At 47.3% G+C, this 57,671-nt stretch carries 47 protein-coding genes, 3 tRNA genes, 3 rRNA genes, 1 other RNA gene and 1 riboswitch (2 of these 55 running past the window's edge); of the genes, 8 read left to right on the forward strand and 46 right to left on the reverse strand.

What is annotated here, in order from left to right:
* A protein-coding gene (rlmD, locus tag LU290_RS09875) for a 23S rRNA (uracil(1939)-C(5))-methyltransferase RlmD (protein ID WP_277808413.1) crosses the window boundary here: on the forward strand, positions 1-536 show its 3' portion. 874 nt of this gene lie to the left of the window's left edge; the window shows 536 of its 1,410 coding nt (coding positions 875-1,410); its start codon lies beyond the left edge, outside the window; it ends in the stop codon at positions 534-536.
* Positions 537-608: 72 nt separating this feature from the next.
* Here the strand turns inward: rlmD and LU290_RS09880 are convergent, their stop codons facing one another.
* The gene (locus LU290_RS09880) at positions 609-2,522 is read right to left on the reverse strand and encodes a DEAD/DEAH box helicase (protein ID WP_277808414.1); all 1,914 of its coding nucleotides are present in this window, start codon (positions 2,520-2,522) and stop codon (positions 609-611) included.
* Positions 2,523-3,138: 616 nt separating this feature from the next.
* On the opposite strand from LU290_RS09880, the gene LU290_RS09885 reads away from it, so the two are divergent.
* Positions 3,139-5,511 (forward strand): RelA/SpoT family protein, encoded by a 2,373-nt coding sequence (locus LU290_RS09885; RefSeq protein WP_277808415.1) that lies wholly within the window; start codon positions 3,139-3,141, stop codon positions 5,509-5,511.
* Positions 5,512-5,522: 11 nt separating this feature from the next.
* Entirely contained in the window at positions 5,523-6,389 is an 867-nt protein-coding gene (mutM, locus tag LU290_RS09890) for a bifunctional DNA-formamidopyrimidine glycosylase/DNA-(apurinic or apyrimidinic site) lyase (RefSeq protein WP_277808416.1), read from the forward strand.
* Between the two features lie 88 nt (positions 6,390-6,477).
* On the opposite strand, the gene mscL is transcribed toward mutM, so the two are convergent.
* The 24 genes from mscL to nfsA all read right to left on the reverse strand — a co-directional run bounded on the left by mscL (position 6,478) and on the right by nfsA (position 31,424).
* The gene (gene mscL, locus LU290_RS09895; protein ID WP_277808417.1) at positions 6,478-6,912 is read right to left on the reverse strand and encodes a large conductance mechanosensitive channel protein MscL; all 435 of its coding nucleotides are present in this window, start codon (positions 6,910-6,912) and stop codon (positions 6,478-6,480) included.
* 191 nt (positions 6,913-7,103) lie between these two features.
* Complete coding sequence (gene typA / locus LU290_RS09900) at positions 7,104-8,948, reverse strand: translational GTPase TypA (protein WP_277808418.1); 1,845 nt, start codon at positions 8,946-8,948, stop codon at positions 7,104-7,106.
* Between the two features lie 255 nt (positions 8,949-9,203).
* The gene (locus LU290_RS09905) at positions 9,204-10,511 is read right to left on the reverse strand and encodes an OmpA family protein (RefSeq protein WP_277808419.1); all 1,308 of its coding nucleotides are present in this window, start codon (positions 10,509-10,511) and stop codon (positions 9,204-9,206) included.
* A gap of 314 nt (positions 10,512-10,825) precedes the next feature.
* Entirely contained in the window at positions 10,826-11,578 is a 753-nt protein-coding gene (locus LU290_RS09910) for a pyridoxine 5'-phosphate synthase (RefSeq protein WP_277808420.1), read from the reverse strand.
* A 39-nt stretch (positions 11,579-11,617) separates the two neighbouring features.
* Complete coding sequence (gene recO, locus LU290_RS09915) at positions 11,618-12,388, reverse strand: DNA repair protein RecO (protein ID WP_277808421.1); 771 nt, start codon at positions 12,386-12,388, stop codon at positions 11,618-11,620.
* A 6-nt stretch (positions 12,389-12,394) separates the two neighbouring features.
* Positions 12,395-13,387 (reverse strand): GTPase Era, encoded by a 993-nt coding sequence (era, locus tag LU290_RS09920; RefSeq protein WP_277808422.1) that lies wholly within the window; start codon positions 13,385-13,387, stop codon positions 12,395-12,397.
* 100 nt (positions 13,388-13,487) lie between these two features.
* A complete protein-coding gene (gene rnc, locus LU290_RS09925) occupies positions 13,488-14,261 on the reverse strand; it encodes a ribonuclease III (RefSeq protein ID WP_277808423.1) in 774 nt (257 codons plus the stop codon).
* Positions 14,262-14,302: 41 nt separating this feature from the next.
* Entirely contained in the window at positions 14,303-15,403 is a 1,101-nt protein-coding gene (gene lepB / locus LU290_RS09930) for a signal peptidase I (protein WP_277808424.1), read from the reverse strand.
* Positions 15,404-15,436: 33 nt separating this feature from the next.
* Entirely contained in the window at positions 15,437-17,236 is a 1,800-nt protein-coding gene (gene lepA, locus LU290_RS09935; protein WP_277808425.1) for a translation elongation factor 4, read from the reverse strand.
* A 110-nt stretch (positions 17,237-17,346) separates the two neighbouring features.
* The gene (locus LU290_RS09940; RefSeq protein WP_277808426.1) at positions 17,347-18,534 is read right to left on the reverse strand and encodes a capsule polysaccharide biogenesis protein; all 1,188 of its coding nucleotides are present in this window, start codon (positions 18,532-18,534) and stop codon (positions 17,347-17,349) included.
* A gap of 103 nt (positions 18,535-18,637) precedes the next feature.
* The gene (locus LU290_RS09945) at positions 18,638-20,818 is read right to left on the reverse strand and encodes a capsule polysaccharide biogenesis protein (RefSeq protein ID WP_277808427.1); all 2,181 of its coding nucleotides are present in this window, start codon (positions 20,816-20,818) and stop codon (positions 18,638-18,640) included.
* Between the two features lie 120 nt (positions 20,819-20,938).
* A 5S ribosomal RNA gene (gene rrf / locus LU290_RS09950) occupies positions 20,939-21,052 on the reverse strand.
* 127 nt (positions 21,053-21,179) lie between these two features.
* A 23S ribosomal RNA gene (locus LU290_RS09955) occupies positions 21,180-24,037 on the reverse strand.
* A gap of 268 nt (positions 24,038-24,305) precedes the next feature.
* Positions 24,306-24,381: transfer RNA gene (locus LU290_RS09960), tRNA-Ala, on the reverse strand.
* Between the two features lie 4 nt (positions 24,382-24,385).
* Positions 24,386-24,462, reverse strand: a tRNA-Ile gene (locus LU290_RS09965).
* A gap of 60 nt (positions 24,463-24,522) precedes the next feature.
* Positions 24,523-26,053, reverse strand: a 16S ribosomal RNA gene (locus tag LU290_RS09970).
* Together the 16S, 23S and 5S rRNA genes with 3 tRNA genes alongside form the textbook arrangement of a ribosomal RNA operon.
* Positions 26,054-26,442: 389 nt before the next feature.
* Positions 26,443-26,519 (reverse strand) — tRNA-Met (locus LU290_RS09975).
* Between the two features lie 76 nt (positions 26,520-26,595).
* Positions 26,596-26,936, reverse strand: an RNA gene (gene rnpB, locus LU290_RS09980) — RNase P RNA component class A.
* A 36-nt stretch (positions 26,937-26,972) separates the two neighbouring features.
* Entirely contained in the window at positions 26,973-27,218 is a 246-nt protein-coding gene (locus tag LU290_RS09985) for a YfhL family 4Fe-4S dicluster ferredoxin (protein WP_277808428.1), read from the reverse strand.
* Between the two features lie 45 nt (positions 27,219-27,263).
* Positions 27,264-27,764 (reverse strand): pantetheine-phosphate adenylyltransferase, encoded by a 501-nt coding sequence (gene coaD / locus LU290_RS09990; RefSeq protein ID WP_277808429.1) that lies wholly within the window; start codon positions 27,762-27,764, stop codon positions 27,264-27,266.
* 169 nt (positions 27,765-27,933) lie between these two features.
* Positions 27,934-28,914, reverse strand: a complete 981-nt coding sequence (locus LU290_RS09995) for an ABC transporter substrate-binding protein (protein WP_277808430.1) — start codon at positions 28,912-28,914, stop codon at positions 27,934-27,936.
* Positions 28,915-28,967: 53 nt separating this feature from the next.
* A complete protein-coding gene (locus LU290_RS10000; protein ID WP_277808431.1) occupies positions 28,968-29,711 on the reverse strand; it encodes an ABC transporter permease in 744 nt (247 codons plus the stop codon).
* A complete protein-coding gene (locus tag LU290_RS10005; protein WP_277808432.1) occupies positions 29,708-30,424 on the reverse strand; it encodes an ABC transporter ATP-binding protein in 717 nt (238 codons plus the stop codon). The genes LU290_RS10000 and LU290_RS10005 overlap by 4 nt, the downstream gene beginning before the upstream one ends.
* Positions 30,425-30,445: 21 nt before the next feature.
* Positions 30,446-30,532, reverse strand: a riboswitch (TPP riboswitch).
* Between the two features lie 109 nt (positions 30,533-30,641).
* Complete coding sequence (nfsA, locus tag LU290_RS10010) at positions 30,642-31,424, reverse strand: oxygen-insensitive NADPH nitroreductase (protein ID WP_277808433.1); 783 nt, start codon at positions 31,422-31,424, stop codon at positions 30,642-30,644.
* A gap of 180 nt (positions 31,425-31,604) precedes the next feature.
* Between nfsA and smpB the strand changes: the two genes are divergently transcribed.
* Positions 31,605-32,072 carry an SsrA-binding protein SmpB gene (smpB, locus tag LU290_RS10015; RefSeq protein ID WP_277808434.1) on the forward strand — a complete coding sequence of 156 codons (468 nt, stop codon included), beginning with the start codon at positions 31,605-31,607 and terminating at the stop codon, positions 32,070-32,072.
* A 76-nt stretch (positions 32,073-32,148) separates the two neighbouring features.
* Here the strand turns inward: smpB and LU290_RS10020 are convergent, their stop codons facing one another.
* Both LU290_RS10020 and LU290_RS10025 read right to left on the reverse strand, forming a co-directional pair.
* Positions 32,149-32,691, reverse strand: coding sequence for an EamA family transporter (locus LU290_RS10020; RefSeq protein ID WP_277808435.1), 543 nt, complete (start codon positions 32,689-32,691; stop codon positions 32,149-32,151).
* Entirely contained in the window at positions 32,675-33,133 is a 459-nt protein-coding gene (locus LU290_RS10025) for an EamA family transporter (RefSeq protein ID WP_277808436.1), read from the reverse strand. The genes LU290_RS10020 and LU290_RS10025 overlap by 17 nt, the downstream gene beginning before the upstream one ends.
* Positions 33,134-33,308: 175 nt before the next feature.
* Between LU290_RS10025 and LU290_RS10030 the strand changes: the two genes are divergently transcribed.
* On the forward strand, positions 33,309-33,776 hold the full coding sequence (locus LU290_RS10030; RefSeq protein ID WP_277808437.1) for an Lrp/AsnC family transcriptional regulator: 468 nt from the start codon (positions 33,309-33,311) through the stop codon (positions 33,774-33,776).
* 219 nt (positions 33,777-33,995) lie between these two features.
* Entirely contained in the window at positions 33,996-34,574 is a 579-nt protein-coding gene (locus LU290_RS10035) for a hypothetical protein (protein WP_277808438.1), read from the forward strand.
* A gap of 218 nt (positions 34,575-34,792) precedes the next feature.
* On the opposite strand, the gene LU290_RS10040 is transcribed toward LU290_RS10035, so the two are convergent.
* From LU290_RS10040 to pheS, 7 genes are all read right to left on the reverse strand, one after another.
* Positions 34,793-35,695 (reverse strand): DMT family transporter, encoded by a 903-nt coding sequence (locus tag LU290_RS10040; RefSeq protein WP_277808439.1) that lies wholly within the window; start codon positions 35,693-35,695, stop codon positions 34,793-34,795.
* A 212-nt stretch (positions 35,696-35,907) separates the two neighbouring features.
* Positions 35,908-37,983 carry an NAD-dependent DNA ligase LigA gene (ligA, locus tag LU290_RS10045; RefSeq protein ID WP_277809605.1) on the reverse strand — a complete coding sequence of 692 codons (2,076 nt, stop codon included), beginning with the start codon at positions 37,981-37,983 and terminating at the stop codon, positions 35,908-35,910.
* A gap of 219 nt (positions 37,984-38,202) precedes the next feature.
* Positions 38,203-39,087, reverse strand: coding sequence for a cell division protein ZipA C-terminal FtsZ-binding domain-containing protein (locus LU290_RS10050; protein ID WP_277808440.1), 885 nt, complete (start codon positions 39,085-39,087; stop codon positions 38,203-38,205).
* A gap of 222 nt (positions 39,088-39,309) precedes the next feature.
* Positions 39,310-39,573, reverse strand: coding sequence for a type B 50S ribosomal protein L31 (locus LU290_RS10055; protein WP_277808441.1), 264 nt, complete (start codon positions 39,571-39,573; stop codon positions 39,310-39,312).
* Positions 39,574-39,792: 219 nt separating this feature from the next.
* Positions 39,793-40,089 (reverse strand): integration host factor subunit alpha, encoded by a 297-nt coding sequence (locus LU290_RS10060; RefSeq protein WP_277808442.1) that lies wholly within the window; start codon positions 40,087-40,089, stop codon positions 39,793-39,795.
* A 74-nt stretch (positions 40,090-40,163) separates the two neighbouring features.
* Entirely contained in the window at positions 40,164-42,563 is a 2,400-nt protein-coding gene (gene pheT, locus LU290_RS10065; RefSeq protein ID WP_277808443.1) for a phenylalanine--tRNA ligase subunit beta, read from the reverse strand.
* A 79-nt stretch (positions 42,564-42,642) separates the two neighbouring features.
* Complete coding sequence (gene pheS, locus LU290_RS10070) at positions 42,643-43,671, reverse strand: phenylalanine--tRNA ligase subunit alpha (RefSeq protein ID WP_277808444.1); 1,029 nt, start codon at positions 43,669-43,671, stop codon at positions 42,643-42,645.
* 343 nt (positions 43,672-44,014) lie between these two features.
* Here pheS and LU290_RS10075 point away from each other — a divergent pair, with 343 nt between their 5' ends.
* The gene (locus LU290_RS10075; protein ID WP_277808445.1) at positions 44,015-45,118 is read left to right on the forward strand and encodes a porin; all 1,104 of its coding nucleotides are present in this window, start codon (positions 44,015-44,017) and stop codon (positions 45,116-45,118) included.
* Positions 45,119-45,261: 143 nt separating this feature from the next.
* Here LU290_RS10075 and rplT read toward each other — a convergent pair whose 3' ends face one another.
* The 7 genes from rplT to ubiG all read right to left on the reverse strand — a co-directional run bounded on the left by rplT (position 45,262) and on the right by ubiG (position 50,404).
* Positions 45,262-45,618: a 50S ribosomal protein L20 gene (gene rplT, locus LU290_RS10080; RefSeq protein WP_277808446.1), complete on the reverse strand. Its 357-nt coding sequence runs from the start codon at positions 45,616-45,618 to the stop codon at positions 45,262-45,264.
* 29 nt (positions 45,619-45,647) lie between these two features.
* Positions 45,648-45,842, reverse strand: coding sequence for a 50S ribosomal protein L35 (gene rpmI / locus LU290_RS10085; RefSeq protein WP_089539557.1), 195 nt, complete (start codon positions 45,840-45,842; stop codon positions 45,648-45,650).
* A 214-nt stretch (positions 45,843-46,056) separates the two neighbouring features.
* The gene (paeA, locus tag LU290_RS10090) at positions 46,057-47,367 is read right to left on the reverse strand and encodes a polyamine export protein PaeA (protein WP_277808447.1); all 1,311 of its coding nucleotides are present in this window, start codon (positions 47,365-47,367) and stop codon (positions 46,057-46,059) included.
* 315 nt (positions 47,368-47,682) lie between these two features.
* Positions 47,683-48,441, reverse strand: coding sequence for a YciK family oxidoreductase (locus LU290_RS10095; protein WP_277808448.1), 759 nt, complete (start codon positions 48,439-48,441; stop codon positions 47,683-47,685).
* 47 nt (positions 48,442-48,488) lie between these two features.
* The gene (locus tag LU290_RS10100; RefSeq protein WP_277808449.1) at positions 48,489-48,932 is read right to left on the reverse strand and encodes a hypothetical protein; all 444 of its coding nucleotides are present in this window, start codon (positions 48,930-48,932) and stop codon (positions 48,489-48,491) included.
* A complete protein-coding gene (locus LU290_RS10105; RefSeq protein ID WP_277808450.1) occupies positions 48,929-49,642 on the reverse strand; it encodes an HAD family hydrolase in 714 nt (237 codons plus the stop codon). The genes LU290_RS10100 and LU290_RS10105 overlap by 4 nt, the downstream gene beginning before the upstream one ends.
* 9 nt (positions 49,643-49,651) lie before the next feature.
* The gene (ubiG, locus tag LU290_RS10110) at positions 49,652-50,404 is read right to left on the reverse strand and encodes a bifunctional 2-polyprenyl-6-hydroxyphenol methylase/3-demethylubiquinol 3-O-methyltransferase UbiG (RefSeq protein WP_277808451.1); all 753 of its coding nucleotides are present in this window, start codon (positions 50,402-50,404) and stop codon (positions 49,652-49,654) included.
* A 349-nt stretch (positions 50,405-50,753) separates the two neighbouring features.
* Between ubiG and LU290_RS10115 the strand changes: the two genes are divergently transcribed.
* Entirely contained in the window at positions 50,754-51,377 is a 624-nt protein-coding gene (locus LU290_RS10115; protein WP_277808452.1) for a thiol:disulfide interchange protein DsbA/DsbL, read from the forward strand.
* Between the two features lie 370 nt (positions 51,378-51,747).
* Here the strand turns inward: LU290_RS10115 and LU290_RS10120 are convergent, their stop codons facing one another.
* The 5 genes from LU290_RS10120 to panC form a co-directional block, all read right to left on the reverse strand.
* Entirely contained in the window at positions 51,748-53,490 is a 1,743-nt protein-coding gene (locus LU290_RS10120) for an ABC transporter ATP-binding protein/permease (protein ID WP_277808453.1), read from the reverse strand.
* 131 nt (positions 53,491-53,621) lie between these two features.
* A complete protein-coding gene (locus LU290_RS10125; protein ID WP_277808454.1) occupies positions 53,622-55,793 on the reverse strand; it encodes a TonB-dependent receptor in 2,172 nt (723 codons plus the stop codon).
* 213 nt (positions 55,794-56,006) lie between these two features.
* On the reverse strand, positions 56,007-56,513 hold the full coding sequence (yjgA, locus tag LU290_RS10130) for a ribosome biogenesis factor YjgA (protein ID WP_277808455.1): 507 nt from the start codon (positions 56,511-56,513) through the stop codon (positions 56,007-56,009).
* A 72-nt stretch (positions 56,514-56,585) separates the two neighbouring features.
* Positions 56,586-57,467, reverse strand: coding sequence for an RNase adapter RapZ (gene rapZ / locus LU290_RS10135; RefSeq protein WP_277808456.1), 882 nt, complete (start codon positions 57,465-57,467; stop codon positions 56,586-56,588).
* A 14-nt stretch (positions 57,468-57,481) separates the two neighbouring features.
* Positions 57,482-57,671, reverse strand: partial view of a pantoate--beta-alanine ligase gene (gene panC, locus LU290_RS10140; protein ID WP_277808457.1) — the final stretch only. It continues 662 nt past the right edge of the window; the window shows 190 of its 852 coding nt (coding positions 663-852); its start codon lies off the right edge, out of view — the gene reads right to left on this strand; it ends in the stop codon at positions 57,482-57,484.

Here is a 57,671-nt window from a genome sequence, read left to right on the forward strand (position 1 = left end):
TTTCGCCGCTGGATTTTACGCAGGTCAATTTATCCGTCAATCGTCAGATGGTCACTCTTGCCTGCACGCTTTTGGATTTGCAGGCAGGTGAGCGAGTGCTGGATTTGTTTTGTGGATTGGGAAATTTTAGCTTAGCCATGGCAAGAAAAGTCGGCGAAACTGGCTTTGTCATCGGTGTCGAAGGCAGCCGCCAGATGGTCGAGCGTGCCGCCATGAACGCCGCCGCCAATGGCATTCATCACACCGAGTTTTACACCCAAGACTTGACTCAGGATTTCTCAGGCGAGCCTTGGGTGGGACAAGTCGACGCCCTACTCATCGACCCGCCACGCTCAGGAGCCAAAGATGTCATGCATTATCTGGGAAAATTTGCCGCCAAGCGCATCGTCTATGTCTCATGTGACCCCGCCACGCTCGCCCGAGACAGCGCACTCATCATCGCACAGGGCTACCGCTTGACGCACGCTGGGGTGATGGATATGTTTTGCCACACAGGGCATGTCGAGAGCATTGTACGCTTTGAAAAGGCAGAATGATCAAGGCTCAAAACTTAAGATCAATCAAAAACCCCAAGAAAATCAATCTCTTGGGGTTTTATCAATGATCAGTTAGGCATCGCCAAATTTGCGCAGCTTTTTCGCCTTTTTTTCTTGACGCTTGGCAAAAAACACCTCTTCAACTGCCTTTGGGCGATGGTTTTTTTGTGGGCGCTCTTTAAACGACTTGCCGCCTGATTTGGTAGATTTTTCAAAGCTTGGCTTATCTTTGCCAAATCGATCGTGTCGATGCGGGTGCTCACTGCGGTCAAAACGACCTTCAAGACGGCTCTCAAAACGCTCACGACGATTGTCATGACGACCTTCAAAACGCTCAGCGCGACCGAAACCACGGTCTTTGCGCTCGTGGCGTTCATCACGCTCAAAGTGACGCTCACCATCAGCACGATAGCCATCGGCACGATAATAGCTATTTTCCTTGCTCTTATAAGGCTTGTCAAATCTACGCTCGCCACGGTTTTGGGTGCGCTCAGCACGGTCAAAACCTCTGTCATCTTTATCAAATTTGGCATAAAAATCCGAGCCATTGCCACGCTCAAAGCGATCGGCACGACCAAAGTTTGGGCGCTCGCCACGATTGTCCTGACGGTCAGCACGACCTTCAAAGCGAGGACGGCTGCCAAAGCGCTCGCCACGAGCCTGACCGTCTCGATCATTGCGGCGGCGATGGCGACCACCCTTGCGGCGTGGCTCATCCATGATCGGTCCGAAGTTGCGGCGTGGTTCTAACCCTTCGACAGTGGCGGTGCTCATGTCACGCTTTAAATAGCGGTTGATGTTGGCGAGCTGTTTGTTGTCATCCAAACTGCACAGATTCATCGCCACGCCCGTGCGACCTGCTCGCCCACAACGCCCGATGCGATGCACATAGTCCTCGACTTGGCGGGGCAGGTCATAATTGACGACATGGCTGATGGCTGAGATGTCGATGCCACGAGCCGCCACATCGGTTGCGATGAGAAAGTCACATTTGCCAGATTTGACATCGCTGATGATGCGATTGCGCTTGCCTTGTGGTAAATCACCGTGCAAATAGCGCGCCTTGTAGCCGACTTCGTTGAGCATATCAGCCAGCTTTTCGGTGCTCATTTTGGTGGCGGTAAAGATCACCGCTTGCTTGATTTCAGGGTTGTTCAGCACTTCCATCAAGATTTTGTTTTTGTGGTGAAAATCATCACAAAAATACACGCTTTCGTCGATGTGCGCCGATTCGACCTTGATGGAGATTTTCTCAGGATTGACGGTAAAGCTCTCGGCGATTTTACCCACCGCACCGTCCCAAGTGGCGGACGACATCACAGTTTGGCGAGACTCTGGGGTATTTTCAAGAATTTCTTTAATATCGTCAGCAAAGCCCATGTCAAGCATACGATCCGCCTCATCGAGCACCAGTACATCAAGCTTAGACAAATCCACTCGCCCCTCACGCATGTGGTCGATCAGGCGACCAGGGGTGGCGATGACGATCTGCACGCCCTTGCGCAGCGCTCGAATCTGCCCGCCATACGGCGCACCGCCCACCAAAGGCACGCTAAATACGCCACGCATTTGGCTACCGTACTTACGCACATTGTCCTGCACCTGCATGGCAAGCTCACGAGTGGGGGTCAAAATCAGTGCCTTGATGGCGGTTTTTTGGTGGCGGTCGTGCGATTTTTGGCTAAAATCGGCAGATTTTTCCACCACTTTTGGCAAAGCCAAGCGATGCAAAATCGGCAACACAAACGCCGCCGTCTTGCCAGAGCCCGTCTGCGCCGACAGCAGCAAATCCCGACCGTTCAATGCGTGCGGAATCGCCCCTGCCTGAATGGGTGTGGGGGTGGTATAGCCGCTTTCGGTGAGCGCTTTTAAGATATTTTTGTGCAGCCCCAGATCTGAAAACTGCAAAGCAGGCTCGTCAGTTTGGGCGGCGTTGGTGTCAGTGTTTGGCAAATCGTTTGGTAAGTCATTTGGTAAATCAGTCATATAAACCTTTATAAAATCAAAACCACCACAGATGAGCCAATTTTTTGTCAAAAAAGACATAACAAACCCAGCAAAAGCTTGGATTTGCGATCAATTGCATTTTGAATTAGGTGGCAGGTGTCGCTTAACCGCTTGTGCAAATCATCCAATAAATATTGGCATACCCACAAGCCAAAATCATCGCGACAGTAAAGACTTATAAAGATCAGAACAGAAAAAAGCCTTTTTGGCTTATCAAGGACTTAATATCATCATGGGTGGATATTTTTAAGATTTATTTAAAAATAAAAAATATCCACATCAAAATCGGTGCGATGTCATCAAAAGCGTGTGTGAATTATTCACAAAGAGCCATTATAGCACAGCTTGGCAAAGTTTGCTTGGGTTTTTGAAAATAAAAAATGAGCATCTTGGGCGATTCGGCTTAATTTTGTAGAAATTTTTGGCAATTTTCAAAAAAAATTTACAAAAGTGCTTCTAATGCCTGAACAACAATTTAAGAAAGTTTTGAAAAATCCTGTTTTTCGCCTTTTAAATTGAGCCACAAAATGCCATAATAGTGAACAATTATAATCATAACGCAGTGAACAGTTTTTGCAATTACAAGGACACAACCGTGGTACAGATTCGTGAAGGCTTGCCGCTACTGAGTGGCGAAAATAGCGACACCGACAGCGCAGCTTTGACCGCCAGCATGGTCGCCAAGGAACTGCACCCAGATTTTAAGGCGCAGCTTGCCAATCCAAAACTCAAAACCGCTCTCGACCACTCCGAGGAAACCCAAACGCCTTCAACGCTCAGCGAGGCGGACATCGATGTCAAGACCTGGCTTAGTGCTGTCGCAGCACGCATCGGCAAGGACGAGCTGCCTTTGTTGCAGCGTGCTTGCGAATTTGTCCAAATCCAGTCCAACAAACCCCACGCCAGCCGCTCTGGTGCTTATGCCACGGGCATCGGCATGGCGGACATTTTGGCGTATCTGTTCCAAGACGAAAACGCACTGGTCGCAGCCATGCTGTATCGCACCGCACGGCGAGAGCTGGTGAGCATCGAGACCATCGCTCAGCATTTTGGTCAAGACATCGCCCATTTGGTCGAAGACACGCTGGCGATGGGGCGGCTGTCTGAGAGCATCGAGGAAAACAAGCGCCTAGAAGATTATTTTGAAAGCGAGCAGCGAGATCAACTGTCCACCATTTATAGCATGCTCATCAGCACTACCAATGATGTGCGAGCAGTACTCATCAAGCTTGCCGAGCGCACCTTTGCCATGCGTGAGCTGTCTTTTGCACCGCCTGATCGGCAAAAGCGGGTCGCTCGTGAGGTGATGACCATCTATGCACCGCTTGCCCATCGCCTTTCTATCGCTCAATTAAAATGGGAGCTTGAAGATCTTGCCTTTCGCTACCTTGCGCCCGATGAATACAAAAAAATCGCCAGTCTTTTGTCTGAAAAACGCAGCGAGCGAGAAAGCTACATCAAAACTGTGCAAGAAGACCTAAGCCAAGCCCTTGCCAAAGCAGGCATCAAAGCGGAAGTCTCTGGGCGTGTCAAACACATCTACTCCATCTGGCGTAAGATGAAAAAGAAAAACCTGTCTTTCGATCAGCTTTACGACATCCGAGCCTTGCGTGTGCTTGTCAATACCAATGCCGAATGCTACCACACGCTTGGCGTGGTGCATGGGCTTTGGCGGCACATTCCAGAGCAGTTTGACGACTACATCACCAACCCAAAACCCAACGGCTACAAGAGCCTGCACACCGCCGTCATCGCCAATCAGCGTACGCTTGAAGTGCAGATTCGTACGATGGACATGCACTTTGAGGCTGAGCTTGGCAAGGCGGCGCATGTCAATTATAAAGAAGGTCTAAAAGCCAAAAAAGACGACTATCTGACCCAAAAAATCAGCTCGCTGCGTCAGCTGCTCAGCAACGACAAGAGCGAGGTCAGCACAGACGGCGAAGATGAGCTTGACCTTGAAAACTCCGAACGCATCTATGTGTTCAGCCGTGATGGTGACATCACCGAGCTGCCAAAAGGGGCGACCGTGCTTGACTTTGCGTATTATGTGCATACCGAGGTGGGCAACCGAGCCCAAGGCGCACGGGTCAATGGACGCTATGTACCGCTCACACATCAGCCCAAGACGGGCGATCAAGTTGAGATCATCACTAAGTCTAGCCGTGAACCAAATCGAGACTGGCTGGTAGCAAGTCTTGGCTACATTCACACCGCACGAGCCAAATCCAAGCTGCGCCAGTGGTTCAATCGCCAAGACAGGGACAAAAACATCGAGACAGGTCGTGCCATGCTCTTGCGCGAGCTTGACCGCCTATCCATCAGCCCAAGCCAAGTCAATCTGTCTGAACACCTAGAAGAATTTAATGCCAGAAATGAAGAAGACCTATTCATCTCGCTGGTGATCGGTGAGGTGAGCGCTGTGCAGCTGGTCGGCAAAATCGCCAACAAGCTCAGCCTAAACACCCCAGCTGCTGACGAAGACACCATTGACATCAAAGCCCCCACCAGACCGAACAAATACCGCATCGATCTAGAAGGCTTTGACAATGTCGATGTGCATCTGGCGGGGTGCTGCACGCCTGTGCATGGCGAGCCGATTGCAGGCTTTGTCACCCTATCAAACGGCATCAGCATCCATCACGCCACCTGCGCCGAATACCTAAGGCTCATCGAAAAAGAGCCTGAGCGCCAAGTCAAGGCAGATTGGCAAGAAAACTTTGGGCGGTATCAGCCTGTGACCATTTTGGTAGAGGCGCACAATCAGCGAGGCATCTTGCGTGATCTGGTGAACATCATCGACAAAGAAAAGGTCAATATCCACCGTGCTGAGACCGTCGCATCAGACGACGCCATCAGCCAGATGAAGTTTTATGTTGAGGTGGCAGGACTGGCTCACTTATCACGCCTGCTTGCCAAAATCGAGCAGCAGCCCAATGTGCTGCACGCCAGACGCAGCGTCAGCTAATAGGTAAGAGTATGCCAGAATTACCAGAAGTCGAAACCACCAAAGCCAGCCTAGACCCCCTACTTGGACAAGCCGTCAGCGGTGTACAAATCCACCATCACAAACTTCGCTACCCAATCCCTGATGATTTGGGCAGTTTGGTGGGTTTTGTCTTACAAAGCGTCGAGCGGCGTGCCAAATATCTGCTGCTTCATTTTTATCATCAGCCAGACAACCGCAGAAAGGTGCTACTCATTCACTTGGGTATGTCAGGCAGTTTACAGCAGCACACGCACCACGAACTTCGCAAGCACGACCATCTGGTGCTAGAATTTGGCGATGTGTGGCTGCATTATCACGACCCACGCCGTTTTGGTATGATTTTATGGGTGGAAAACGATGATTATATCGACACGCCTGACACGCACGAGCGGTTTTTGACACACTTGGGTCCTGAACCGCTGAGCGATGCGTTTGATGATGGCTATTTACACCGTGTGATTTTTAAAAACTTTAAAAACAAAGCCATCGCCAAACCCATCAAATCGCTCATTATGGAGCAGTCGGTGGTTGTGGGCGTGGGCAATATTTATGCCGCCGAGAGCTTGTTTCTCTCACGCATCCACCCTGCCACACCTGCCAATCATCTGGACGCAAATCAGCTTGCCACATTGACCCAGCACATCAAGGCGATTTTGGCTCGGGCAATCAAGCAAGGCGGTTCTACCCTAAGAGATTTTACGGTAGGTAGTGGCAAAACGGGCTATTTTCAGCAGACGCTGCTCGTCTATGGGCGAGACGGTCAGCCCTGCACCGAGTGCGGCACTGTATTAGAAAATCAAAAAATCGCAGGACGAGCCAGCGTCTATTGTCCGCATTGTCAACCGCTGATGCCTTGATTGCGATGGATTGAATTTAAAATCTACACCAAAAAACGCCCTGCTCACGAATGAACAAGGCGTTTTTTAGATTTGGCAAATGCTCACATTATCTGCGCTCGCCAAGCTTAGCACTGATCTCACGCAGTAGCAACACTTCTTCTGATGGCTCTTCTGGTGCTGTTGGCTCTTCTGCCTTGCGGCGCAGACGGTTCATGCCTTTTACCATCATAAAGATGATGAACGCTAGGATGATGAAATTGATCACCACAGTGATGAAGTTACCGTAGGCAAGCATCGCCACGCCCGCTTCTTTTAACGCCGCATAGCTGCTTGCATCGACGCCCGCAGGTACGCTGCCCAGCACGACAAACATGTTTGAAAAATCAAAGCCGCCAAAAATCGCGCCCACCAAAGGCATGATGATGTCTTCGACCAATGAAGTGGTGATTTTGCCGAATGCAGCGCCGATGATCACACCGACCGCCAGATCCATCACATTGCCTTTTAGGGCAAATTCTTTAAATTCTTGCATCATACTCATGATAAATACTCTCACTAAACCCATCAGGGAAAATTGTTCAAAAAAAACAAAAGCGCCCAACCAGTAGGCACTTTTGTTCCAATCAAATATTGATTATGCTTTCAAAGTGGCGTAATTGTATCACATTTTCCCATCGTTATTGTAGCGTTTGATGATAAGTGTGTGAAGTTTTGTTAATACGCCTTTTAAAATCAGTCTTTTTTACGACCAAAACGCTTGCGCTCGTTCTCGGTCAAATAACGCTTACGAATACGGATCGATTTTGGCGTTACCTCCACCAGCTCGTCATCTTCGATGAATTCTAGGGCTTGCTCTAGCGTGTATTCTAGGGCAGGTGTTAGGATGATCGCATCGTCAGAGCCAGACGCACGAATGTTGGTCAGCTGTTTTGCTTTGGTTGGGTTCACCACCATGTCGTCAGAACGAGAGTTGATACCCACGATCATACCTTCATACACTTCAAGCTGCGGCTTGGCAAACAGACGGCCACGCTCTTGCAAGCTGAACAACGCATAGCCCAAGCAAGTACCTGTTACCATAGACACTAACACGCCGTTTTGACGCTTGGCGACCGAACCTTCTTTGGCAGGACCATAATGACTAAAGCTTGAAGTCATGATGCCTGTACCGCTGGTCATCGTCAAAAATGCTGAACGAAAACCAATCAAACCACGAGACGGCACAGTCGCTTCAATACGGATACGACCTTTGCCATCAACTTCCATATTGGTCAGCTCGCCCTTGCGTTCGCCCATCTCTTGCATGACCGCACCTTGATGCTGCTCTTCAACATCAAAGGTAACATTTTCATAAGGCTCGCACATCACGCCATCAATTTCTTTCATGATCACTTGCGGACGAGATACACCAAGTTCAAAGCCTTCACGACGCATATTTTCAATGAGCACCGACAAATGCAGCTCGCCACGACCAGAAACTTTGAATTTTTCTGGGCTGTCGGTATCTTCAACACGCAAAGCGACATTATGAATCAGCTCACGGTCAAGACGCTCACGGATATTACGAGAAGTAACAAATTTACCTTCTTTACCTGCAAACGGACTGTCGTTTACTTGGAAAGTCATCGATACAGTCGGCTCATCCACCGAAAGCGCTGGCAATGCCTCGACATTTTGTGGATCACAGATGGTGTCTGAGATGTTTAGGCTGTCTAGACCCGTGACACACACGATGTCGCCTGCTTGTGCAAAATCAACATCAACTCGTTCAAGGCCGTGATAGCCCATGATTTTTAGGATACGACCATTGCGTTTGTTACCATCTTTGTCAATCACGGTAACTGGCGTGTTGGTCTTGATTGAGCCACGCTGAATGCGACCCACACCGATGACACCCACAAAGCTGTTATAGTCTAGGCTTGAGATTTGCATTTGGAATGGACCATCAACATCGACCTTTGGTGGCTCAACGATGTCCACGATGGTTTCAAACAGTGGCGTCATATCGCTTGACAGGTTGTCAGGCTCAAGACCTGCGATGCCGTTAATACCAGACGCATAAACAATTGGGAAATCCAGCTGTTCATCAGTCGCACCAAGGCTGTCAAACAGGTCAAATACTTGGTCAATTACCCAATCAGCACGCGCGGCTGGCTTGTCAATTTTGTTGATGATGACGATTGGTTTTAGACCACGAGCGAAGGCTTTTTGGGTAACAAAGCGAGTTTGTGGCATTGGACCTTCTTGACTATCCACCAGTAACAGCACGCAATCCACCATACTCATCACACGCTCTACCTCGCCACCGAAGTCAGCGTGGCCTGGGGTATCCACGATATTAATGCGGTATTCGGTGCCAGTGCGAGAATCTGTCCATTTGATGGCGGTATTCTTCGCCAAAATGGTAATGCCACGCTCCGATTCTAGGGCGTTTGAGTCCATCACGCGTTCGATTTCGCCTGAGCGTTCGCCCAATGCACCAGATTGCTGAAGAAGTTTATCAACTAGGGTAGTTTTACCGTGGTCAACGTGAGCAATGATTGCGATGTTACGCAGATTTTTAATGTCGTTCGTCATACATACTCGTTTAAAATAAGAATGCTAAATAAGCAAAATGATTGAAAGTCCCGCCTTTTTATTACATCAACGATCAATAAAAGGCTTGGCACTCATATCGTGAAATGACACAACGATAAACATCAATCAAGCTGCCCATCACAATAAGAGAAATCATTCATTATACCACGCTTTCGTCCTAAGTAAAAGACGAGCAATAAAATAAAAAGAACCGCCAAAATGACGGTTCTTTTTGCATTTCAATCGAAAGACTGATTATTGTACGATCATGTCTTTGGTTTGCTCAACAGTCGTGGTTTTGTTACCAGTAGTTTTAACTACTACACGACGGTTCAACACACGACCTGCTTCAGTGTCGTTAGATTCGATTGGTTGGTTGAAACCATAGCCAACAGCGCTTAGACGGTTTGGAGCGATGCCAAACTCGTTAGTTAGCATTGCTTTAACAGCGTTTGCACGAGCTTCTGATAGGCGTTGGTTGTAACGAGCGCTTGAACGGTTGCTGTCTTTAGATGCGTGACCTTCAACAACAGCAGTTGCGTTCGGGAATTCACGCATTGCTTGTGCAACTTTTGCTACTTCGCTGCGATATTGATCTTTGATCACAGACTTGTCACGGTCAAAGAATACGCGTGGAGCGATGTTTAGTTGCTCGTTTACATTGACTTGTTGTGGGCAGCCTTGAGCGTCAACAACAACATTTACTTGTGAGCCAGGCGCACCTACGCAAGCGTCAAGATGATCTGGAACACCGTCGCCGTCAACATCAACTACTGTGTCTTCTAGGATAACAGGAGCAACAGGCTCAACCAAAACAGGAACTACCGCAGCAGCTGGTGCTAGACGACCGCCCAGAGTTACTTCTAGACCTGCCAGTGCTTTACCTTGAGTCCAGCTGTTGTCTAGGTTGTGCTCAGCACGCACTTCACCACGAAGTGCTAGGGCGTCATTGATTAGGTAGCGTGCACCTAGACCTAGGTTAGCGATGGTGTCTTTGCCAGCGTCAGCAACTACTGAACCTGCGTCAACTTGACCAGTTAGACCAGTTTGGGTAGCACCATTGTTAGCGATATATGCAGTATCGTTTTCGATGCTGGTTTTTTGCATGCCAGCACCAACCAATACATATGGCTTGAACTTGCTAGCTGCATTGTAGCCAGAGAACTGCTCAGTACCGATTAGGAAGTTTGCAGAGATGTTCTCTTGCTCAGCACTGAAACGGTTTCGAGCATCAGCATAGTAAGAATCTTCTGAAGCACGCGCTGATGCGTTGGTCACGCCGTATTCAACTTGAAGTTGAGTAGATGGCGTAAGCTCAACACCTAGTGCTAGACCAGTGTATAGGTCGCTTTTTAGTGCTACGCCACCGTTTGCTGGGTTGCCAACATCGGCATTACGCTCGTCGTTTAGTTGACGACCAGTTTCAAAAAGACGGCGTTGCTTTTCAGCAGCTGCATCTTCTTGTACATAGTTGTAACCGATAAGCGGGGTTACAGTTACGCCAGCAGAAGCGGCGGTCGCTGCAGTAGCAAGTACTGCGATTGCGATCTTATTTAGTTTCATAACTTCCTCCAAAGGAATGGTTGGGGTTTAATTAATTATGTAACATAATATTACTATGGCATATTCTACCACTAAGTTGTCGGATTTGCCAACTAAATTTAGCAGCAAATCCATCATTTTAGGCAGATTTGCCTAGCTTAACGGCATTTTTAGAAAAAAACAACCTTTTTTTAGTCATTGCTACACAATGTTACATAAACATGCTGATTTTTTACAAAACCGTCTCAGCCATGACACTTCATGGCTTGCGCCGCCACTGGCGTTGATTCAGAAAAAAGAATTCATCAGCAGGCACGCTATTTTAGCACAGTTTTTTAAAGTTTGTCAGGCGTCTTTGCAAAAGCCGCACGCATTTTTATGACCGCTTGGTCAAGTCCGACAAACACCGCATCAGCGATGATACTATGACCGATGTTTAATTCGTGAATGCCCTCAATCTGAGCAATCGGTGCAACATTATCACAAGTCAGCCCATGCCCTGCATTGATGAGCATTTTATCGGTTTTGGTTTTGGCGTATTGTACCGCTGTTTTTATTCGCTCAAGCTCGCCTGCACTCGCCGCCAAATCCTTTGCCAAATCTGCATGAGCATACGCCCCTGTGTGTAGTTCAATGGCGTCTGCCCCAAGTGCGATCGCCGTATCAATTTGATGAACATCTGGGTCAATGAACAGCGACACCAAAATCCCCGCCGCTTGCAATTTACCGACAAATTCAGGCAAATTGGGCAAATTCGCCACATCAAGACCGCCTTCGGTGGTGACCTCCTCTCGCTTTTCTGGGACAAGGCATACCCAAGCTGGCTTGACATCCAAAGCAATGGCAAGCATTTCATCAGTAACCGCCATTTCAAGGTTCATGCGAGTTTTTAGCACTGGTTTCATCGCATAGACATCAGCGTCTTTGATGTGACGGCGATCTTCTCTAAGATGGAGTGTAATGCCGTCTGCCCCTGCCTGCTCACAAATGAGCGCCGCCTCAATAGGACAAGGATAATGCACGCCTCGTGCGTTACGCAGTGTGGCGACATGGTCAATATTCACGCCCAAAAGCGGTAGCGTTGCCATAGAATTTCCTCTTATGATCGTCAGTTTATGATTTAGGTTTTATGATTGTTGGGTTTGTTGGGTTAAAAATCCCAAACTCTGTCTCCAAAGTTTGCGACTGTTCAAGGGCTTGTATTCCAAAAGATAATCCATCACTTCTTTTTGCAGTTGCCCAAATTCATCAAGTTTATCCGCAAAAATCTGCGGCTCATCGCCCGCCTGCCCCATCAAGAGCAAATCCGCCCCCAAATACGCCACACGACTTACCCTTTTGCCAACATCTGCTGCCTGATGAATGGCGGTAGAGCGAATCGGCACAAAGCCCATCTCAGGGACAAAACGATAATACTCATCATGGATAATCGCACCGCCCAAGCCATCGCACGCAAAGTCAATGCTCACACCAAGCTCGGCAAACAACGCCCGCTCAAACCGTCTAAGCGCCGCCTTCATCATGGGCATGGTCTCATCTTGGGCAGAACTCAACGCTCGCAAAATCAGCACTTCGTCATGATATGCCTGCCAAAGCATGGGGCAAGCATTTTCTAGTACCAGCAGGCGACACAGCACTTCATTCATATAAAGCAAAGCATATTGCGAGCGTCCTGTCATGGGCGACAAAGCAAACTGAGCATCAGGCTGAATTTGGCTAAAAGTTTTTAGGGCGTTTTTGCCTGTGGCGAATAACGCAATTGGCACAAAAGACGGCACACCGCGCACGCCCACGCCATGCACCATGCCAAATTCACGAGTGAAAAACTGATAAATCGCTCGCTTTTCTTGGTAGGCTCTGGCGTGTAGCGCATAGCCTGTCAAAGGTTGTTGTCGCAAAACGAATCAATACCCCAAACTGTTTAACGCACGCTCATCGTCCGACCAGCCTTTTTTGACTTTCACCCACAAAGTCAGCATGATTTTGCGGTCAAACAGCTTTTCCATGTCCTGTCTGGCTTCAATGCCAACTTGCTTAATGCGACTGCCTTTATCGCCGATGACGATGGTTTTTTGCCCTGCTCGCTCCACAAAAATGGTCGCATCAATGAAAGTAACTGCGCGTCGCCACTTGCCTGTTTCAGGGTCTTTGTGGGCAGGCTCATCTTTAAAAGTGTCAATCTGCACGGTCAAATCATAAGGCACTTCATCGCCAGAAGTTCGCATGATTTTCTCACGAATGATTTCACTTGCCAAAAAACGCTCCGAGCGGTCGGTAATCTGCTCAGGATCAAAAATCGGCGGACGCGTCGGCAAAAACTGCCCAATTACCGATTTTAGACGATCCAAATTATGCCCACGCAACGCCGAAACTGGCAAAATGTCCGCAAAATCAAAGCTCTCATTAAAACTTTCAATCACAGGCAACATCTGCGATTTGTCCTTGACGGTGTCAGATTTATTGATCACCAGCACCACAGGCAGGCTGGTCGCTGACAATTTCTCCAAAGTCAATAAATCATCTTCTCGCCACTGCAAGCCATCAACCACAAACAGCACCAAATCCACATCAGACAAGGCAGACACCGCCGCTTTGTTCATGCGCTCGTTGATCGCTTTGACTTCTTTGGCATGAATGCCGGGGGTATCCACGAACACGATTTGCATGTCTTCATCGGTCAAAATGCCGTGAATGCGGTGGCGAGTGGTCTGTGGTTTGCGTGAAGTGATGGAGAGTTTTTGTCCAAGCAAATGGTTCATCAAAGTAGATTTGCCCACATTGGGTCTGCCTACGATGGCCACAAAACCTGCACGAAATTCATCGCTGATGGTGGCAGGCTGGCTCTCAAAAAACGATGCGATCAAGTCATCGTTTTGTACAGATTGATTATCGGTCATATTTTTCCTTGTTATCAGCCAAATCAAAAAGTCATTTTGTCTGTTATTAAAACACAAAACCGCCCATTTTAAAAGGCGGATGTGTCAAAGTAGATCTTCATCATGGCGTGGTGCGAGTTTTGTTGAGCTGATTGATCATCAGTTCAGCGCATTTTTGTTCAGCAATGCGGCGTGATTCACCCGTCTGAGTGATGGCGTCAATACCCGCCAGATTCACACGGCAAGTCACAACAAAGGTTTGATTGGGGGCATTGCCGATGATTTCGTCCAGCTCATAAGTGGGCAGCGCCATGCGATTGCCTTGTAGCCACTCTTGTAGGCGAGATTTGGCATCTTTTAACACCTTCTCTTCACCCACTTCCAAAATCAGCGACTCATACCAAGTTTTGATCAGCTCTTTGACCAAATTCATGTCGTTGCTGTCCAAATACACCGCCGCCACGACAGCCTCCACCGCATCCGCCAAAATGGACGCACGATGACGACCACCACCTTTTCGCTCGCCCACACCCAAAATCAGATGGCGAGACAATTCTAGCTGCTCGGCGATTTGTACCAGTGTTTCTTGACGGACAAGCGTGGCACGCATACGGGTCAATTTTCCCTCATCATGGCGGGGAAAATGCAAAAACAACGCCTCAGCGATGACCATGCCAAGCAATGCGTCGCCCAAAAATTCAAGGCGTTCATAGCTTGCCTTGGGATTATAAGAACGGTGTGTCAGCGCCCGTCTCAGATGCTCCACATCTTTAAATACATAGCCCAATTTGTCAAACAGCACAGGCAATCCCTGCTCGAAGCTGGCAAAATGCGGCTGCCTATCAAGCGCACTGATCTTCTGCGCTTTGGCATTTGATTGATTTGAATCGGTCATCACTTATCCGTATGATTGTCCATAAAAAACATAAAATTGCATCAGTTGATCGCACCTGCTCTGTCAAAGCTTGGTAGCTTAAAGCCTGCGTCTTTGTGCATCCAAATGTAGGTCGCCTTGCCAGACAGATTTGCCTCTGGCACAAAGCCCCAGTAGCGAGAATCCTGACTGCTGTCTCGGTTGTCACCTAACACAAAATACCGACCCTCAGGCACCCGCACCGTCCACTCTCTACCCTCCGAAGTGATCACTTCTGGGGCATTTTCTTGTAAAAATTTTCCGCCAGCTGCCGAATTGATGTCACCCAAATAACGCACAAGATACTGATGGCTACCCAAGTTTTCTTGATAATAGTGCGCAAATTTCTCTTCTTCATGTCCAAATCGGCTGCGCTCTTCGTCGCTAAATACATGGCTGTCAATCTGAGCTGGCAAAAGCTTAGCGATGAACTCATCACCCATTTGATGCGTGGTCTTTTCGGTGGCGACCACCTCGCCATTGACGGAAAGCACGCCATCTTTAAAGCTGATGATGTCATTAGGCAAGCCGATCACACGCTTGATGTAGTACATATTTGGCTGCACAGGATAGCGAAACACCGCCACATCGCCACGCTCAGGACTGCCTGTCTCCAAAATTTTGGTGTGCGTCAGCGGCAGACGAAGTCCGTAGGATGCTTTATTAACAATGATAAAATCACCCGTGTGCAAAGTCGGCACCATTGAGCTTGATGGAATGTTAAACGGCTCAATCACAAACGCACGCACCAGCACAATCACCAATAAAATCGGCAAAAATTCATACGCCCAACGCACCAGTACATTTTCATGGCTTGCGTCTTTATCAGCCTTGGCAAGCAGAAGTTCTCGCTTGGCGGCTTGATGCGCCTGATGCGCCTCTTGAATGTCCGACGGCGTGTTGGCTGTCGGCACAAAATCATCGGCAGCGACTGTGATGCGATGCTGTGCTAGGGTATTTTTTAGGGCGGCTTGGCGTGCTGACAGCTGAGTCTGAGCAAGCTTAACTCGCTGATCGGACACCTTGACGGCACGGTGCTGCCTTAGGGCAAATTTATCCACCAGCCACACCAATAAAAAGATCAGCGTCACAGGCACCAATATCAAATTAATGTCAAAATTCACAAACCACTCCCAATCTCAATGCCGTCTCGTCGCTTAGCTATCAACTTTCAATACCGCCAAGAAGGCTTCTTGTGGGATTTCTACCGAGCCCACTTGTTTCATGCGTTTTTTACCTGCTTTTTGTTTTTCTAAGAGTTTTTTCTTACGGCTGACATCGCCACCATAACACTTGGCAAGAACATCTTTACGCATCGCTTTGACGGTAGAGCGAGCGATGATTTGGCTGCCGATGGCGGCTTGGATTGCCACATCAAACATCTGACGGGGAATCAGCTCTTTCATCTTCTCAACCAGCTGATTGCCACGGCGGCGAGCGTGTTCTTGGTGGCAAATCATCGCCAAAGCATCGACTTTTTCGCCATTGATCAGCACATCGACACGAGACAATTTGTCCGCCTGATAACGCTCAAAAGCATAGTCGAGCGACGCAAAGCCACGAGATGCCGATTTTAATTTGTCAAAGAAATCCATCACCACCTCGCCCATCGGAATGTCAAAGACGACTTGGACTTGGCGAGCCATAAACTTCATGTCCACCTGCACGCCACGGCGCTCGATGGCAAGCGTGATGACATTGCCCAGATATTCTTGTGGCACTAGGATATGACAGCGAGCGATCGGCTCACGAAACTCTGCAATCACGCCCACATCAGGCAAACGAGATGGGTTGTCGACATAGACGATGTCGCCATTTTTCTTGACCACTTCATAAATCACCGATGGCGCAGTGGTAATCAGATCAAGGTCATACTCTCGCTCTAAGCGCTCTTGGATGATCTCCATGTGTAGCATACCAAGAAAACCACAGCGAAAACCAAAGCCAAGAGCATCCGAAGTATCTGGCTCAAAAAAGAGCGCCGCATCGTTAATTTGTAGCTTTTGTAAGGCTTCACGGAATTTTTCAAAATCACTTGAATCAATCGGGAACATGCCTGCATAAACTTGCGGTGTTACCTTTTGAAAACCTGGAATATTCTCAACCTCTGGCGTCTTAGCAAGCGTGATGGTATCGCCCACAGGCGCCCCTTGAATGTCTTTAATGCCTGCAATCACAAAGCCCACTTCGCCCGCTTGCAAGATACCCGTCTCCAAGCGTTTTGGCGTAAAGACACCGATGGATGTCACCAAGTGGCTCTCGCCTGTGGATTTGACAAAAATCTTATCGCCAGTACGCACCTCGCCTTCACGCACTCGCACCAGCGAGACCACGCCCAGATAATTATCAAACCAAGAATCAATGATCAAAGCCTGTAACGGTGCCTCTCGGTCGCCTGTTGGGGCTGGGATTTTATCCACTAATACTTGCAATAATTCATCAATGCCAAGTCCTGTCTTGGCTGACACTCGTGGTGCTTCTACCGCTTCAATGCCGATGATGTCTTCAATCTCTTCAATGACTCGCTCAGGCTCAACTTGTGGCAAGTCAATTTTGTTCAACACTGGCAAAACCTCCAAGCCCTGCTCAACTGCCGTATAGCAGTTCGCCACGCTTTGAGCTTCCACGCCTTGAGCGGCATCCACGACCAGCAAAGCCCCTTCGCACGCCGCCAAGCTGCGAGACACTTCATAGCTAAAATCCACATGCCCGGGTGTGTCAATGAAATTAAGCTGGTATTTTTCGCCATTGGGGTGATTATAATACAGCGTCACCGACTGCGCCTTGATGGTAATACCACGCTCACGCTCAATGTCCATGCTGTCTAAAACCTGCGCTTGCATTTCACGGTCAGACAAACCGCCACACACTTGGATAAAGCGGTCGGCAAGCGTACTTTTGCCGTGGTCAATGTGAGCGATGATGGAAAAATTACGAATGTGAGAAAGTGCGGTCATGGTTTTCATTGCAAAAATAAAATAATAACAGACTATTGTATCAGCTTTTGCAGAAAAAACATAGATAATTCAAGGAATCTGGCAAATTTTCATAAGGCTTGGCGTGGTTTTTATTTGTCCTTGCCCAAATCCGCCACTTCCCAAGGTGCTAAGCCATAAAATGAGCCGTTGAGCTGTGTTTGCTCAATCAAATATTCACGAAACTTTAAATAAAACTCACGATTTGGCGGTGTTGGATTACCCCAAAACTCATCTAGGGGTTTTTGGTCGGTCAAACCTTTGATATCATACAAAGCCCGCCCCATGATTTTGGTGGGTTTTTGGTGATAAACAGACTGTAATCCTGTGGTACTATTGATGGTAATCATGCCAATGCTGGCACGAATCAGACTTGGCAGGTGCATATCACAGCCATACAAAACCCGCCCTTCAATGCCAAAAGAGCGAGCGGTGCGATCAATGAACGAGCGATAATCACGATGCCCACGATCCAAAGGATGATGCTTAAATAAGACTTTCGTACCTTTTGGCGCACACTTGGCAAAGCTGTCAAGCACCTCGGTGATGAACGCTCGCACATCTTCATAGTCACTGTGGTGCGTGATTTGCGAATCATTATGCACTTGCAGACTCACCAAATAAAAATTATCGCCCTGATTGATCAGGCGATGCTGCAAATGTTTATCGGGCAAATATCGGCACAGTTTACGCACAGGGGCAATCAGCCACGCCCTCATCTCCTGCCAAATACTCAAACCCCGATAATGCTCATAATGCGGATAACGCCTTTGTCCAATAAACACGACCAAATAATACACCATGCTTGCCACACACAGTCGCCAAAAACGGTTGGCGGTGTAGTTGGGCTTGTCATTTGCCCTGTCAAATCCTTCAATCAAATCAGGATTAAGCCGAGAATAACCATTGATGCCATGCTCTTCAAGCGTGATATAATCAGGGCGCAAATAGCCTTCTTCAAAGACAAAAAAAGACACACCAAGCGCACTGGTCACACGGCTGGCGACGGCATGATAAGGGCGACAGTCATTAAAGCAGACCACCGCATCAATATGATACTGCTCAATAATCTGACTGATGAATGCGTCAAAATCCGCTACGGTGCCACGATAATTGTCCATCTTATCTTTGTGGCAATAAAAAAGTGCATCGCCTGCATTAAAATTGATTTTGCGAACCTGTTTGCCCTGCTCCATCAAAAAAGTCGCAAAACGACAAAAAAAAGTCCCCATCTTGCCCTGTAAAAGCAAAATGTTTTGATGCGTAAGCAGGTGATCCATGGTTGCGGACATAAGCGACAACTTGGTGACTTAAATTTGATGGTTCAAAAAAACAGTGATGATAAAAACACTCTATTTTAGCACAATTTTATCCAATTTTGAGTTATCGTTTTGTATCATTATAAAACCGCATGGCAACAGTTTTTACCCTTTGCCAAAGACGAGTAATGACTGAGCGTTTTACAGCGGTGGGTTGATTGTACAAATAATCAATCACTTCTTCAGGTGTCGCCAAGCCGTAACCTTTGGGCAAATGATACAAAGGATAGTCAATCAGCGTCCCAAAAATCAACGCCTCCAACGACAAAGGCGAACGCTTGCGGCGATTTAGGGCGTCAATTTTTGGCAGATTATCCGGCTCTACCACATCCACCGTCAGCCCAAATCCTGCATAAAACGGCACGCCATAACACACCACCTCTCGCCCACGCAACAAAGCCTCAAAACCTGTCAGCGAACTGATGGTATGCACCACATCGCACACATCCAGACAATCTGGCATGGCAACATCGGACGCCACCATATCCGCAAAAGCAGTATTCTCCACATGCCCAACTCTTAGCCCCGCCTCCACATCTGGGTGTGGCTTATAAATGATCACATCATCAGGAAAATCTGCACGCACCTTAGCAAGCAAATCTGCATTTTTAACAATCCTACTGGCACAGCTTTGCACTGATGCATCATCTTCTACTTGCCCCACCACAAGGCGAATTAAAGCATTTGGTTTTTGCTTTCTTAAACTATTGATTTTATTTATAAAATCATCATTACTCACACCGACATTATACTTACTGACCCGTTTGGTCAAAAGTAGCTCGTGCAAACGGTTGGCTCTTTGATGCTCTTCGTCCGTCAAGACAATATTTGCCAAGATCACCTCAAGGCGACTAGGAGCGGTGGCATCATAATAAATGCCCACATCATCCATGACCACCGACAAAGGTGCAATCAGACTCGCCCCTAAGCCATTGGAGCGAATAAACCCATCTTCCATACACCAAATGGCGGCATCAGACTCGCCCAATACTGCCAGTTTTTGTGCGAGCAGTCGCTTACTTTGAATGCCCCAAGTAACATAAGAACGATTTTTTTGTTGCAAAAATGGCTTTAATACGCAAGTATCGTCATAAATTCTTGCAATTTTTCTTGAAATTTGAGCAAAATTTGCCCAGATTTTTTTGATTGAAAAATGCATTTGCACCTTAGGAAAGCCCAAAAATGCACGCACAAAAGCCACTTTCCAGCGACTAAAATCATAAGCCAGCACATTACCCGCCAGTCTATCCTGCCAATCTCGGTTTCGTGTCAAATAATCAATCACCGTGTCAATGTCGCACGCTTTTTTGGTGGCAGGATTGGCATAATGGCTGTACAATACATAGCTGGCATAAAAAAGCTGCTCCACGCTGGCAGTCGCCTCAACGCCATGACAAGCACGAGCCTCACAATAAAACGGTTTATCCAGCAAATGCGTATCATCTGTCAGCCCAAAGCCTGCATACCAACTCACCCCAAAGCAATGCACTTTTTTGCCAAGTAGCAAGGCCTCAAAGCCCATGTGGCTACTGACCGTATAAACAGCGACAGCCTGTCTAAGCAAAGCAATTGAATTACACAGCTCTTTTAAATAATAAACGCCCTGCACTTCATCCGCAAAATACCCTTTGCCCTCTGGATGAGTCTTAATCCAGATATTGGCATTGGGATAAGCGTCTTTTGCATGAGCAATCATGGCATTAAAATCATCAGCCGTAGCCCCCGCCCCAGAAATAGACGCATCGCCCTTCACTTGATCAATAATAATGACATGACTTTGACTGTTGCCAGCCAATTCGGTCAAATCTGGTGCAGATTTTGTTGCATTGTATTTGGATAAATGTTGGGTAGTAATCTTGTTAATCCATGCTTTTGATTGATCAAACCATTCATCGCTCCAATTTTTCATGGTTGCAATGATCAGTGCTTGCAACAAATTTGGCTGTGATAAATCAAAATAAATCCCCTGATCGTCCGCCACAAAACTTGCTGCAAATTTACTATTCACACCACCATCAAGCGACCGCAAAAAGCCATCTTCAACAGTAATCAAGGGCAGGGACAATGACTGAGCCAAGTGATAAGCTCGCACGCTACTGGGCTTTTTTCCCCAAGCAATCACCGCCTGTGAATTGGCGTGCTTATTACTGCCAAGCATCGCTCCAAAGGCAATGCCAAGCAAGTGATTATTCCTAATAATACCCCTGGTAGCAAGCAGGTGCTTAGGCATGGTCATTTTTTTCATGAGTTGATCAAATATTCAAATCAAAGAATTACCAAGCATTATAACACACCCCACCACCTTCAACAGAAATTTAAAAACCAAAAACCCCCTCCATCATCCGACAGAGGGGGCTAAATAAGGTGCTGACGATGACCTACTCTCACATGGGCGAACCACACTACCATCGGCGCTAAGACGTTTCACTTCTGAGTTCGGGAAGGGATCAGGTGGTTCCATCTTGCTATTGTCGTCAGCGTAAAAGGATTAACAACGCTGTTATGAGTCTGTTATTTTATTTTTATTCAAGATTGATTCAAGCTTGTTAGGTAAAATCTTTACACTTTCCATTAACACTGTCAGTGGTAAACCACTTGGGTGTTGTATGGTCAAGCCAAACGAGCAATTAGTATTGGTTAGCTACACATATCACTATGCTTCCACACCCAACCTATCAACGTCGTAGTCTACAACGGCTCTTTAGGGAAATCTTATCTTGAGGTCGGCTTCCCGCTTAGATGCTTTCAGCGGTTATCCGATCCGAACATAGCTACCCGGCGATGCTACTGGCGTAACAACCGGAACACCAGAGGTTCGTCCACTCTGGTCCTCTCGTACTAGGAGCAGATCCTCTCAAATTTCCAACGCCCACGGTAGATAGGGACCGAACTGTCTCACGACGTTCTAAACCCAGCTCGCGTACCTCTTTAAATGGCGAACAGCCATACCCTTGGGACCTGCTTCAGCCCCAGGATGAGATGAGCCGACATCGAGGTGCCAAACACCGCCGTCGATATGAACTCTTGGGCGGTATCAGCCTGTTATCCCCAGAGTACCTTTTATCCGTTGAGCGATGGCCCTTCCATACAGAACCACCGGATCACTAAGACCTACTTTCGTACCTGCTCGACTTGTGGGTCTCGCAGTTAAGCGCGCTTTTGCCTTTATACTCTATGGACGATTTCCGACCGTCCTGAGCGCACCTTCGTACTCCTCCGTTACTCTTTAGGAGGAGACCGCCCCAGTCAAACTACCCACCATACATTGTCCTTAGATCTGTTAATCTCAAGTTAGAACCCCAACATAACCAGGGTGGTATTTCAAGGATGGCTCCATAGGAACTGGCGTCCCTACTTCAAAGCCTCCCACCTATCCTACACAAGTTAGGTCAAAGTTCAATGTAAAGCTGTAGTAAAGGTTCACGGGGTCTTTCCGTCTAGCCGCGGGTACACAGCATCTTCACTGCGATTTCGATTTCACTGAGTCTCTGCTGGAGACAGCGCTGCCATCATTATGCCATTCGTGCAGGTCGGAACTTACCCGACAAGGAATTTCGCTACCTTAGGACCGTTATAGTTACGGCCGCCGTTTACTGGGGCTTCGATCAAGAGCTTCGCTTACGCTAACCCCATCAATTAACCTTCCAGCACCGGGCAGGCATCACACCCTATACGTCCACTTTCGTGTTTGCAGAGTGCTGTGTTTTTAATAAACAGTTGCAGCAGCCTGGTATCTGCGACTGCCAACAGCTCAAAGAGCAAGTCTTATCACCATCGGCAGCGTACCTTCTCCCGAAGTTACGGTACCATTTTGCCTAGTTCCTTCAGCAGAGTTCTCTCAAGCGCCTTGGTATTCTCTACCTGACCACCTGTGTCGGTTTCGGGTACGATTTCTTTATGACTATCGCTTAGAAGCTTTTCCTGGAAGCATGGTATTTGCCACTTCGCCAGTAAACTGGCTTGCTATCAGATCTCAGTAATAGTCTAGCGGATTTGCCTACTAAACCTACCTACATCCTTCCACCTGGACAACCAACGCCAGGCTGACATAACCTTCTCCGTCCCTCCATCGCATCATAAACAAGTATCGGAATATTAACCGATTTCCCATCGACTACGCCTTTCGGCCTCGCCTTAGGGGTCGACTCACCCAGCCCCGATTAACGTTGGACTGGAACCCTTGGTCTTCCGGCGAACGGGCTTTTCACCCGTTTTGTCGTTACTCACGTCAGCATTCGCTCTTGTGATACCTCCAGCATGCCTTACAGCACACCTTCACAGGCTTACACAACGCTCCCCTACCACTTAATTGAAACAATTAAATCCGCAGCTTCGGCTCCTAGTTTGAGCCCCGTTACATCTTCCGCGCAGGCCGACTCGACTAGTGAGCTATTACGCTTTCTTTAAAGGGTGGCTGCTTCTAAGCCAACCTCCTAGCTGTCTGTGCCTTCCCACATCGTTTCCCACTTAACTAGGAATTTGGGGCCTTAGCTGGCGGTCTGGGTTGTTTCCCTCTTGACGACGGACGTTAGCACCCGCCGTCTGTCTCCCGGATAGTACTCATCGGTATTCGGAGTTTGCATCGGTTTGGTAAGTCGGGATGACCCCCTAGCCGAAACAGTGCTCTACCCCCAATGGTATTCGTCCGAGGCGCTACCTAAATAGCTTTCGGGGAGAACCAGCTATCACCGAGTTTGATTAGCCTTTCACCCCTATCCACAAGTCATCCCCTGGCTTTTCAACGACAGTGGGTTCGGTCCTCCGGTGCCTGTTACGGCACTTTCAACCTGCTCATGGATAGATCACTCGGTTTCGGGTCTATACCCTGCAACTAAATCGCCCTATTAAGACTCGGTTTCCCTACGGCTCCCCTAAACGGTTAACCTTGCTACAGAATATAAGTCGCTGACCCATTATACAAAAGGTACGCCGTCACGGAATAAATCCGCTCCGACTGCTTGTATGCACACGGTTTCAGGTTCTATTTCACTCCCCTAACAGGGGTTCTTTTCGCCTTTCCCTCACGGTACTGGTTCACTATCGGTCAGTCAGGAGTATTTAGCCTTGGAGGATGGTCCCCCCATCTTCAGACAAGATTTCACGTGTCTCGCCCTACTTAATATGTCGCATTTGCAGTTTCGCATACAGGACTATCACCTACTATGGTTGGCTTTCCCACGCCATTTTGCTACTACAAGTTTGATCGGCTCCTCCCCGTTCGCTCGCCGCTACTTGGGGAATCTCTATTGATGTCTTTTCCTCGGGGTACTGAGATGTTTCACTTCTCCCGGTTTGCCTTCTATCCAAAGGATAGAATACCTATCTTATGATAAGTGGGTTTCCCCATTCAGAAATCGCCGGGTCACAGGATATTGCCACCTCACCGACGCTTATCGCAGGCTATCACGTCTTTCATCGCCTCTGACTGCCAAGGCATCCACCATGTGCACTTCATTACTTGACCATACAACCCCAAGTAGTCTTGGTGTCATAAGGGTAATGTGTAACGATTCACCTATGTTTACGCTTGATTCAGTTCTCTTTACTTTAGGTAAGTACATTTTGGGGTGTACTTACCATGGTAATTTATTTGTTGGAATAAATAAATTACCCAGACTCATAATCATGTTGTTAAATAATGATATAAACTTCGTCAGTTTATAAGATGTTCTACATTAAGTAGAAATAAGAAATCTAAACTTGGTTTTGATTGCTTAGTTCTAATTAATGATTGGTGGAGCCAAGGAGAGTCGAACTCCTGACCTCCTGCGTGCAAGGCAGGCGCTCTACCAACTGAGCTATGGCCCCAAAATGGTGGGTCTAATAAGACTTGAACTTATGACCCCCGCGTTATCAACACGGTGCTCTAACCAACTGAGCTATAGACCCGTTTTAAACATCTTCCTAAAGAACAACTTGTTGTGAATTCTTGCTAATCAGATAATTCATTAAGGAGGTGATCCAGCCGCAGGTTCCCCTACGGCTACCTTGTTACGACTTCACCCCAGTCATCGACCCCACCGTGGTGATCGCCCTCTTGCGTTAGGCTAACCACTTCTGGTGAGATCAACTCCCATGGTGTGACGGGCGGTGTGTACAAGGCCCGGGAACGTATTCACCGCAGCATTCTGATCTGCGATTACTAGCGATTCCGACTTCATGGAGTCGAGTTGCAGACTCCAATCCGGACTACGATTGGCTTTTTGAGATTAGCATCACATCGCTGTGTAGCAACCCTTTGTACCAACCATTGTAGCACGTGTGTAGCCCTGGTCGTAAGGGCCATGATGACTTGACGTCGTCCCCGCCTTCCTCCAGTTTGTCACTGGCAGTATCCTTAGAGTTCCCGACCGAGTCGCTGGTAACTAAGGAAAAGGGTTGCGCTCGTTGCGGGACTTAACCCAACATCTCACGACACGAGCTGACGACAGCCATGCAGCACCTGTATCTAAGTTCCCGAAGGCACTCTCGCATCTCTGCAAGATTCTTAGTATGTCAAGACCAGGTAAGGTTCTTCGCGTTGCATCGAATTAAACCACATGCTCCACCGCTTGTGCGGGCCCCCGTCAATTCATTTGAGTTTTAACCTTGCGGCCGTACTCCCCAGGCGGTCTACTTATTGCGTTAACTGCGTCACTAAGTCTTCAAGAGACCCAACGACTGGTAGACATCGTTTACGGCGTGGACTACCAGGGTATCTAATCCTGTTTGCTACCCACGCTTTCGCACCTCAGTGTCAGTATGATGCCAGGGAGCTGCCTTCGCCATCGGTATTCCTCCAGATCTCTACGCATTTCACCGCTACACCTGGAATTCTACTCCCCTCTCACCTACTCTAGCTTACCAGTATCAGATGCAGTTCCCAGGTTAAGCCCGGGGCTTTCACATCTGACTTAATAAGCCACCTACGCGCGCTTTACGCCCAGTAATTCCGATTAACGCTTGCACCCTCTGTATTACCGCGGCTGCTGGCACAGAGTTAGCCGGTGCTTATTCTGTGGGTAACGTCAGGGCTAATGGGTATTAACCATTAGCTTTTCCTCCCCACTTAAAGTGCTTTACAACCAAAAGGCCTTCTTCACACACGCGGCATGGCTGGATCAGGCTTTCGCCCATTGTCCAATATTCCCCACTGCTGCCTCCCGTAGGAGTCTGGGCCGTGTCTCAGTCCCAGTGTGGCTGATCATCCTCTCAGACCAGCTACAGATCGTCGCCTTGGTAGGCCTTTACCCCACCAACTAGCTAATCCGACTTAGGCTCATCTATTAGCGAGAGCTAAAAGCCCCCTTTCTCTCGTAAGACGTATGCGGTATTAGCTATCCTTTCGGATAGTTATCCCCCACTAATAGGCAGATTCCTAAGCATTACTCACCCGTTCGCCACTAATCATATCTAGCAAGCTAGATAATCATCGTTCGACTTGCATGTGTTAAGCCTGCCGCCAGCGTTCAATCTGAGCCATGATCAAACTCTTCAGTTTAATCTTTGTGTTGCCTAATTGATTATTTACTTAGAAAGTAAAATAAAAAGTTAGGACTTTTAATTTTGGCTCATTTATTACTAGCAAAATTTGCTCATCGTGTAAATGAATTAACTTTGAGTATTTTTGCTTGATAAATGATAATTTTTATATTATCTTGTATTAGCAAAAATCCACACAAGTTGTTCTTTAGTTTTGATTTTAAATAGTGTCTGATACATCGTCTGTATCATCAATCAAGGCTGACCATTTTATCACAGTATTTTGTGTTGTCAAGCTTTTTTAAAAAAATTTATTTTTATTTTAAAAAATGCTTTGTCGTCAGCAGAAATTTTATTATACAATATTTTGAATTGAAGTCAATAGCTTTTTTCAAATTATTTTATAATTGGTGGCGATGAAGAGACTTGAACTCTTGACCTCACGATTATGAGTCGTGCGCTCTAACCAGCTGAGCTACATCGCCGTTACAGGGTGCGAATTATACAGACAGTTTTATTCGCTGTCAATGGTAATTTTCATATTTTTAGAAAATTTTTAAAAAATTAGGCAAACCGATAAGCCGGGTTCTGTCGTGGACAATCATTCATCTAGGCGTACCATCGCTGGCACGCTCAAGCAACCTACCCGTGTTCTGAGCGGGCAACCCATTGAACACCTATTTGGTCTTGCTACGAGTGGAGTTTACCATGCCATGAACTGTTGCCAGTCATGCGGTGGGCTCTTACCCCACCCTTTCACCCTTACCTATATACATAGGCGGTCTGCTCTCTGTTGCACTGGTCGTGGACTTTCGCCCCCTAGCCGTTAGCTAGCACTCTGCCCTGTGTAGCCCGGACTTTCCTCCCCTTCTAATAGAAGCAGCGATTGTCTGGTCTGCCAATTGCTTATTATAGCATGAATTTTCAAAAATCCAACACTAGCCTGTAATTCTATGATACTTTGCCAAAAGTGCCGACTCATCTTCAATATGATCAGGGTCTTTTGGAATGCAATCTACTGGACAAATATCTACACACTGTGGCGTATCATAATGCCCAACGCACTCGGTACAAAGATCAGGATTGATGACATAAATGTCGTCGCCTGCTGATATTGCTTCATTGGGGCAAACAGGTTCGCACACATCACAATTGATGCATTCTTCGGTAATTTTTAGTGCCATTATTATTGATAATTATTGTTAAAGTAAAAATGGGTAAAGCAAAAACTAGTGATACTCAGGAAATTTTTCGGTAAAACCTACCAATACACAAGGTGGCACAAATTTGGACACATCGCCGCCCAATTTTGCCACTTCACGCACCAAAGTTGATGAAACAAAAGAATATTCTTGTGATGGCGTTAAAAATACCGCTTCAAAATTCTCATCAAGACTGCGGTTCATGTTCGCCAAGCCAAATTCATACTCAAAATCCGAAACCGCTCTAAGCCCACGAATCACCGCTTGAGCGTCTTGTTCTTTGGCAAAATCCACCAAGAGCCCCTCAAAACCCACCACCGACACACGCGACTCGCCTGCGAACACCGCCTTGACCATCGCCACTCGCTCATCAAAGCTAAACAACGGTTTTTTGTGATGGGCAAACGCCACCGCAATGACGACTTCATCAAACAATCGCAGAGCTCGCTTCACAAGATCAATGTGTCCGTTGGTAATGGGATCAAAAGTGCCAGGATATAGGGCTTTTTTTGGGGTATGTGTCGTCATTGGCTGATCATTTGGCTAAAAATAACTGCTTATGCTATCAAATTTTTGGCTAATTTAAAACCAATTTTACTTCTGTCTGTGTTTTGACTTTAAAATTAAACCAAAAACGCACCCATGAACAAGTGCGTTTTATTGTGGCGACATACTTAATAATAAGCAAAAATATCGCTTATGGTAGCTCTACCGCATATTCGCTCACATTTGGCAAACTTTTTACCAAGCCTTGCTCTTGCATGAATGTCGCCATCTGCTCATAGCGTGCTTGATCTAGAGCTTTTGGCTGTTTTGCCAGATGTGGCACAGTGTCCGCCCACGCCATGCGATTGAGCTCATTGTCCAGCTCATTTGGCTTGTAGCTCACGAAAATTTTCCATGCTTCGTCTGGATTTTGCTCAATAAAATCAGTCGCTTGGGTGATGGCTGTCATAAATCGTGCGTATTTTTCATCGCCGATGGTGTCTTTTTTTGCCACAAAAATCAGCTCATCATAAGCTGGCACGCCGTGCTGTTCTGGGTAAAACGCCACGCCTTCATGTTTTTCAAGTTTTAGCTGATTGAGTTCAAAATTACGAAACGCCCCAATCACGCCATCTGCCTGCTTGCTCAGTAGCGATGGCGACAGCGACCAATTGACATTGATCATCTGGACATCTTTTTCGCTTAAATTGGCAGATTTAAGCATGGTTTTTAGGAGCAATTCTTCAAAACCACTCACAGAATAGCCGATTTTTTTGCCTTTTAGGTCTTCTAATTTGGTAATGTTGCTGTCTTTTAGCACCACCAAGCTGTTCAAAGGCGTGTTAATCAGCGTGCCAATTCGCACCAGTGGCAAGCCTTCGGCAACCTGCTGTTGAAGTTGTGGCTGATAATCCACCGCAATGTCCGCCTGCCCTGCGGCAACCAATTTCGGTGGCATGGACGGATCGGCAGGCTCAACCACATCCACCGCCAAACCCTGCTCAGCAAAATAGCCCTTTTGCTTGGCGATGATGATGGCAGCGTGATTGGGATTAACAAACCAATCCAACAAAAGCGACACAGGCTGTGTGGTACTTGCTTGGGTTTGCGCGGCTTTGTCGTCTGCTTTTGGCGAACACGCCGCCAATAGAGCTGTCGCCAGCGTGGTTGCGATGATTTTTGAAAATTTCATAAAAACTCCTTGTTCATTTCATTTACCCAATGATTTGGTTGTTCAAATACTTTTTAATGCAAATGATTTGCCCATGGCACCCATCGTTTTAACAAATAATCGCCCAAAAAATACAAGCACAAAGCAATCACAAGCAAAACAAGTAATGCCACAAACATCAAATCCACCTGCATTCTGGCGTTGGCGTGCAACATCAAATAGCCAAGTCCTGCTGACGAACCCACCCATTCACCAACCACCGCCCCAATCGGTGCGATGGAGATGGCAATGCGAAGTCCTGATGCCAAAGCAGGCAAGCTGGCGGGTAATTTCACCTTTAATAACATCTGTATGGGCGTAATGCGATAGGTCTTGGCAATGTCCAGCCAAGCCACTGGTGTCTGACGAAGTCCATCAAAACACGCCGCCGTCACAGGAAAATAAATAATCAGCACCGTCATGACGATTTTTGAGGCAATGCCATAGCCAAACCACAGCACGAGCAAAGGGGCGATGGCAAAGACAGGAATCGCCTGCGAGATGATTAATAATGGCAATAACACGGACGAGACTTTCTTAGAGCTACTCAATATCAATGCCGACACAACGCCCATAGATACTCCAATGATAAGCCCAAGCAGGATTTCAAGCAGCGTGATTTTTGTGTGTTGCCAAACCAGTGCATGATGATCCAAAAACGACTGCCATACCAAACTGGGGCTTGGCAAAATATAGCGTGGCAACTCGCCAATGACGACCACCATTTGCCAAAGGACGAGCAAAATCACAGTAATGAGCGGAACTTTTAGCCACTTCATGACGCATCCCCTGACAATTCATGCAAAAGCTGGGCGTGCAGCTGACCAAAATTGTCGTCATCTAATGCCCTGATGGGGCGAGTTTGTGGACTGATTTTTGTGGCGATGGTGGCAGGCTGATGTTTTAGCACATAAATGTCATCGCTCAGACGAATGGCTTCTTGGGGGTCGTGCGTGATGAGTAACACGGTTTTATTACAAAGCAATTCGTACGCCAACGCCTGCAACTCATGGCGAGTAACCGCATCCAATGCCGAAAACGGCTCGTCCATCAGTACCAAATTGGCATCGCTCATCAGCGTACGGGCCAAAGCCACTCGCTGACGCTGACCACCTGATAATTGGTAGGGTTTTTTGTGCAAATGCTCGCTCATTTTTACCTTTGCCAATAAATCTTGAGCCAGACTTTGGGTTTGGGCGGAGCGTTTACCAGACAGATGGGCGAACAGTTGCACATTATCAAGCACCGAAAGCCACGGATATAGGGCATCTTGCTGTGCCATGTACGCCAAAGTCGTCCCAGTCGCCAGACGCACATCGCCTACAAAATCCGTATGCAGACCTGCAATGATTCTAAGTAGCGTGGATTTGCCCACGCCTGACGCACCAAGCAGACTGGTAAAACGCCCGTCAGATAGGGAAAAGTGAAATTGATGAAAAATGGACTGCTCGCCAAACTGTAGCGACAAATCACGAATGACAACTCGTTGCATATCAACACAACGACCAAAGACAATTAGGCATGGTTAGTTTCCTACGACAGCATTAACTGAACAGGTTCACGGGTATCATCTCAGCTCATCGCACCCCGACTAAATGAGAAAGATTATAACTTATTGCATCCAACATTGCAAAGCCTGCCATCAAAAAACCCTTTGCCAAACGATGACAAAGGGTTTTGGTGTGAATCATGAGTGAAAATCGGCAAAATTAACGCTTAGCAAAGCCTTGTTTTTGCAAATATTCCAACACAAACGGACGCACATCACCGCCAAAGGTATCGGCAATTTGAGCACGCCAATCCAAATCCAAGCCACGACCGTTGTAGTATGCTTTGACTTGTTCATTATAGTCTGCCAAGGCTTCATCGCTTGCCACTTGATAAGTGTCGGTAGAGACCAGCACTTCTAATGGCAAACGCGGACGCTGTGATTGGTTGATTTTAGATTCCCAGTCAGGGTGTCCCAAGCACAGACCAAACAATGGCACAACATGCTCAGGCAAGCCCAGCACTTCGCCCGCTCTGGCGATGTCATTACGCAGTGAGCCGATGAACACACCGCCTAAACCCAAGCTCTCGGCAGCAGCCAGCACATTTTGTGCCATCAATGCCACATCAATCGCCCCAATTAAGGTTACTTCCATCCAGTCTGTCTGCACATCGGCAAGCTGGTTGTGGCGCTTGGCATCCATACAAAATACCAAATATTCGGCACACGATTCCACATAGCCATGCCCCAAACGCTTGCCATCAGCCACCGCCTGCTGATACGCTTCATCGCTCATATCACAAGAAATCTGACGCAGTGCCGTGCGTTTTGCCGTATCTTTGACACGAATGATGCTAGATGCCTGCAAAAAGCTGGAAGTTGAGACCGCACGCCCCGCTTCTAAAATGGCGGTCAGCATTTCATCGGAAATCGGCTCGCCTGTGTATTTACGCACCGAACGATGATTGAGCAGAGTCTCTAAAGTAGGCTTGCTGTTTAGCATAAAAACATTCCTTAAATAAAGTCAATAAAATAACACGCCATCATGGTATCAATTATCCGTCATAAAGGCAAATTGAATTGATGGATATTTTGGTAAAAGCGACTTGTAACAAATGCACTACTTTATCCAAGCCAAGATTTTGTTATAATAGCAAAATTAAAAAAATATCGGACAACGAACATGGCAAAAAAACCAAGCAACCAAATCTGCGCTAACAAAAAAGCAAGGCATGAATATTTTATTGAAGAGACTTTTGAGGCGGGGCTTGCCCTAGAAGGCTGGGAAGTCAAATCCATTCGTGCAGGCAAAATGACCATCACGGACGCTTATGTGATTTTTAAAAATGGCGAGGCTTTCTTGTTCGGTGCGCACATTCAGCCACTACTGACCAGCTCAACGCACATCAACCCTGACAACATTCGCACCCGAAAGCTACTGCTCAACCGCCGTGAGATTGACAAATTATTCGGCATGGTTAATCAAAAAGGCTATGCGGTCGTGCCACTGTCTTGCTATTGGAAAGCATCTCGTGTCAAATGTGAAATCGCCCTTGCCAAAGGCAAAAAACTCCACGACAAGCGAGCCACCTTAAAAGAGCGAGATTGGCAAATGGACAAAAAGCGTGGCTTTAAGGCGGATTTTCGTTAATCACACGCCCAATCCCATCACAAAAAAAGGTCGCCATATTAGCGACCTTTTTTGTATTCATCAACAATTCACACCATTAGGCGAGCTTGCTCTTACGCATGGCAAAAACGCCCTGCCCAATCAAACACAAAATCCCCGCCCAAATCAGTCCGTAGCTTGTAAGCATGTCCCAAGTAAACACACCGCCCAATACCGTTACCGCAAGCACAAATAACAACGCAGGCTCCAAATAACCAATCAGTCCAAATAAGCTCACTGGCAAAAGGCGATTGGCTTCTAAATGCGACTGCAATGCCAAAATACTCACCACGCCCAGTCCTGCTACTTTGATGAGTAGCCAGCCGTCTTGCAATACCAAATGCACGGTCGCCATGTCATACATGAGCAAGTACACCAAGCAAAACGGCGCGATGAGTATTGCGTCCAAAAATAAGCCTGTAACTGCACGCACACCTTGGGCTCGTCTCATGGTGTAATAAATCGGATAGGTCAAGCATACCCAAAAAGTCGCCCAACTGATTTCGCCCGTGCGAACAATCTCTGCACACACGCCAGCCAACGCCAAAGCAACGGCAAGCCACTGAATCTTGGTTAATTTTTCTTTAAAAAACACAGCCAAACAACACCATCACCAATGGAAATAAAAAATAACCCATCGCCGCCTGTACACCTTGGTTATTTAGCGGTGCCCACATGAATAGCCACAGCTGGCTGGCAAAAATTGGGGTCGGTGCCAGTAGCCACAGCCACGACTTCACGCCACGCACCGCCTTTAAATCATCAACCACACCTTTCATCTGACCACTGACTGCCAAAAATGCCAGCAAACACGCCAAAATCATCACCATTCGCCACAAAAACACACTTGTGCCTGTCAAAGGCGACAGCCATTTTCCGTACGAGTACAGTACGCCAAACAGCACATTGGCAAGCACTACCAACGCCACGCCAAAGACAAATTGGCGGCGTTTTTTGTGTTCAGCTTGGACAGTCTGGGTCGATGTTAATGCCACAGGTGTGGTCAAAACAGCAGAATCAGATAAAGAAATGTTGGTGGTCATGGTCGGTCAATCTTGATAATATGAAATAAAGAATATTAAGCAATGAATGTCGCTCATTTTAATGGATTGTTTTGAGAAAAATTGCCAAAAATAAGCCAATTTGTGATTTTATTTTGCAAAAATTTTGCTTTATTGATAAAATTTTTCATCATTTGCCAATGGAATGATTGTAATCATGAATCAGATGCTAGACGACACCGACAAACTCATCTTAAACCTACTCCAAGACGATGCGACCTTGCCACTCAAAACCATCGCCGAACAAGCAGGCGTATCAGTCGCCACCGCTCAACGCCGTATCAACACACTCATTGACAATGAAATCATCGACCGACAAGTCGCCATCATCGACCCTGTCAAGGTGGGCTACACGCTGACCGTACTGGTGATGATTAAAATGGCAACTTCCAGCGTCTCCATGCAGCAGCGCTTTGAGCGAGTGATGTCTGCCGAACCCCAAGTCATGATGTGCTATGAAATCTCTGGCGATTATGATTTTGTGCTGGTGGTCAATAGTCAAAATATGCAAGATTATCATGCTTTTACACGCAAATTTTTGACCAGTGAAAACAATGTCAATCACTTTAACAGCCAGTTTGTGATGAATTTTATCAAATCTGGCACAAAAATTACGCTAAAATAAGCATTTTAAAATTGATATAAAATGTACCGCAAATCCGTAGGAGCGAAAAATCTTTCGTTCCTACAAGACCGTAGTCATAGGTTGGGCTCATCAAATAGAAAACCCAACAAATTCAATAAGTTATGCTAAATATGGTGGGCAAAACCCACCCTACACAACTTATTTGGCTATTATGAGAATTTATAAGCGTTTATTAGTATCTTATTTTAAGGATTTTGTATGAAAAAAATCGTCTGTTTGCCATTATTGGTCTGCCTGCTGACCGCTTGCGATCAACAAGCCACAAACACCGCAGCCACCCCAAGCGAGCAACCAACTACCGTATCAGCCACTGAGTCATCACACGGCTCAAATCCCCATGATTTAGAAGTCTTAGCAAAAACATTGCCTGACGATGGCACAGCCGAAGCCAAACCCATCACAACGGCAGACGGTAACATTCAAATTGATTGGTCGTTCATTGACACCAAAACCACTCGTGCCGACACCGCCAATTATGCCTATCCCATCGCCATTGACAGCAATGCCGTCAAAAACTACGCCAAAGCCTACAACATCAGCGATAAAGCCGCTCAGCACAGCATTGTCGTGAGTATGGCAGCCCCAGAAGCCTTAGGCAAATTACTTGACCAATTAGAAAACCATTACCGCAGCCACGAGCTGACCGATGGAGCGGACATGAAACTCATCGTCCATACCACGCATGAGGTGGTCGCTGACACGCACGAATATGTGTTTGCTGATAAATTTGGCGAAGGCTTGGTGCTACCGATTGAAATCAGACCTGCCACTAAATAACAAAAAAGGCGAACAATCATCTATACCCATAGAGCGGTAAAGTTACCACAAAATTAGGTAATCGCATAGGGTGGGCTATGCCCACCGTTTTAAGCATAAGCTATTGAATTTGTTGGGTTTCGTTTCACTCAACCCAACCTACGACATCACATCATTGCATGGTAATTTTATCATTCGGTGGATATAAGATTTTCGCCTTTTTGATTTTTGTGGCAAAGTTAATGGCTTTTTGCCTTTAAAGAACCCAAATAGATGGCAAACATCACCAAAAACGCACCGCCCCACTGTGTGCCATTGATCGCTTTATTTAGCCAAAAATAATCAATCAGCAGTGCCGCCACAGGCTCGGTCAATAAGAGAAGTCCTGTCAAAGACAGCGCCAGCTTTGGAATGGAATAGCCAATCAGCCCCCACGCCAAGCACTGCATGACCGCCCCATAAACAAAAATCCAGCCCCATTCACTCATCGTTCTTGGCATGATCTGCCCCCAGTCCCACATCAGCATCATGGGTAATAATGACAACGCTCCGCCCATGCCAACAATGGTCATCATCGGAAAAATTGCCACCTTTGCCGTCTCGTGCGTACGGCGAACATACGCCATGGACAACGCCAAAAATCCCCCAGACGCAATGCCAGAGACAAAACCCCACAAAGCCGCCTGATTATGAGCAAACTCAGGGCTGGCAATGAGTGCCACGCCCACCGTCGCCAGCACCAAACTTGAAAGCTGCATTTTGGTCTGTCGCTCGCCAAACCACACAAAGGCAATGAACGCCAAAAAGAAAATCTGCAAGCTGTTGAGCAGTGTTGAAATCCCTGGTCCGACCGCATAAATACTCTCATGCCAGAGTGCCAAATCTAGCCCAAGTGCCACGCCGGATGCCACCGCAAATGCGATGGCTTTTTTGTTGGTGGGAAATGATTGACCGAACAGCACCGCCAAAGCAAAAAAGATGCCTGCCGAGATCAACAGTCGCCAAAATGCCATCGCAAAACCGCCCACGCCATCAACATGAGCGACAATCAAACTACCCAATCCAAATAAAACACAGCCCACCACCAGTCCAAACATGGACAATAACTCACTGGTGCTTTTTGCCTGCTTGCCTGCTTCCATCTTTTGTCTCAATCATCACTAGGATTTATGTGATGCACGGGCGAAAGATTTTTCACCCCTACCTCCAAAACCTTGCGTGTCATTTTTAAAGCCTTTACCATACCACCTGCAAACCAATAGGACAACTTGGGGCAAAAAACTTTCACGCCTGCCATGCCTTTTATGATCAGATGGTGGTTAAATGGTGGGCAAATAATGACTACTTTATCAACTCACCCATCATTTGACAGACGGCCGTGTGTCATCAAAAGCTGCACAAACTCATCTTCTTGAACGATATTGACGCCCAGCTGTGTGGCTTTATCCAATTTTGAGCCTGCTTTTTCGCCTGCCAATAGAACACTGGTTTTTGCTGAGACCGAGCCTGAGACCTTCGCCCCCAACGCTTGCAAATGAGCCTTTGCCTCATCACGCCCCATGACGGACAAAGTGCCAGTCACTACCCAAGTCTGCCCATCAAGCGGTGCCTCCGCCTCGCTGACCTGCACCGCTTGCCACACCACGCCTGCACCAAGCAAACGGTCAATGACCTCGCTGTTGTGCGTACTTTGGAAAAATTCATGAATGCTTTGGGCGGTAATCTCCCCCACATCTGGCACGGTCAAAAAGTCGTCTGCACTGGCTCGTCTGATCGCCTCAAAATCAGCAAAATGCTGTGCCAAATTCAGTGCTGTTGATTCGCCCACGCCACGAATGCCCAGCGCAAAAATAAAGCGTGGCAGGGTGGTGTTTTTGGATTTTTCAATGGCGGCAAGCATATTATTGACCGATTTTTCGCCCAAGCCCTCCAAAGTCATCAGGTGGTCTTGGTGCTGTACCAGCTCATAAATGTCTGCCACCGTGCGAATCAGCCCCATCTCAAAAAACTTAATCAGCCACTGCTCGCCTAAGCCGTCAATATCCATCGCGCGGCGAGACACAAAATGCACCAAAGCCTCTTTGGACTGAGCAGGACAATACAAGCCACCTGTGCAACGAGCCAGTGCCTCGCCCTCTGGTAAGACGACCGCCGATTCACACACAGGGCAGGTTTTGGGCAGATGAATGGGGCTGACCGCACCATCTCGCATCTCCAATACCACGCCTGATACCTTGGGAATCACATCGCCTGCACGATGAATGCTGACCATATCGCCTGCCATCAGCCCAAGTCGCCCAATCTCGCCAAAGTTATGCAAAGTCACATTGCTCACCGTAACGCCACCCACATTGATGGGTTCAAGTTTACCCACTGGGGTCAGCTGACCTGTGCGTCCCACTTGCCATTCCACCGCCACAAGACGAGTGATGGCACTTTCGGCGGCAAATTTATACGCCGTCGCCCAGCGCGGCTCACGACTCAAAAAGCCCAAATCATTTTGCAAATCCAGCGAATTGACCTTGACCACCACGCCATCAATCTCAAATGGCAAATCAGCTCGTGTTTTGGCGATATTCTCATAAAAATCCTGCACACCTTTGGGGGTGGCTGCTGTACCAAACGGTGCCGTCTCAAAGCCCAGCGAGCGTAGATATTCCAAAGCACCACTTTGGGTCGTGATGTGGCTTGGCAACCCTTGATTTACCGAATACCCAAAAAAGGCAAGCGGTCTGGCGGAGGCAATGGCAGGGTTGAGCTGTCTTAGACTGCCTGCGGCTGCATTTCTTGGGTTGGCGAAGGTTTTTTCGCCACGCTCGGCACTTTCACGGTTTAATTTTTCAAAGCCTGCCTTTGGCATCAGCACCTCGCCACGCACCTCCAATAAAGCAATGTCAGCACACGCTGGCAACACCTGCGGCAGATTGCGAATGGTGCGAACATTGTGCGTGATGTCCTCGCCCACACGCCCATCGCCACGAGTTACTGCCTGATGAAACACACCATGCACATATTTTAAAGACACTGCCAAACCATCTAATTTCAGCTCCATTTCAAATTCTGGGTGCTGATTTTTGCTGTCTAAGCGGTCGTTGATACGCCTGATGAATGCCGTCAACTCATCAAAATTAAACACATTACCCAAAGACAGCATGGCGATGTCATGCATTACCTGCGTAAAGGCAGGCAAAGGCTTGTCGCCCACTTTGTCGGTGGGGCTGTCGGGCTGTTTTAGGGTAGGAAATTGACTTTCTAGGTCAAGTAATTTTTGGCGTAAGCTGTCGTACTCGCCATCAGAAATGCTCGGATTGTCCAGCACATAATAGGCGTGGTTGTGTTTTTTTAGCGCGTCAATCAAAAGACGCATCTGTGTGATGATCTTGGCATCTTGGTCGTGCTGGTCATCAATAAAGCTAAACAAATCAGTCATGGTAAATTCACTATTTTCATTCATCACGCTCTAAAAGCTACTGTCCGCTGCATTCAAAAGCCAAATGGAGCGTTTGTATGGCAAAAAGGCTTGTGGCGTGTTTTGGTGTTTTGATTTTGGGGAAGCTTGCGCATCACCGAAAGCTGTTTTTTGGCAGAAGTGGCATGCACAATGACACAAAAAACCGCCTGAAACAGACGGTTTATAACCCAAAAATACTTATTGATAATCGGAAGCGATGGCACGCATTCTGGCAAATTGGGCATCGTCCAGCGGCTGACCGTTTTCGTCATACAAATTCGCATCTAGGTCACTGGCGATCATCTGAGCCACCGACACCATGCTGTCAAAGCCACGCAAGGCATGCGGGTGCGGCAGCGATAAAAACAGCACTAGGCCGTTAAAATAACTCTCTGCCAGCTCGTTCAAATCAAAGGGCTGCACGCCTTCGTCATTGGCGCCCAGCATACTAAACCACAGGTCGCCCATGCCGTTTTCATGCTCATAACGATGAAACATGTTCATCACGCCGTATTTTAGACCGTATTCACGCACGATGCCAAGCACGGTCTTGCCAGACAAGCCTGCAAACTGATTGCGTGGCGTAATCATCACCGTGATGGTGTCTTGGGCGTTGAGTAGTGGGCTGTTATCCTGATCGAAAGTCTCTTGGTCGCTTAGGTGCTTGTCAAGCAGTGGCGAGTTTTGCTCAAAAGAGTGGTTCAGCTTACGCATCGCTTCATCTTCTTCGTGCGTCATGATGTCGCCTGCATCAGGCTCAAAGGCAGGCTCAGAGCGCACAGGTGCTGGCGCCGAGACCACCTGTGGCGCACGCTCACTGACCACAGGCGATGAAGCCGCCACCGCCGCCATACTGGTGAGCGCATCTGGCACATCTTCTTCATGGGGTACTGGCACAGAGTCAAAAGTCGGACGAGAGCGCTCGTCTCTGGGTGTGATCGGCAGCCCATTTTTATGATTGACATCACCCAAGACCGCAAGCGACCCTTTGCTTTTCATGGCACGCCATACGATGCGTCCAAGCACAAAAAAACCCACGATGATGGCAAGAATCGCCAAAACAATCCAAACATTATTGTCCATAATCACCCCAAAAAGATTGCACCAAAATAAGTCATTGAATCGCCATAGTCTATCATGATGCGCCCAATTCGTCATCTATTTGTTGGATAATTTTAATAAATTTGGCACATTTGGGCTGTTTTTGGCAAATGACGCTCATACTGCCAAAAACAGCAGCTCAAAGCTTAGCAGACATAAAAAAGACCGCCCCCAAAGGACGGTCTTTTTTTGTCATTGTCAAACTTAGGCTTTTTTGCCACGGCTTGCAAATGCACCAAAACGCTTGTTGAAGCTCGCCACACGACCTTCGTTAGAAGCTTTACGCTGCTCGCCAGTGTAGAATGGGTGAGACGCACTTGAAATATCCAGTGGGTAGTATGGATATTCTTTGCCTTCGTATTCACGAGTTGCTTTGGTTGCAACAGTTGAGCGAGTTAGGAAATACACATCCGCGTTGGTGTCGTGGAATAGAACTTCTTTGTAATCTGGGTGAATGTCTTTACGCATGATAATCGTCCAATAAACCTAAGCACTAATACATACTGCCTTGACCTGCCACTGCCTGTCATTACAGCCGAACATAGCCACGCCATCACCAACCAACTTTGGCACGCCGCACCATGTTTTTTATCCATTAGCCCACTTAGGTGGGAAAAATGAGCCAATATTATAGCAATAATTCGCCCATCTTTCAAGCCAAAATTCGCCCAAAAACCACCAAACCCATCAAATGTCGTGTTCCATCTCAACACGGGTGCGAAACTTCTGCCCTGCCTTAAAAGTGACCACACGGCGGGCTTTGACGGGGACGCTTTCGCCTGTTTTTGGATTGCGACCTGGGCGGGATTTTTTGTCTTTGAGCTCAAAATTACCAAACCCAGAGATTTTTACTTCCTTGCCGTCAGCCAGACTTTGGCTGATTTCTTCAAAAAACTTATCAACGATTTTTCTGGCATCTTGACGCGTGATACGCAAACGAATGGTCAAGCGGTCAATCATATCAGCTTTGGTTAATGCACTCATGATTTTTCCTTATTTATCAATGATTTAGCATAAAGTATGCTAAGGACAAAAGCAGTGGCATACTCTTTATTCAACTAGCTGTCTCGTAGCTGGGCGTGGTGTCTGTCAGCCAAAGTCTTGGCAACTTTATCCATCGCCGATTTGATCAGCTCGTCTTCAAGGGTTGCTTCACTGTTTTGGAACAGCATCGCAAACGCCAACGATTTTTTGCCTTCTGGCAGACGCTCGCCTTGATAGACATCAAACAGCCACAAATCGGTCAGATACTCGCCTGCTGCTTTGCGAATGTCGCCCATCAAATCTTGCCACTGCACCGACTTATCCACCAAGAACGCCAAATCACGGCGAACACTTGGGAATTTGCTCGGTGCGGTGATGGCGTGGTTCGTGCGGTGCAAAGCGATGAGCGTTTCAATGGCAAATTGCGCCACCCACACCACCGGCAAGTCCAGCGCCTTGGCAATGCTTGGGTGCAACTGACCAAACCAGCCCAAACGCACGCCACCCACGGTCAAATAGGCACTTTGACCAGGGTGCAAAAACGCCAAATCGGCTCGTTCGTAGGCGATTTGGGCTTTGTTTAGGCTTTGTGGCAACAGACTTTCAACATCTCGTTTTAGGTCAAAAAAGTCCATCGCACGCTTGTCATAAATGCCCTCGTCCGCCACCAATCCTGTCGCCACCATCGCAAGGCTTGGCGTTTGTACCAGATTTTTGATGTCTTGACCAACAAAAGACAGACCTGTTTCAAACAGTCGCACACGAGACTGCTGGCGTTTTAGGTTGTGCGACACCACAGGTAGCAGACTAGACAACAGCGTGCGTCTCATCACCGCAAGCTCTGATGAGATTGGGTTGGCAAGTGGCAACACCGCCCCCAATTTTTCATCATCAAACAGCGACTCAATCTTGGCATCACTAAAACTAAAACTCACCGCCTCAAAGTAGCCAGAATGTGCCAGTGCCAATTTGAGCTTATGTGTCAAATCCGCCGTGTCGTCATAGCTCATGTCAAGGGCAAAATCTGGCAGACGCGTGGTAATATTGTCATAGCCATAAATGCGAGCCACTTCCTCCACCAAATCCTCGGCAATATTCATGTCAAAGCGATGGCTTGGTGGCTGACAAGTGAAATTTTGTCCATCGAAAGTCGTGGCAATTTCTAAGCGATTTAAAATATCCACCACTTCATCGCTGGGTAGGCTAATGCCCAAAAGCTGTTCAATTTTTACCGCTGGCAAGACAATTTTTTCACGCTTTGGCAATTTGTCGGTATTTTCAACCGTCGTGACCTGCCCCACTTGTCCGCCTGCAATGTCGTGAATGAGCGTGGTGGCACGATTTAGGGCGGTCAATGGCAATTCAAAATCCACGCCTCGCTCAAATCGCTGACTTGCATCCGTGTGCAAACCAAAGCGTCTGGCTCGCCCTGCGATGGCAAGCTGATTAAAATGCGCCGATTCTAGCACGATATTTTTGGTGTCGTCCGTTACCGCTGAACGCAAGCCACCCATGATACCGGCCAAAGCCAGCACGCCCACATCATCAGCGATCACCAGCTCATCGCCTGACAAAGTGATGGTCTGCTCATTTAAAAGCTCCACCTGCTCACCTTGCGTGGCAAAACGCACAACAATGTCGCCAACAATCTTATCTGCGTCAAAGGCGTGCAAAGGCTGACCCAGCTCTAGCAATACAAAATTGGTTACATCAACCAAAAAATTATGCGTACGCACGCCCGATGCCATCAAATGCTCGCTAAGCCATTTTGGACTTTGTGCCGTGCGGTCAATATTGCCAATAAACTGAGCCAAATAGCGTGGGCAAGCCTCATCATCAATGACTTTGACGCTTGGGGCGGTGCTGATGCTTGGGGTGGTTTGGCGAATTTCTGGGCGGTTTAGGGGTAGGCGGTTAATCACGCCGATCTCACGAGCCAATCCCAGCGCACTAAAACAGTCGCCACGGTTTGGGGTGATGGAGATGTCAAAAATCATCGCATCCAAGCCCAAATAATCACGCACATTCACGCCAATGGGTGCGTCTGCTGGCAATTCTAGCAAGCCATCAATCTCATCTTCAAGACCGATTTCGGACGCACCACAAAGCATGCCTTGGGACTCTACGCCACGCAATTTGCCTTTTTTGATTTTAAATTCTTTACCGTCAATCGGTGGCAACACCGCCCCAACGGTCGCAACGGCAACTTTTAAGCCCACTCGTACATTGGGGGCACCGCAGACGATTTGTAAGGGGGTAGAGTCGCCCACATTGACGGTGGTAACACGCAAACGGTCGGCATCTGGGTGCGGCTCACAGGTGATGACCTCGCCCACCACCACGCCACTAAAGGCAGGGGCAAGCGTCTGTGCGTCATCAAGCTCAAGCCCTGCCATCGTGAGCTGGTCGCCAAGCTCGTCCGATGTGTTGGCAGGATTTACCCATTGTCTTAGCCAATTTTCACTGATTTTCATAAGTTTCTCTTATTTTTTTATTCGCTTAAATAATTCTTGGAGTTTCACCGACTCAATCTACAAAGACATATCTGCTACATTAGGCGAACTGCTTTAAAAATCTCAAATCATTTTGGAAAAACAGACGCAAGTCATTCACGCCATAATACAGCATGGCAAAGCGTTCAATACCCATACCAAAGGCAAAACCTGAATATTCATCAGGGTTGATGCCACAGTTTTTGAGTACTTGCGGATGCACCATGCCACAGCCCAGCACTTCTAGCCATTTGCCATTGTCGGACAAAATATCCACTTCGGCAGACGGCTCAGTGAATGGGAAAAACGATGGGCGAAAACGCACGGTCATTTCTTTACCAAAAAATGCGTTCAAAAATTCATGAATCACGCCTTTTAATTCAGCAAAACTGCTGGATTTGGAAATCATCAAGCCTTCCATCTGATGAAACATCGGCGAGTGCGTCTGGTCTGAATCACAGCGATACACACGTCCAGGGCAGATGATACGAAGTGGTGGCTCGCTAGATTCCATCGTGCGAATCTGCACGCCTGATGTGTGCGTACGCAGCAGATAATGAGCATCAAAATAAAAAGTGTCATGCATGGCACGAGCAGGGTGATGATCAGGAATGTTGAGTGCCTCAAAGTTATAATAATCGCTCTCAACTTCAGGACCTGTCGCCACGCTAAAACCCGCCTGCGTAAAAAACTGTTTCATGCGTTCGGTAACATGGGTGATGGGGTGCAGACCGCCTGTCGCCACACCACGAGCTGGCAGACTGATATCCACCTGCTCGCTGGCAAGTTTGGCATTTAGGGCGTTTTGTGCCAACACTTGACCACGCTCATCAAATGCCGTGCTAATGCGAGTGCGTAACTCATGCAAATACGCCCCATAGACTCTTTTGCCGTCCGCATCCAGACTGCCCATCTGCTTGGATAGGGTGGTGATGGGGGATTTTTTGCCTTGTAGGGCAACTTTGAGTTCTTGTAACTCTACTTCACTGGCAGCATCGCCGATCTGCTGGCACGCCAAATCCGCAAAATTCACAAAATCTTGCTCTTGCAGATCAGCCAAGGCTTTATCTAAGGTGGGTAATGTGGTCATAAATCAGCAACTTTGATCAATTTTTATGAAAAAAATAATAGAAAAATAAACAACTTATTGTAAATAATTCATTTTCAAATGTAAATAAGCGATTTGTATAATTCATCAAAATTCGCAATTATCTGCCTTTTTCACCCCACTTTGCTTGGATAAGACGAAACTTTAATGCTTTTTGGCAAATTTTTAAAAAAATCTATTGACAGCGTTTGTTCTTTTTTTGTATATTTGCGTTGCATTCTTAGTGATTTCTTACAGAATTGCAAATCTAGCTGTCGCATCGTCATACTCTATGGAATAAAAGCCACTGACGACGCATGGATCATCAGCCTTTAAGGAACTTTTTATGAAACTTTCTGTACTAAACACCGCCATCAAGGCAACCACCGTGCTTGCCGTCGCAGCACTTGCTACCGAATCGCTTGCTGCTCCCAAGATCTCTGGTCGTCTTTACTTGTCAGCACTTTATGACAATATTGACAGTAAAGATCACAACACCGTCACGCAAGTCACCTCAAACAGCAACTCTGACCGCACTTCTTTGAATTCAAGTGGCTCTCGTGTTCGTCTAACTGGTAGCGAAAAAATGACAGACGATGTCGATTTAGAATACTGGTTGGAATATTCTGTTTTTGTAGATGATGACGGTGCTGGAAAAAACTTTACTTCTCGCAATACCTACCTGGGCTTTAAGCACAATGACTACGGTACGGTTCGTGTAGGTCGCATTTTCACCCCAGATGATGACATCGATTATGTTGACCAGAGCTATCTATATGCCTCTGGTGCAGGTTTGCCATTCAGCTATACAGGTCAGCGCACGAACAACACCATTCAGTACATTTCACCAAAATTAAACGATGGTAAAACCCAAGTTAAACTGCACTATGCCATGGATGAAAACACTGCTGGTAGTCACGGCGGCAGCTTTACTGCATTTAATCATGGCGTTCCACAAAAACAAGAGCGCGACATGATTGCAGGTCACATCTTGCATGAAGATGAGAAATATAATGCGGGCGTTTCTTATACTTATGCAGGTGATTTTAGTGCGCTAAGAGGTATGGTCAGCTACAAACCAACCGAACAACTAACCGTTGGCGTCATGGCTCAACAAACCGACTACAACAGTGGTGACAAAGAGCTTGGTGCACTTGTAAGCGGACTATACTCCTTGGATAAGATGACTGATGTATATGCACAAGTAGGTCATGCAAATAACTATCAAGGCTACAAAGATGGCGAACTAACCAAAGCCAGTGTTGGTCTTATCAAATGGTTGAAGCGTGATGGCGGTGTTCGTCTGCGCACCTTTGGCTCGCTGTCATATCTTGACCAAGTTTCTCATTCTTACAAAGAAAGAACGGATAATAATGTCGTTCATAATGACTTAATTCGCTCAGAAAAAGATGGATTTGGTTTAGAGATGGGTCTGCGTTACGATTTCTAACATAGCACTTCCTGATAAAAATAACCCGCCTCATCAAGGTGGGTTATTTTATGAGTCATCCATCAAGATTATTCACATCATAAAAAACCGCAACACAAGACGCATTGCGGTTTTGGATTTGGTCATTTAGTTAAATAACTAAATTATGCCAATGCAGCTTTTGCTTTTTCGCAGATGGCAGTGAATGCCGCTGCGTCATGCATGGCGATGTCCGCTAGGATACGGCGGTCGATCTCAATGCTTGATTTTTTCAAGCCATTGATCAGACGGCTGTAAGACAGACCGTTTAGACGAGCACCGGCATTGATACGAGCAATCCACAGACGGCGGAAAGAGCGTTTTTTATTGCGGCGGTCACGGTATGCGTATTGACCTGCTTTCATTACCGCTTGTACGGCAACACGATACACGCGAGAACGCGCACCATAGTAGCCTTTTGCACGGGCTAGAACTTTTTTGTGACGGCGATTTGCTTGTACACCACGTTTTACACGAGCCATTTTATTCTCCTAAAATTTAAAAATATCTATTATAGATATGGGCACATACGGCGGATTGATGGAACATCAGCGACATGAACCATTACGCAACCACGAAGTTGGCGGATACGCTTAGGAGATTTTTTGGTCAAGATGTGGCGTTTGAATGCTTGCTTACGCTTAAAGCCGTTCGCTGTCTTTTTGAAACGCTTTGCAGCACCACGTTTGGTTTTAAGTTTCATAATTAACCTCTTTAATAATCATAAGTCTTGCGACTTGACGAACCTTTTTGCCATGTGCCAATCAGCACGAGCGGAAGGTGGGACGCATATTATAAAAGCATTTATCATAAATTGCAAGCCCAAAAATGACTCAGTGACGGCTGAATCTAGGAATGCCAATCATAAAAAGATCATAAAAAAGACGCTTTCATCAGCGCCTTTTTCACTTCATCATCGATCACATCCAGTCTCTGTCTGTATCCTCAGGCAGACGAGTGACCAGCACTTGGTCGATCTTATAGTGGTCAATGTCCACCACTTCAAATTTCAAGCCACCGTGCGTCACAAAGTCGGCAGGGCGTGGAATCTTGCGCAAGCGATACATGATAAAGCCCGCCAGCGTCTCATAATGATCCCAATCCTCAAACTCACAGTCCAAAGCATGGCGCACATCATCGATGGGTGTGCTGCCATCAATCAACCATGAATTTTCGTCTCGCTTGATGATCTGCTGCTCTTCTTCAATCGGCGCAACCCAGTCGCCCATCACCGTCATCATGATGTCCGACAGCGTGATGATGCCCACCACCAGTGCATATTCATTGATGACGACCGCCAAGTCCTCTTTACTGGCACGAAATTTATCCAAAAGCTCAGATAAGGTCAGTGTATCAGGAATGATCAGCACATTTCTGATGGTGGATTCGTGAATGTTCACGAGCGACTGATTGTTCAAAATCCGCACCAAAATGTCCTTGGTATCGACATAGCCGATGATGCTGTCGATGCCATCATTACACACCAAAAACTTAGAATAAGGATAATCGGCGATCTTCTGACGAATGCTGTCTTCGCTTTCGCCCAGCGTAAAATACACCACATCTTCACGCACAGTCATCGATGACGGCACGGTGCGCTCTTCAAGCTCAAAGACATTTTCAATAAAGTGCTGCTCTTGCTGCAAGACCACGCCCGCCTGCGCCCCTGCATCGACGATGGCAGAGACATCATCAAAGGTGATGTTGTCCTCACGGGTGGTGTTGACATTAAATAGCTTGAAGGTCAGGTTTGCGATGGTGTTGATGATCCATGCCAAAGGCTTGACCACTTTGATGACGATCAGCACAGGGTTGATGACAATCAAGGCGATCTTCTCAGGGTTGATCATCGCAATGCGCTTAGGGATCAGGTCGGCGTACAAAATAAAGATGAGCGTCACCAAGATGAATGATGAAAAAAACGCAATGCTGTCAAGCCAAGGACCTTGATAAAACCGCCCAATAAAAGACGCAAAATAAGGACGCAGCGCCGCCTCACCGACCGAACCACCTAAGATGGCGACGGCATTTAGACCGATTTGACTGGTGGCGAAAAACTCTGCCGAATTTTCCTGCAAATGCAAAATCTTATCGGCACGCTCATCACCGTTTTCAGACAGCAGTCTTAGTTTTAATTTGCGCGCGCCTGCCAAAGCGATCTCAGAGATCGAAAAAAAGCTCGACACCAAGATCAAGATCAGAATCAAAATGATGTGTTGTAGTAATTCCACGGTAAATCCAATGGTATTAAAAATTTACCAACCGCCCCAGCGCCGCTTTGTCGATTGATGCAAGCTTGTTTGGCGTGTGCTAACTGGGCTGTTGGTCGGTTGAAGGATTGATGGTTTATTTCAAGTTTAAGGGCTTATTTTAGCAAATTTTATCAAGTTATGCCCATACAATTCAAGTACAAAAACTGATGCAACTTTAAATCAGGCGCTCGCCCATCAAAGAGCCAAACAAACGCTGAGCCACATAGGTGCCAAAGCCGCCTGCATGAGAGTCGCCTTAGCAAACAAACTGGCAGACCAAAACCTGCCTGTTGCTTACTTAGGCTGGCAAGCGATGACCTGCCCCTTGACGCCACTTGCCTCATCGGTCATCAGATACACATAGGCACTCATGATGTCCGCAGGCGTTTTTAGGGTGTTTGGGTCTTCGCCGGGGAACGCATGGGCTCGCATATTGGTGCGAGTCGCCCCGGGGTTGATGCAGTTAAAGCGGAGCGTGGTTAAAGTCTGTGTCTCTTGGGTAAAAATCGTTGCCATGCCTTCCACCGCCTGCTTGGATAAGGCATACGCCCCCCAAAACGCACGGGGCGTGGCGACCCCACTGCTGGTAAAGATGACCGAACCGCTCACAGACGCACGCAGTAGTGGCATCAGGCTTTGCGTCAGCATAAACACAGCGGTCGTATTGACACGCATTACCTGCTCAAAGGTAATCGGGTCGTACATTTCAAGCGGTGTCAATGCCCCCAAAATCGCTGCATTGTGTAGCACGCCGTCAAGATGCCCAAACTCTTTTTCGATCAAGCCTGCCAGCTCATTCATCTGGGCAAAGCTCGCCTTTTCCAAATCCATCGGCAAAATCGCAGGCTCTGGCAAGCCCAATTCTTCAATCTCATCGTAGACCGCCTCAAGTTTGGCTTGGGTTTTGCCAAGCAAAAGTACGGTCGCACCGCACTTGGCGTAGGTCAAAGCCGCCACCTTGCCAATGCCATCGCCCGCCCCTGTTACTAAGATGATTTTGTCTTTTAGGCAATCTGGAGTCGGCTGATAAGTTAAAATGTCGCTGTGTGTCATGGTTTTTCGTTCATTTATTTAGGTACAATTTATTTAGGTGCAATCGGTTATTTTTGCCACTGGCACAATCTTTGGGCAACCAGATAAAATGCGTCCGTCTCGCTCATTGGCATAAAGTCAAAACTTTTGGGTGGCATCATCATTGGTGGCGTCTCATCGGTCGATGCATACCAGATTGGTCCTCGTGAGCTGGTTTTGTCATGACAATTAATGATGGTAATGTTCGCCACATAGCCTGATAGCCTCTCACCATTTTGCAAAAAATAAGTTAAATTCTTAAACTTATATAACGGCGTGTCTTTATCATCTGTTGGGCGAAAATTCCAATCTATACGCACCGCCCCTGCCACATCCGCCAAAAATTGCACGGCTTTATCATCATCGACCACCTGCGTGCTAATAACTTCAAAATGCTTAAAATCTTCAATCGGATTCACGGCTTGGGCATGACAAACCACCGCCATCAATGGCAATGCAAATAATTTTTTCAAGCTTTATTCTCCAGCTTTGCCAGCACCCAGCGAGCCAATTCATCAGGGGTATCCAGCACCACATCCGCTCCCCACTCGTGCAAATTGGCGTGGTCGGCACGGCTTAGATAGCCAAACTTGGCAATCACGGTCGTCATCTGGGCTGCATTGCCCGCTTGGATATCACGAATGTGATCGCCCACATAAATGCAGTTTTCCGCACGCACGCTCACGCCCAGAGCATTTAAACGCTGCACCGCCAAAAATATCGGCTCAGGGTCAGGCTTGGTATTTGCCACATCATCAGGGCAAACGAGCACACGGCAGCGGTCTGTTAGGTTTAATTTATTCAGCAAGTTTTCCGCCAAATAACGAGGTTTATTGGTCACAATGCCCCAAGGTACGCCTTGATTTTCAAGGTTTTTTAGCAAGTCGTCCAAGCCATCAAACAGCTGGCTATCCACGCAAATGTCTTGTTCATACAGATCCAAAAACTCTTGGCGATAAGCAAGTAGCTTATCGTCCGTATCCGCCACTTCTGCCAGCTCATCGCCGAACATCAGTCGCACCATCGCCCTTGCTCCTGCCGAGACTTGCTCACGAATGTCGGCATCGCTTGGCGTTGGGTGGTTGTGCTTGGCACACATCACACCAATAATACGAATAAAATCAGGGGCAGTATCAATCAGTGTCCCATCCAGATCAAACAGCACCGCATCAAGTTTGCTCATCTTGCATCCTTAGGCTTTTTTGGTGAATGCCATCATATAATTGACATCAACATTACGATTGGACAGCCAAAAATGCTTGGTGATCGGATTATAATGCAAACCCGTCATATCAAAGCGATCAAAGCCTGCTCTTGTTGCCATCTGGTCAAGCTCGGCTGGCGTGATGAATTTATGATAATCATGCGTGCCTTTATCCACAAGGCGTAGCACATATTCCGCCCCCACGATGGCGAACAGATAGGACTTTGGATTGCGGTTGATGGTACTCATCACGCACACGCCACCTGGCTTTAATAAATCAAAACACGCTTGCACGATGGCGGACGGATTTGGCACATGCTCAAGCATTTCCATACAGGTGACGACATCAAAGCTTGCTGGCATTTGTTTGGCAAGCTCTTCGACCGCCACACAGCGAAACGACAAACTCTCTGCCATACCAGTACGCTGGGCATGAATCTCGCCTGCTTTTAGGTTTTCTGCGCCCAAATCCACGCCCAGCACACTTGCGCCACGCACCGCCATAGAATGCGACAAAATGCCACCGCCACAGCCGATGTCCACCATCTGCTTGCCAAGCAAAGGCGAACCCAGATGCTCAGCCACACGGTCTTCAATCCAGTTTAATCGCAAAGGATTGATGTCGTGCAAGGACTTAAACGCCCCCTGTCTGTCCCACCATTCATCGGCCAGGCGAGTAAATTTACCAATTTCGTCAAAGTCGGCATTGACCTTTGTGTGCTGCGTTGTTTGCTGCATCATATTGTATTTTCCAAGTTATCCATTAAATGTGCCTTTGACGAGACCGTCTGAACACCGCCCGCCTATCTTATCATTTTCAGGCAAAATTTGCTACTTTGGCGCCAGCTTGGCGTGTCATTTTGGTGATTTTTGGCAAATTTATGGGCTGTTTATGCAAAATTAACACAATTTGCAAAGCATGGTTAATAAATCTGTTACCACTTTTTGTAAAAAATGCGGTAAACTATGCCATATTTTTCACATTCAAAATTTTCAAAAAATTTGGTAAACTATACCATATTGACCGTTTTTCTTAATGATTTTGCTTTAAATTTAAGGCAAATTGACCACATTTTATAAGGATTTCGTCATGAAATACGCCCTAAAACTTGCTACTTTGACCGCTTCTATCGCCTTTGCCAGCCATGCGTTTGCGGCCGACTTCGTGGAAGGTCGAGACTACCAAAAGCTTGCCAACCCAGAAAACATCGCAGGCGATGTCATTGTTGTGCGTGAGTTTTTTTGGTATGGCTGTCCGCATTGCTACGCCTTAGAGCCACACATGCAAGCTTGGGCGAAGACTCGTGCCAAAGATGTGGCATTTTTCCGCACGCCTGCTGCCATGAACCCTACTTGGGAGGTGACGGCTCGTGGCTTTTATGCCGCTCAGCAAATGGGTCTTGAAAATAAAACGCACCAAGCCTTATTTGATGCTGTTCACAAAGACGGTCAGAGAAGCATCATCGCCAATCAAGAAAATCTGGCGAATTGGTACGCCACACAAGGCGTGGACAAGGCGAAGTTTAACAGCTTTTATAATTCATTCCCAGTCAGCACCAAAATCGAGCGCTCAAAACAAGGGGCGCAGCGTTATCAGCTGACGGGCGTGCCTGCGGTGGTGGTGCATGGCACTTATGTGGTGAATGGCGAAGACAAGAAAGTCACCGAAGTGGTGGATTTTCTGATCAATAAAGTCAGAAGTGAGAAAAAATAATCACCACAACACAAAAAGCCTGCAGTTAAGCGGGCTTTTTTGTACATGAAAGCTGCTTGTCGGCAATCGCTTACAAATATTGACGACTTTTGCCAATGGCGTATGCGTGCCAATTTTGCGATACTATGCACACAGCAAAGGATAAGGCAAATGGATACGCCGACTAGGGAAGACGCTGTGTACATGGAGTTCATGCAAAGGGCAACATCGCCAAGGGAATACAACAATACAGCCAAATGATCCGTCATTTGGCTGTATTTTTTATCATCACGATAAGATGCCAGGCTACGGCGCATCACACCGACAAAATCGCCACTTCTTTGACATAGCTTTCCAAATCCGTCACGCTTTCTGTCAAAAGTTCGTCATCTTATAACCTTAGCACCTGATTGTGAAAGCCATTCAGCGTACTTCTGTGTCCCACACTCACGATGATGGCATGGGGTAGTTCATTTTTGAGTGTGGTGTATAGGGCAAACTCGGTCGGCTCATCGACTGCTGATGTCGTTTCATCCAAAAAAATCACCAAGGGTTTCACAAGCAACGCTCGCACGAAAGCCACTCGTTGTAGCTCGCCAATGGAAAGATTGGCTTGCCAATCGCCCACCACATCAAGGGCGTGCGTGTGTTTGGACAGATGGCACATCGTCATCGCACGGACAATGTCTGTATCGCTTGCGGTAATGTCAGGATAACAAATCGCTTCTTTCAGCGTGCCTTGTGGCATGTAGGGGCGTTGGGGTAAAAAGAGCGTTTTGGCGTTTGGCATGGTCAAATTACCTGTCGTCTCAAACGGATAAATCCCAGCCATCGCCTTTAACAGCGTGGTTTTGCCAACGCCTGATTTGCCTTGAATGAGCAGGGCATCGCCACTTTTTAGCGTGATATTGACCGCACTGATGAGGCTTTGACTGTCCGCCGTCAGCACGCCAAAGTTTTGTAACACAAGCGCCATGCCGTCTGTTTTGGTGGTGGTTTTGGGTAGCTCGCCCAACTTATCCACCCTTGATAAAAATCCATGCAAACGGTTAAGCCGTGCTTGATACAGCGTGAATGTTTCATAAAACAGCCGAAAAAACGACAACGCTCGCATGAGACGGTTGAACGATTGTACGGTTTGGTGCATGTCACCAAGTTTAATCTCGCCTGCAAAAAATCTGGGGGCTTGGAGCATGAGTGGCAGCAGCATGGCAAACTGGGTTACGCCCGTGTTAAAGCCGTCCAAGCCAAGCATTCGGCGGACGATTGCCCAGCGATTGGTGATGATTGCCGAAAATCGCTCGGACAATTGGCGTTTTTCTTGTTTTTCGCCATCATAAAAAGCGATGGATTCGGCATTGTCCGCCACCCTGATGAGTGAATAGCGATAATCGCCGTGCAAGCGTTCTTTGTCAAAGTTTAGCCTGATGAGCGGTTTGCCAATCCACACCGACAAAGCGGTCGCCACGATGATGAACGCATAAATAAAAAACACCACGCCTTTGGGTATGGACAGCCCAAACAGCGACAAAATCCCCGACAAGCCCCACAAAATCACCGTAAATTCAATGATGCTCATCACGGCGTTGAGCACGCCACGCACCATCTCAACGGTGGTGGTGATGAACTCTTTGGCGTCTTGCTCGATACGCTGGTCGATGTTGTCAGGGGCGTGGGCGTGGCGTAGGCGGTAGTAGTTTTTATCCGCCAAATACCGCTCCAAAAGCACGCTATTGAACCGCTCTAACCATTTGATTTCAAAGGCTTCTCCGACAAATCTGTCCACGACTTCTTGGGCAACCTTAAACATCATCAAACTGGCATTGAGCAGAGCAAAAAACCAAAATGCCTGTGCGTTCATGTCTTGGAGCGAACTGTATAATTTGTTGTAAAATTGGGTGTTGAGCACGCTGATTTTGACTTCCAGTAGCACAAACAAAATCAGCACGCCAATCATCGCCAACGCCTTGACGACATTGGTGCGGTCAAGGCAAGGACGAGCGATGTGCCAAAATTTTTGTCCAAAGGGGGTAAATTTTAGCCCATAGGCGAACACGGACAGCGACAGCGCCACCCAAAAAAAGGCTTTAAACAGCCAAAAAAATGCCGTGATGAGTTCTGCTTGCCAATCCACAGTGGTTCTCGGTTTGATGTGAAAAGAAATGACAGTTGTTGCGGTGAATGGTGATAAAAATTGACAAAATCATGGTCGAACCGTAGGGGCGAATTGCAATTCGCCCCTACAGACCGTACCATGTTTTTAGATTAGTATTTAAAAGTCAAAGTCGCACGCACATTGCGTGGCTCGCCATAGGACACAAGCTGGGCATTTGGGGTTGTACCCACCAAATAATCTTTGTCGGTCAGGTTTTTTACCGCCAGACCCACGCCCCAGTTTTTGCTCTCATAGCCTGCCTTGACATCAAGCACCGTATAGGCTGGCAAATCGATGAAATGACGAGTTACATTGCCATTATTGGCGATTTGGTTGCGCCATGCGGTGCGTTCGCCTTGATAGCGAAGTCCGCCACCCACATACCAGCCCAAGCGGTCGGGGCTAAAATGGTACTGGGTCGAGACAGACGCAGAATGCTCTGGGATTTGGCTGATACGCTGACCGATGTTGGCGGTATGGCTGTTTTCCACGATTTTGGCGGTCGGAATGTAGCTGTACGAGCCTGAGATGTTCCATTGGTTGTTCATCACATAGGCGGTTTCAATTTCAAAGCCACGAGTACGCTGTTTGCCGACCAATTCGCTGTATCCTGCATTACGACCGCTTTCATAGACGGTTTCGGCGACATTTTTGCGGACTAGGTCATAGATGGACGCATAGCCTTGCAAGCGGCGGTCAAAGCCTTGAAATTTCACGCCAATCTCGGCATTATGCCCTGTTTCTGGGGCAAGCACATTGCCGTTTTTATCGGTGTCGGTGTTTTGCAAAAACGAAGTGCCAAAGCTCACATAAGGGGCGAATTTGCCTTGATAATCATACATCGCAGACAAGTTGCCAGTCAGCTCGCTGTCGGAGCGTTTGGCGGTTGCCCCTGTTACAAGATTATCCACATTGGTGCTTGCCCAGTCGTGGCGAACGCTCGCCCCAAAGATAAAATCGTTGTAGCGAATGCTGTCTTTGGCGTACAAGCCTGCGTACTGGGTGGTGGTGATGTTTTGGCTGGCATTACCTTGCGTAACGCTTGGTACGGTATAATCAGGCGTGTTGGCGTTAAAGTTACCAGCGGTGTCCTGACGGCGATAATAATCGCTCTTTTCACGCAAGAAATCCAGCCCCACCACCGCATCATGCTCAAACGCCCCAGTGTCAAAGCGATATTGTACACGATTATCAGCAGTAAGCATGGTGTCTTTTTTGACTTGATTGTCAATACGGCGTGGGATTGTGCCATTTTGGTAAAAGTTATTCGTACCGCCTGCCAAAACAGGCTTGCCGTCCGTGTCGGTTTTGGTCAGGGCAAAAATGGATTTGAAAGTCAAATCAGCACTGAGCTGATGTGCCAAATCATAACCTGCTCGCAAGGTTTTTTGCTCGTAGCCATAATCAGGAAAACCAAAGAAAGTTTTGGGGCTGTATTTTTCATGGGCGTTATTGATGGTGGTAACGCCAGTACGCAGATCGGTGCTGTTGTTGTGTGGCAAGCCCTGCTGACGAATGTACTCACGCCATTGATAGCTGGCAAGCAAGGTCAAATCCGTCTTATCGCCCAAATCCACCGTGTAGCTTGGGGCGATGTAATTGTCCTTAAAATAGACATGGTCGGTGGCGTCATCACGGTCGGAGAAGCGACCATTGAGGCGAAATGCTCCTTTGTGGCTGTCATTGGGAGCGTAGTTGACATCATAGGCAAATTCTTTGTTGTCAAAGCTCCCCACCGTGATTTTGCCTTTGGCGAAAGTCTCGTTCTCTGGGCGTTTGGAAGTTATGTTCACAATACCGCTTGGCACTGCCATGCCATAGTCTGTGGTGGTGACGCCTTTGACGACTTCAATGCTGTCTGCCCCTGCCACATCCCACGCTCGTAGGTTGTTGGAGGACATTTGTACACGCATGCCATCGACATACATCTGACTGCTGGCGACCTGCCCACGAATGATGAAATCGTCCCAGCCCCGTCTGCCCTGCACGCCTGACGACACGCCTGCGACATTTTCCAAAAGCTCGGCAACGGTGGACGCTTGTTTTTGCTCAACCTGCTGTGGGGTCAATACGCTCAATGATTGGGCAGTCTCATAAAGAGGTGTGTCATCTTTTAGGGAATTGGGCTTGATGGCGACATATTTGCCTGCTTCTTTGGAGACGGTAACATTCATCGTCTCTAATTCAACATGGGGTTCCATGTGGAACATTGGCTCATCTTGAGCGTGAGCGAATGTTGATAAAACGCCCACCGTCAGGGCAGAAAGGGTAAATTTTGACATAAGTTTGCTCGGTATTAAAATTCATAACTCGTTGATTATCCTGCAAAAAACCGCTCACCCCAATGATAAGGCGAACGGCTTGGCTATAAATTGGCTCTATAATCAACGACTGCGTATTATATCACCGCACATTTGCGTAATACTATTTCAATTTGATAGAGGTTCTCCTTTTCATTGATGTAGATTTGTGAATCATTCATCACAAGTCATCAATCACACCGACAAAATCGCCACTTCTTTGACATAACTTTCCAAATCCGTCACGCTTTCTGTCAAAAGTTCGTCATCATTTAAATGCTTGGCGTACTCAACCCACAATAATAATTGATAAATGCTGTTAAATTCGCTGGCGTTAAATTGCTTAACAAATTGCTTGATCGTGCTTTCGTCGCTTAATTTTAGGCGAGCAAACCAAGTCTCAATCTTTGCCATCTGCTCTTTGGTAAATTTAATCTCAAACAACGCCTGTGTTAGGCTGTGGCGGTCTTCTTCAATGATGAGCTTGCCCACGCGCTTGATTTGGCGGTTTTTGGCGGCGGCACTGCTGATGTCGGACAAGTGCTTTAATTCGTCCAAAAAATACTCGCTCACGGGCAAATTGGCAAGCTGTTTTTTGGACAAATTGGCAAGCGGTGTTGCCAATGCCTGCAAGCGTTCGTGGGATTTTTTAATTTCGGTGCGAGACACTCTCATGTCTTGTTTTGACCAATCAATATTCATACATTCACTCTTTAAAAAAATTATAAAATCAGTAAAAACTCATTAAAAATCAATCAGATGGCTAAATCAAACTCACCAATGGCGTTTCTCACGGTGCTTGGTGCGAACCAAAAACTGCGGCGGCAAACCTGCCTCCAAAGCCCGCCCCACTTTCTCGCTCACATACACCGAACGGTGCTTGCCGCCCGTACAGCCGATGGCGACCGTCATGCTGTGGCGGTTGTTATTGACAAAGTGTGGCAGCCATTTTAATAGATGGGCGATGATGTCGTCTGCCATCTCATCCACTTCGGGAAATCCTGCAAAAAACGCCTTGACTGGCTCATCCTGCCCTGTCAAAGCTCGCAATTGTTCATGCCAATGTGGATTGGGCAAAATACGCATGTCAAACACCAAATCCGAATCCAGCGGTATGCCATATTTAAAGCCAAAAGACAGCAGATTGACCGTGATGTGATTTTCAAAGCCCAGATAATCACGCACTTTTTCTTTGAGCTCATGGACATTGAGCAGACTGGTGTCAATCTTAATATCGGCAAGGCTTGCAATCGGTTCAAGCAGAGCAATCTCGCTGTGAATGGCGTTGGGCAAATTACCCTTGGTCGCAAGCAGTGGATGCACACGGCGAGTTGAACCAAAACGAGCCACCAGCACTCGCTCTTCGGCGATGGCGTACAGCACCGTTACCGCTCGCTCGCCATACTCGTCTTTGAGGCGCTGGTGCAAACTTGGAAAACTTGCCAAATCCGCCTGTGGCAAGCGACTGTCAATTCCCAAAGCAATCTTGTGAATGCTGTCATCTACCGTCAGACGCTTGATGGCATCGACCGCCAACGACAACGGCAAATTATCAATCACATAAAACCCAAAATCTTCCAAAATATTTAACACGGAAGTTTTGCCAGAGCCTGAACGCCCAGAGACGATGATGATTTGTGGAAATAGGGTTGTCATTTTATTTTTATTCCCTATAAAGTTATCTCTAAATTATCCAATAATCTTGCCTTACCCACAAACACCGCAGTTAAAACCACTAGGTTTTTGTCATCAGGCGTTGGGGCTTGTAGCCTATCATTATACAGCTCTAAATAATCTACTGTTAAACCCAGATTGGTTAAGTCATTATGATATTTTTGCATAATGTTGGCATAATTTTCA

The organism is Moraxella nasibovis (assembly GCF_029581575.1).
Taxonomy (GTDB): domain Bacteria; phylum Pseudomonadota; class Gammaproteobacteria; order Pseudomonadales; family Moraxellaceae; genus Moraxella; species Moraxella nasibovis.

What these genes read in the sequence shown, in the direction of transcription:
- pheS (WP_277808444.1), bottom strand. Translation starts at nt 43,671, where the DNA reads ATGACCACATTACCCACCTTAGATAAAGCCTTGGCTGATCTGCAAGAG.
- smpB (WP_277808434.1), top strand. Translation starts at nt 31,605, where the DNA reads ATGGCAAAAAAACCAAGCAACCAAATCTGCGCTAACAAAAAAGCAAGG.
- LU290_RS09910 (WP_277808420.1), bottom strand. Translation starts at nt 11,578, where the DNA reads ATGGCAACGCTACCGCTTTTGGGCGTGAATATTGACCATGTCGCCACA.
- LU290_RS09945 (WP_277808427.1), bottom strand. Translation starts at nt 20,818, where the DNA reads ATGAAAAAAATGACCATGCCTAAGCACCTGCTTGCTACCAGGGGTATT.
- LU290_RS09985 (WP_277808428.1), bottom strand. Translation starts at nt 27,218, where the DNA reads ATGGCACTAAAAATTACCGAAGAATGCATCAATTGTGATGTGTGCGAA.
- typA (WP_277808418.1), bottom strand. Translation starts at nt 8,948, where the DNA reads ATGACGAACGACATTAAAAATCTGCGTAACATCGCAATCATTGCTCAC.
- LU290_RS10055 (WP_277808441.1), bottom strand. Translation starts at nt 39,573, where the DNA reads ATGCGTAAAGACATTCACCCAGATTACAAAGAAGTTCTATTCCACGAC.
- LU290_RS09940 (WP_277808426.1), bottom strand. Translation starts at nt 18,534, where the DNA reads ATGGATCACCTGCTTACGCATCAAAACATTTTGCTTTTACAGGGCAAG.
- LU290_RS09995 (WP_277808430.1), bottom strand. Translation starts at nt 28,914, where the DNA reads ATGAAATTTTCAAAAATCATCGCAACCACGCTGGCGACAGCTCTATTG.
- ubiG (WP_277808451.1), bottom strand. Translation starts at nt 50,404, where the DNA reads ATGATGCAGCAAACAACGCAGCACACAAAGGTCAATGCCGACTTTGAC.
- mscL (WP_277808417.1), bottom strand. Translation starts at nt 6,912, where the DNA reads ATGAGTATGATGCAAGAATTTAAAGAATTTGCCCTAAAAGGCAATGTG.
- rapZ (WP_277808456.1), bottom strand. Translation starts at nt 57,467, where the DNA reads ATGACAACCCTATTTCCACAAATCATCATCGTCTCTGGGCGTTCAGGC.
- LU290_RS10060 (WP_277808442.1), bottom strand. Translation starts at nt 40,089, where the DNA reads ATGAGTGCATTAACCAAAGCTGATATGATTGACCGCTTGACCATTCGT.
- nfsA (WP_277808433.1), bottom strand. Translation starts at nt 31,424, where the DNA reads ATGCTAAACAGCAAGCCTACTTTAGAGACTCTGCTCAATCATCGTTCG.
- LU290_RS09880 (WP_277808414.1), bottom strand. Translation starts at nt 2,522, where the DNA reads ATGACTGATTTACCAAATGACTTACCAAACGATTTGCCAAACACTGAC.
- rplT (WP_277808446.1), bottom strand. Translation starts at nt 45,618, where the DNA reads ATGGCTCGTGTAAAACGTGGTGTACAAGCAAATCGCCGTCACAAAAAA.
- LU290_RS10030 (WP_277808437.1), top strand. Translation starts at nt 33,309, where the DNA reads ATGAATCAGATGCTAGACGACACCGACAAACTCATCTTAAACCTACTC.
- LU290_RS10040 (WP_277808439.1), bottom strand. Translation starts at nt 35,695, where the DNA reads ATGGAAGCAGGCAAGCAGGCAAAAAGCACCAGTGAGTTATTGTCCATG.
- ligA (WP_277809605.1), bottom strand. Translation starts at nt 37,983, where the DNA reads ATGACTGATTTGTTTAGCTTTATTGATGACCAGCACGACCAAGATGCC.
- LU290_RS09905 (WP_277808419.1), bottom strand. Translation starts at nt 10,511, where the DNA reads ATGAAACTAAATAAGATCGCAATCGCAGTACTTGCTACTGCAGCGACC.
- LU290_RS10095 (WP_277808448.1), bottom strand. Translation starts at nt 48,441, where the DNA reads ATGACACACAGCGACATTTTAACTTATCAGCCGACTCCAGATTGCCTA.
- LU290_RS10105 (WP_277808450.1), bottom strand. Translation starts at nt 49,642, where the DNA reads ATGAGCAAACTTGATGCGGTGCTGTTTGATCTGGATGGGACACTGATT.
- mutM (WP_277808416.1), top strand. Translation starts at nt 5,523, where the DNA reads ATGCCAGAATTACCAGAAGTCGAAACCACCAAAGCCAGCCTAGACCCC.
- pheT (WP_277808443.1), bottom strand. Translation starts at nt 42,563, where the DNA reads ATGAAAATCAGTGAAAATTGGCTAAGACAATGGGTAAATCCTGCCAAC.
- LU290_RS10075 (WP_277808445.1), top strand. Translation starts at nt 44,015, where the DNA reads ATGAAACTTTCTGTACTAAACACCGCCATCAAGGCAACCACCGTGCTT.
- LU290_RS10005 (WP_277808432.1), bottom strand. Translation starts at nt 30,424, where the DNA reads ATGCAACGAGTTGTCATTCGTGATTTGTCGCTACAGTTTGGCGAGCAG.
- LU290_RS10115 (WP_277808452.1), top strand. Translation starts at nt 50,754, where the DNA reads ATGAAATACGCCCTAAAACTTGCTACTTTGACCGCTTCTATCGCCTTT.
- LU290_RS10050 (WP_277808440.1), bottom strand. Translation starts at nt 39,087, where the DNA reads ATGGACAATAATGTTTGGATTGTTTTGGCGATTCTTGCCATCATCGTG.
- era (WP_277808422.1), bottom strand. Translation starts at nt 13,387, where the DNA reads ATGACCGATAATCAATCTGTACAAAACGATGACTTGATCGCATCGTTT.
- rnc (WP_277808423.1), bottom strand. Translation starts at nt 14,261, where the DNA reads ATGACCGATTCAAATCAATCAAATGCCAAAGCGCAGAAGATCAGTGCG.
- LU290_RS10035 (WP_277808438.1), top strand. Translation starts at nt 33,996, where the DNA reads ATGAAAAAAATCGTCTGTTTGCCATTATTGGTCTGCCTGCTGACCGCT.
- LU290_RS10000 (WP_277808431.1), bottom strand. Translation starts at nt 29,711, where the DNA reads ATGAAGTGGCTAAAAGTTCCGCTCATTACTGTGATTTTGCTCGTCCTT.
- LU290_RS10025 (WP_277808436.1), bottom strand. Translation starts at nt 33,133, where the DNA reads ATGACCACCAACATTTCTTTATCTGATTCTGCTGTTTTGACCACACCT.
- yjgA (WP_277808455.1), bottom strand. Translation starts at nt 56,513, where the DNA reads ATGAATATTGATTGGTCAAAACAAGACATGAGAGTGTCTCGCACCGAA.
- lepA (WP_277808425.1), bottom strand. Translation starts at nt 17,236, where the DNA reads ATGACCGCACTTTCTCACATTCGTAATTTTTCCATCATCGCTCACATT.
- coaD (WP_277808429.1), bottom strand. Translation starts at nt 27,764, where the DNA reads ATGACGACACATACCCCAAAAAAAGCCCTATATCCTGGCACTTTTGAT.
- LU290_RS10125 (WP_277808454.1), bottom strand. Translation starts at nt 55,793, where the DNA reads ATGTCAAAATTTACCCTTTCTGCCCTGACGGTGGGCGTTTTATCAACA.